At 68.7% G+C, this 55,449-nt stretch carries 57 protein-coding genes (2 of these 57 only partly in view); 29 read left to right on the plus strand and 28 right to left on the minus strand.

The features are described from left to right. Positions 1 to 831, minus strand: partial view of a chromosomal replication initiator protein DnaA gene (gene dnaA / locus AB0B45_RS21195; RefSeq protein ID WP_358132832.1) — the 5' portion only. It extends 687 nt beyond the left edge of the window; the window shows 831 of its 1,518 coding nt (coding positions 1–831); its start codon is at positions 829 to 831; its stop codon lies off the left edge, out of view. Between the two features lie 448 nt (positions 832 to 1,279). On the opposite strand from dnaA, the gene rpmH reads away from it, so the two are divergent. The 8 genes from rpmH (at position 1,280) to AB0B45_RS21235 (ending at position 6,905) form a co-directional block, all read left to right on the plus strand. Next, on the plus strand, positions 1,280 to 1,417 hold the full coding sequence (gene rpmH, locus AB0B45_RS21200) for a 50S ribosomal protein L34 (RefSeq protein WP_043614899.1): 138 nt from the start codon (positions 1,280 to 1,282) through the stop codon (positions 1,415 to 1,417). A gap of 66 nt (positions 1,418 to 1,483) precedes the next feature. Continuing rightward, positions 1,484 to 1,831 (plus strand): ribonuclease P protein component, encoded by a 348-nt coding sequence (gene rnpA, locus AB0B45_RS21205; protein WP_358132834.1) that lies wholly within the window; start codon positions 1,484 to 1,486, stop codon positions 1,829 to 1,831. Beyond that, entirely contained in the window at positions 1,828 to 2,106 is a 279-nt protein-coding gene (gene yidD, locus AB0B45_RS21210) for a membrane protein insertion efficiency factor YidD (RefSeq protein WP_358132836.1), read from the plus strand. Before rnpA ends, yidD begins: the two co-directional genes overlap by 4 nt. A 4-nt stretch (positions 2,107 to 2,110) precedes the next feature. Continuing rightward, entirely contained in the window at positions 2,111 to 3,067 is a 957-nt protein-coding gene (yidC, locus tag AB0B45_RS21215; protein ID WP_358132838.1) for a membrane protein insertase YidC, read from the plus strand. A gap of 32 nt (positions 3,068 to 3,099) precedes the next feature. Further along, positions 3,100 to 3,588 (plus strand): R3H domain-containing nucleic acid-binding protein, encoded by a 489-nt coding sequence (locus AB0B45_RS21220; protein WP_358133349.1) that lies wholly within the window; start codon positions 3,100 to 3,102, stop codon positions 3,586 to 3,588. Positions 3,589 to 3,774: 186 nt separating this feature from the next. Continuing rightward, complete coding sequence (rsmG, locus tag AB0B45_RS21225; protein WP_358132840.1) at positions 3,775 to 4,446, plus strand: 16S rRNA (guanine(527)-N(7))-methyltransferase RsmG; 672 nt, start codon at positions 3,775 to 3,777, stop codon at positions 4,444 to 4,446. A 137-nt stretch (positions 4,447 to 4,583) separates the two neighbouring features. Then, complete coding sequence (locus tag AB0B45_RS21230) at positions 4,584 to 5,507, plus strand: ParA family protein (RefSeq protein ID WP_358132842.1); 924 nt, start codon at positions 4,584 to 4,586, stop codon at positions 5,505 to 5,507. A gap of 432 nt (positions 5,508 to 5,939) precedes the next feature. Continuing rightward, entirely contained in the window at positions 5,940 to 6,905 is a 966-nt protein-coding gene (locus AB0B45_RS21235) for a ParB/RepB/Spo0J family partition protein (RefSeq protein WP_358132845.1), read from the plus strand. A gap of 824 nt (positions 6,906 to 7,729) precedes the next feature. Here AB0B45_RS21235 and AB0B45_RS21240 read toward each other — a convergent pair. The 3 genes from AB0B45_RS21240 to AB0B45_RS21250 all read right to left on the minus strand — a co-directional run bounded on the left by AB0B45_RS21240 (position 7,730) and on the right by AB0B45_RS21250 (position 11,849). Then, the gene (locus tag AB0B45_RS21240; RefSeq protein WP_358132847.1) at positions 7,730 to 8,776 is read right to left on the minus strand and encodes a beta-eliminating lyase-related protein; all 1,047 of its coding nucleotides are present in this window, start codon (positions 8,774 to 8,776) and stop codon (positions 7,730 to 7,732) included. A 292-nt stretch (positions 8,777 to 9,068) separates the two neighbouring features. Further along, the gene (locus tag AB0B45_RS21245) at positions 9,069 to 10,043 is read right to left on the minus strand and encodes a D-alanine--D-alanine ligase (RefSeq protein WP_358132849.1); all 975 of its coding nucleotides are present in this window, start codon (positions 10,041 to 10,043) and stop codon (positions 9,069 to 9,071) included. A 573-nt stretch (positions 10,044 to 10,616) separates the two neighbouring features. Beyond that, entirely contained in the window at positions 10,617 to 11,849 is a 1,233-nt protein-coding gene (locus tag AB0B45_RS21250; protein ID WP_358132850.1) for a PLP-dependent aminotransferase family protein, read from the minus strand. Between the two features lie 262 nt (positions 11,850 to 12,111). On the opposite strand from AB0B45_RS21250, the gene AB0B45_RS21255 reads away from it, so the two are divergent. Continuing rightward, positions 12,112 to 12,729, plus strand: a complete 618-nt coding sequence (locus tag AB0B45_RS21255; protein ID WP_358132852.1) for a GNAT family N-acetyltransferase — start codon at positions 12,112 to 12,114, stop codon at positions 12,727 to 12,729. A gap of 187 nt (positions 12,730 to 12,916) precedes the next feature. Here AB0B45_RS21255 and trxA read toward each other — a convergent pair whose 3' ends face one another. The 8 genes from trxA to AB0B45_RS21295 all read right to left on the minus strand — a co-directional run bounded on the left by trxA (position 12,917) and on the right by AB0B45_RS21295 (position 21,633). Next, entirely contained in the window at positions 12,917 to 13,231 is a 315-nt protein-coding gene (trxA, locus tag AB0B45_RS21260; RefSeq protein WP_358132853.1) for a thioredoxin, read from the minus strand. Between the two features lie 14 nt (positions 13,232 to 13,245). Continuing rightward, positions 13,246 to 14,178 carry a thioredoxin-disulfide reductase gene (gene trxB / locus AB0B45_RS21265; RefSeq protein ID WP_358132854.1) on the minus strand — a complete coding sequence of 311 codons (933 nt, stop codon included), beginning with the start codon at positions 14,176 to 14,178 and terminating at the stop codon, positions 13,246 to 13,248. A 114-nt stretch (positions 14,179 to 14,292) separates the two neighbouring features. Continuing rightward, the gene (locus AB0B45_RS21270; protein ID WP_358132856.1) at positions 14,293 to 15,120 is read right to left on the minus strand and encodes a zf-HC2 domain-containing protein; all 828 of its coding nucleotides are present in this window, start codon (positions 15,118 to 15,120) and stop codon (positions 14,293 to 14,295) included. Beyond that, positions 15,110 to 15,721, minus strand: a complete 612-nt coding sequence (gene sigM, locus AB0B45_RS21275; RefSeq protein ID WP_358132858.1) for an RNA polymerase sigma factor SigM — start codon at positions 15,719 to 15,721, stop codon at positions 15,110 to 15,112. Before sigM ends, AB0B45_RS21270 begins: the two co-directional genes overlap by 11 nt. A 5-nt stretch (positions 15,722 to 15,726) precedes the next feature. Next, positions 15,727 to 17,211: a protein kinase family protein gene (locus AB0B45_RS21280; protein WP_358132859.1), complete on the minus strand. Its 1,485-nt coding sequence runs from the start codon at positions 17,209 to 17,211 to the stop codon at positions 15,727 to 15,729. 132 nt (positions 17,212 to 17,343) lie between these two features. Further along, a complete protein-coding gene (gene murJ / locus AB0B45_RS21285; protein ID WP_358132861.1) occupies positions 17,344 to 18,951 on the minus strand; it encodes a murein biosynthesis integral membrane protein MurJ in 1,608 nt (535 codons plus the stop codon). Further along, positions 18,948 to 21,077, minus strand: coding sequence for a DUF6049 family protein (locus AB0B45_RS21290; protein ID WP_358132862.1), 2,130 nt, complete (start codon positions 21,075 to 21,077; stop codon positions 18,948 to 18,950). The genes murJ and AB0B45_RS21290 overlap by 4 nt, the downstream gene beginning before the upstream one ends. A gap of 34 nt (positions 21,078 to 21,111) precedes the next feature. Further along, positions 21,112 to 21,633 (minus strand): YbaK/EbsC family protein, encoded by a 522-nt coding sequence (locus tag AB0B45_RS21295; RefSeq protein WP_358132864.1) that lies wholly within the window; start codon positions 21,631 to 21,633, stop codon positions 21,112 to 21,114. A gap of 110 nt (positions 21,634 to 21,743) precedes the next feature. Here AB0B45_RS21295 and AB0B45_RS21300 point away from each other — a divergent pair, with 110 nt between their 5' ends. Further along, positions 21,744 to 23,147 carry a CCA tRNA nucleotidyltransferase gene (locus tag AB0B45_RS21300; protein ID WP_358132866.1) on the plus strand — a complete coding sequence of 468 codons (1,404 nt, stop codon included), beginning with the start codon at positions 21,744 to 21,746 and terminating at the stop codon, positions 23,145 to 23,147. Here AB0B45_RS21300 and AB0B45_RS21305 read toward each other — a convergent pair. Then, on the minus strand, positions 23,144 to 24,430 hold the full coding sequence (locus AB0B45_RS21305; protein WP_358132867.1) for an MFS transporter: 1,287 nt from the start codon (positions 24,428 to 24,430) through the stop codon (positions 23,144 to 23,146). The genes AB0B45_RS21300 and AB0B45_RS21305 overlap by 4 nt on opposite strands. 117 nt (positions 24,431 to 24,547) lie before the next feature. On the opposite strand from AB0B45_RS21305, the gene idi reads away from it, so the two are divergent. Then, positions 24,548 to 25,132 (plus strand): isopentenyl-diphosphate Delta-isomerase, encoded by a 585-nt coding sequence (gene idi, locus AB0B45_RS21310; protein WP_358132868.1) that lies wholly within the window; start codon positions 24,548 to 24,550, stop codon positions 25,130 to 25,132. Positions 25,133 to 25,372: 240 nt separating this feature from the next. Here idi and AB0B45_RS21315 read toward each other — a convergent pair whose 3' ends face one another. Beyond that, complete coding sequence (locus tag AB0B45_RS21315; protein WP_358132870.1) at positions 25,373 to 26,452, minus strand: inositol-3-phosphate synthase; 1,080 nt, start codon at positions 26,450 to 26,452, stop codon at positions 25,373 to 25,375. Between the two features lie 13 nt (positions 26,453 to 26,465). Continuing rightward, positions 26,466 to 27,041, minus strand: coding sequence for a PadR family transcriptional regulator (locus AB0B45_RS21320; protein ID WP_358132872.1), 576 nt, complete (start codon positions 27,039 to 27,041; stop codon positions 26,466 to 26,468). 133 nt (positions 27,042 to 27,174) lie between these two features. Here AB0B45_RS21320 and AB0B45_RS21325 point away from each other — a divergent pair, with 133 nt between their 5' ends. From AB0B45_RS21325 to AB0B45_RS21340, 4 genes are all read left to right on the plus strand, one after another. Then, positions 27,175 to 27,561 (plus strand): DUF5318 family protein, encoded by a 387-nt coding sequence (locus tag AB0B45_RS21325; RefSeq protein WP_358132874.1) that lies wholly within the window; start codon positions 27,175 to 27,177, stop codon positions 27,559 to 27,561. Between the two features lie 141 nt (positions 27,562 to 27,702). Beyond that, on the plus strand, positions 27,703 to 30,273 hold the full coding sequence (locus tag AB0B45_RS21330; RefSeq protein ID WP_358132876.1) for a transglycosylase domain-containing protein: 2,571 nt from the start codon (positions 27,703 to 27,705) through the stop codon (positions 30,271 to 30,273). Further along, positions 30,270 to 31,571 (plus strand): glycosyltransferase 87 family protein, encoded by a 1,302-nt coding sequence (locus AB0B45_RS21335; protein ID WP_358132878.1) that lies wholly within the window; start codon positions 30,270 to 30,272, stop codon positions 31,569 to 31,571. Before AB0B45_RS21330 ends, AB0B45_RS21335 begins: the two co-directional genes overlap by 4 nt. Beyond that, entirely contained in the window at positions 31,568 to 32,614 is a 1,047-nt protein-coding gene (locus AB0B45_RS21340) for a mannosyltransferase family protein (RefSeq protein WP_358132880.1), read from the plus strand. The genes AB0B45_RS21335 and AB0B45_RS21340 overlap by 4 nt, the downstream gene beginning before the upstream one ends. 63 nt (positions 32,615 to 32,677) lie before the next feature. Here AB0B45_RS21340 and AB0B45_RS21345 read toward each other — a convergent pair whose 3' ends face one another. Next, entirely contained in the window at positions 32,678 to 33,421 is a 744-nt protein-coding gene (locus tag AB0B45_RS21345; RefSeq protein ID WP_358132882.1) for a deoxyribonuclease IV, read from the minus strand. A gap of 76 nt (positions 33,422 to 33,497) precedes the next feature. Here AB0B45_RS21345 and AB0B45_RS21350 point away from each other — a divergent pair, with 76 nt between their 5' ends. Continuing rightward, on the plus strand, positions 33,498 to 33,674 hold the full coding sequence (locus tag AB0B45_RS21350) for a hypothetical protein (RefSeq protein ID WP_358132884.1): 177 nt from the start codon (positions 33,498 to 33,500) through the stop codon (positions 33,672 to 33,674). 80 nt (positions 33,675 to 33,754) lie between these two features. Here the strand turns inward: AB0B45_RS21350 and AB0B45_RS21355 are convergent, their stop codons facing one another. Beyond that, positions 33,755 to 34,066: a hypothetical protein gene (locus tag AB0B45_RS21355; protein ID WP_358132886.1), complete on the minus strand. Its 312-nt coding sequence runs from the start codon at positions 34,064 to 34,066 to the stop codon at positions 33,755 to 33,757. Positions 34,067 to 34,253: 187 nt separating this feature from the next. Here AB0B45_RS21355 and rpsF point away from each other — a divergent pair, with 187 nt between their 5' ends. From rpsF to AB0B45_RS21390, 7 genes are all read left to right on the plus strand, one after another. Continuing rightward, positions 34,254 to 34,544 carry a 30S ribosomal protein S6 gene (rpsF, locus tag AB0B45_RS21360; RefSeq protein ID WP_358132888.1) on the plus strand — a complete coding sequence of 97 codons (291 nt, stop codon included), beginning with the start codon at positions 34,254 to 34,256 and terminating at the stop codon, positions 34,542 to 34,544. Between the two features lie 80 nt (positions 34,545 to 34,624). Continuing rightward, positions 34,625 to 35,185 carry a single-stranded DNA-binding protein gene (locus AB0B45_RS21365; protein ID WP_358132890.1) on the plus strand — a complete coding sequence of 187 codons (561 nt, stop codon included), beginning with the start codon at positions 34,625 to 34,627 and terminating at the stop codon, positions 35,183 to 35,185. 112 nt (positions 35,186 to 35,297) lie between these two features. Further along, on the plus strand, positions 35,298 to 35,534 hold the full coding sequence (gene rpsR / locus AB0B45_RS21370; RefSeq protein WP_020543048.1) for a 30S ribosomal protein S18: 237 nt from the start codon (positions 35,298 to 35,300) through the stop codon (positions 35,532 to 35,534). A 14-nt stretch (positions 35,535 to 35,548) separates the two neighbouring features. Next, positions 35,549 to 35,995, plus strand: coding sequence for a 50S ribosomal protein L9 (rplI, locus tag AB0B45_RS21375; RefSeq protein ID WP_358132892.1), 447 nt, complete (start codon positions 35,549 to 35,551; stop codon positions 35,993 to 35,995). A gap of 172 nt (positions 35,996 to 36,167) precedes the next feature. Then, positions 36,168 to 37,034, plus strand: coding sequence for an ABC transporter substrate-binding protein (locus AB0B45_RS21380; RefSeq protein WP_358132894.1), 867 nt, complete (start codon positions 36,168 to 36,170; stop codon positions 37,032 to 37,034). Then, a complete protein-coding gene (locus AB0B45_RS21385; RefSeq protein WP_358132895.1) occupies positions 37,034 to 37,882 on the plus strand; it encodes an amino acid ABC transporter permease in 849 nt (282 codons plus the stop codon). Before AB0B45_RS21380 ends, AB0B45_RS21385 begins: the two co-directional genes overlap by 1 nt. After that, positions 37,879 to 38,622, plus strand: a complete 744-nt coding sequence (locus AB0B45_RS21390; RefSeq protein ID WP_358132897.1) for an amino acid ABC transporter ATP-binding protein — start codon at positions 37,879 to 37,881, stop codon at positions 38,620 to 38,622. Before AB0B45_RS21385 ends, AB0B45_RS21390 begins: the two co-directional genes overlap by 4 nt. Positions 38,623 to 38,627: 5 nt before the next feature. Here AB0B45_RS21390 and AB0B45_RS21395 read toward each other — a convergent pair whose 3' ends face one another. From AB0B45_RS21395 to AB0B45_RS21405, 3 genes are all read right to left on the minus strand, one after another. Beyond that, complete coding sequence (locus AB0B45_RS21395; RefSeq protein ID WP_358132899.1) at positions 38,628 to 39,617, minus strand: amino acid permease; 990 nt, start codon at positions 39,615 to 39,617, stop codon at positions 38,628 to 38,630. 17 nt (positions 39,618 to 39,634) lie between these two features. Continuing rightward, positions 39,635 to 40,072: an amino acid permease gene (locus tag AB0B45_RS21400; RefSeq protein WP_358132901.1), complete on the minus strand. Its 438-nt coding sequence runs from the start codon at positions 40,070 to 40,072 to the stop codon at positions 39,635 to 39,637. Positions 40,073 to 40,157: 85 nt separating this feature from the next. Further along, positions 40,158 to 41,453, minus strand: coding sequence for an MATE family efflux transporter (locus tag AB0B45_RS21405; protein WP_358132903.1), 1,296 nt, complete (start codon positions 41,451 to 41,453; stop codon positions 40,158 to 40,160). A gap of 297 nt (positions 41,454 to 41,750) precedes the next feature. On the opposite strand from AB0B45_RS21405, the gene dnaB reads away from it, so the two are divergent. Together dnaB and AB0B45_RS21415 are read left to right on the plus strand one after the other, a co-directional pair. Further along, positions 41,751 to 44,339: a replicative DNA helicase gene (dnaB, locus tag AB0B45_RS21410; protein ID WP_358132905.1), complete on the plus strand. Its 2,589-nt coding sequence runs from the start codon at positions 41,751 to 41,753 to the stop codon at positions 44,337 to 44,339. A 179-nt stretch (positions 44,340 to 44,518) separates the two neighbouring features. After that, positions 44,519 to 45,277: an HAD family hydrolase gene (locus tag AB0B45_RS21415; RefSeq protein WP_358132906.1), complete on the plus strand. Its 759-nt coding sequence runs from the start codon at positions 44,519 to 44,521 to the stop codon at positions 45,275 to 45,277. Here AB0B45_RS21415 and AB0B45_RS21420 read toward each other — a convergent pair. Beyond that, positions 45,240 to 45,908: a helix-turn-helix domain-containing protein gene (locus tag AB0B45_RS21420; RefSeq protein ID WP_358132908.1), complete on the minus strand. Its 669-nt coding sequence runs from the start codon at positions 45,906 to 45,908 to the stop codon at positions 45,240 to 45,242. The genes AB0B45_RS21415 and AB0B45_RS21420 overlap by 38 nt on opposite strands. 205 nt (positions 45,909 to 46,113) lie before the next feature. On the opposite strand from AB0B45_RS21420, the gene AB0B45_RS21425 reads away from it, so the two are divergent. Then, the gene (locus tag AB0B45_RS21425) at positions 46,114 to 46,569 is read left to right on the plus strand and encodes a universal stress protein (RefSeq protein ID WP_358132910.1); all 456 of its coding nucleotides are present in this window, start codon (positions 46,114 to 46,116) and stop codon (positions 46,567 to 46,569) included. On the opposite strand, the gene soxR is transcribed toward AB0B45_RS21425, so the two are convergent. From soxR to AB0B45_RS21445, 4 genes are read right to left on the minus strand one after another with little or no spacing between them, the layout of a single operon-like run. Next, positions 46,499 to 47,044, minus strand: a complete 546-nt coding sequence (gene soxR / locus AB0B45_RS21430) for a redox-sensitive transcriptional activator SoxR (RefSeq protein ID WP_358132911.1) — start codon at positions 47,042 to 47,044, stop codon at positions 46,499 to 46,501. The genes AB0B45_RS21425 and soxR overlap by 71 nt on opposite strands. Continuing rightward, positions 47,041 to 47,757 (minus strand): metallophosphoesterase, encoded by a 717-nt coding sequence (locus tag AB0B45_RS21435; protein ID WP_358132913.1) that lies wholly within the window; start codon positions 47,755 to 47,757, stop codon positions 47,041 to 47,043. The genes soxR and AB0B45_RS21435 overlap by 4 nt, the downstream gene beginning before the upstream one ends. 51 nt (positions 47,758 to 47,808) lie before the next feature. Then, the gene (locus AB0B45_RS21440; RefSeq protein ID WP_358132915.1) at positions 47,809 to 48,483 is read right to left on the minus strand and encodes an ABC transporter permease; all 675 of its coding nucleotides are present in this window, start codon (positions 48,481 to 48,483) and stop codon (positions 47,809 to 47,811) included. Further along, on the minus strand, positions 48,480 to 49,385 hold the full coding sequence (locus AB0B45_RS21445) for an ABC transporter ATP-binding protein (RefSeq protein ID WP_358132917.1): 906 nt from the start codon (positions 49,383 to 49,385) through the stop codon (positions 48,480 to 48,482). Before AB0B45_RS21445 ends, AB0B45_RS21440 begins: the two co-directional genes overlap by 4 nt. 110 nt (positions 49,386 to 49,495) lie before the next feature. On the opposite strand from AB0B45_RS21445, the gene AB0B45_RS21450 reads away from it, so the two are divergent. The 3 genes from AB0B45_RS21450 (at position 49,496) to dnaN (ending at position 52,846) form a co-directional block, all read left to right on the plus strand. Continuing rightward, on the plus strand, positions 49,496 to 50,905 hold the full coding sequence (locus AB0B45_RS21450; protein WP_358132919.1) for a histidine kinase: 1,410 nt from the start codon (positions 49,496 to 49,498) through the stop codon (positions 50,903 to 50,905). Continuing rightward, complete coding sequence (locus AB0B45_RS21455) at positions 50,899 to 51,558, plus strand: response regulator transcription factor (RefSeq protein ID WP_358132921.1); 660 nt, start codon at positions 50,899 to 50,901, stop codon at positions 51,556 to 51,558. Before AB0B45_RS21450 ends, AB0B45_RS21455 begins: the two co-directional genes overlap by 7 nt. 190 nt (positions 51,559 to 51,748) lie before the next feature. Then, a complete protein-coding gene (gene dnaN / locus AB0B45_RS21460; RefSeq protein ID WP_358132923.1) occupies positions 51,749 to 52,846 on the plus strand; it encodes a DNA polymerase III subunit beta in 1,098 nt (365 codons plus the stop codon). Positions 52,847 to 53,195: 349 nt separating this feature from the next. On the opposite strand, the gene AB0B45_RS21465 is transcribed toward dnaN, so the two are convergent. The 3 genes from AB0B45_RS21465 to AB0B45_RS21475 form a co-directional block, all read right to left on the minus strand. After that, positions 53,196 to 53,879: a FadR/GntR family transcriptional regulator gene (locus AB0B45_RS21465; RefSeq protein WP_358132925.1), complete on the minus strand. Its 684-nt coding sequence runs from the start codon at positions 53,877 to 53,879 to the stop codon at positions 53,196 to 53,198. Between the two features lie 104 nt (positions 53,880 to 53,983). After that, positions 53,984 to 55,318, minus strand: coding sequence for a helix-turn-helix transcriptional regulator (locus AB0B45_RS21470; RefSeq protein ID WP_358132927.1), 1,335 nt, complete (start codon positions 55,316 to 55,318; stop codon positions 53,984 to 53,986). A 96-nt stretch (positions 55,319 to 55,414) separates the two neighbouring features. After that, positions 55,415 to 55,449 carry the final stretch of a PH domain-containing protein gene (locus AB0B45_RS21475; protein ID WP_192778731.1) on the minus strand. The gene runs 496 nt beyond the window's last position, so the window shows 35 of its 531 coding nt (coding positions 497–531); its start codon lies off the right edge, out of view — the gene reads right to left on this strand; the stop codon is at positions 55,415 to 55,417.

Genomic DNA, 55,449 nt, shown 5'->3' on the forward strand with positions numbered 1-55,449 from the left:
CTCCTTGCCCTCCAGGAACTGGATGTCGTCCACAAGCAGGATGTCGATCGCGCGGTAGCGGCTGCGGAACCCGTCGGCCTTGTGGTCGCGGATGCTGTTGATGAAGTCGTTGGTGAACTCCTCCGAGCTCACGTACCTCACCCGCGCCCCGTCGTAGAGGGACTGCGCGTAGTGGCCGATCGCGTGCAGCAGGTGGGTTTTCCCCAGGCCCGAGTCGCCGTAGATGAACAGCGGGTTGTACGCCTTGGCGGGCGCCTCGGCCACCGCGACGGCGGCCGCGTGCGCGAAGCGGTTGCTGGCGCCGATGACGAACGTCTCGAACGTGTACTTCTGGTTCAGCCGCGCCGGCTCGCTCGGCTTGTTGCTCTTGGCCTCCCACCGGTTCTGTGGAGGCTCGGGCTGCGCCTGTGGATATTCGGTGGACATCTGCGAGGCCTCGGGCGGCGCCGCGAAGAAGAGCGAGGGCTCGGGGGCCTGGTAGGCGGGCTGTGCATAACTCTGCACAGGCTCGGGAGCCTGGGGAAAACTCGGCGCCACAGGCTGGGGATGAGGCTCGGTAATCGGCTGGTCGGGAGTGGTCGTGTCGATCATCACGGCCACGCGCACCGGTCTGCCGAGCTCGTGGGAGAGCGCGTGGCTCACCGGCGTGCGCAACTTGCCCTCGATCAGGTCCTTGAGGAACTCGTTGGGGACGCCGAGCACGATCGTGTCGCCCGCCATGGCGATCGGCCTGACCATCGCCAGCCAGGTTCGCTGCTGGATGGGCAGGTTGTCGTTGAGGAAGTTGGCCAGCGCGTGGGCCCATACCGTCCCGAGGTCGTCCCCGTTCATGGTGTGGCTTCCCCTCCGTCGTTCATCCACAGGCGGCAACCGCTAGGGTCGCGGATTGCTCGTTCTATCCACAGGGCGTGGTTCGTACGATCTCCCCAGGAGATCCACAGGAGATCCACAGGAGATCCACAAGTTGTGCACAGAGTGATCCCGCCGTTACGGCTGGGCTCTGGGAGTTGTGCACACCTGTGTTCAAGTCGTTGTCCACAGCCTAGTGGCACCTGAGTGCACAGACTGTGGACGCGCGAACGCCGGTGGAAAAGTTGCCTGTGGATACGTGGAAAACTCCGCTGGTTTGACCTCGGGGCCGCCTGGCCCGTAACGTACGACGGTCGGCTTGTCACGTGACGGCGCTTTTGCATGCCCTCGCGAGCCCGGCAGGCCAGCCATGTGTGTCACGCGCTCTCGCTTACAGGTGGGAGCGCACTTTCAAGCCTGGAGCCCACTCGTGAGCAAGCGTACTTTCCAGCCGAACAACCGTCGCCGCGCGAAGACCCACGGCTTCCGGCTGCGTATGCGCACCCGGGCCGGCCGCGCGATCCTCGCCGCTCGTCGCCGCAAGGGCCGCGAGAAGCTGTCGGCCTGACGGTCGTCCTGTCCCGTGCTTGGTCGCCCGCCGACGCTCCTTGTCGGCGGGCGATAGGCGTCTGACGTGTTGTCTCAAAAGTCCCGCATGCGGCGGGGTGAGGATTTCTCAGCCTCGGTCAAGCGAGGTGCCCGCGCCGGTCGTCCCACTCTCGTCCTGCATCTGAAGGTCGCGGGGGACGGGCCACCGCTGGTCGGCTTCGTGGTCAGCAAGGCCGTGGGCAACGCTGTCGTGCGCAACAAGGTGAAGCGACGGCTTCGACACCTGATGCGGGACCGTATAGTGCGGCTGCCGCGAGGTAGCCTGCTTGTGGTACGCGCTAATCCACCTGCCGCGTCCGCGCGACACGAGCGCCTTGCCGCTGAACTCGATGCCGCGCTGGATCGTTTGTCAAGGCGAGAACAACAACGATGACGGAGCAGACGCAAGGGGTGCCGAGCCTTCCGGCTCGGATTCTCATCGCCCCGATCCGGTTCTATCGGGCCTTCATCAGCCCGATGCTGGGTCCGCGTTGCCGTTTCTACCCCTCATGCAGTGCTTATGGGCTTGAGGCGATAGCCGTACATGGTGCTTTGCGCGGCATATGGCTGACTGTCCGGCGTATCGGGCGTTGCCACCCATTCCATCCCGGAGGTTTTGACCCGGTGCCCCCACGCCCGGTTCCGTCCGACGAAACGCAAGGGAGCTAGCTCGGTGGAGCTGTCCTGGCTTAACTGGCTCTACACAGCCATCGCCCAAGTCCTCACCTGGATTCACCAGGCCTACAGCACCGTGCTCGACCCGGACAGCGGGCTGACCTGGGCGCTGACTCTCATCACTATCACGGTCGCCATGCGACTGCTGATCTTCCCGCTCTTCCTCAAGCAGATGCGCTCCTCGCGAAAGATGCAGGAGCTCGCACCGAAGGTGCAGGAGATCCGCAAGCGCTACAAGAACGACAAGCAGCGCATGAACGAAGAGGTCATGAACCTCTACCGCGGCCAGGGGGCCAACCCCCTCGGCGGCTGCCTGCCCGTCGTCGCGCAGTTCCCCATCTTCATCTCCATGTTCACCGTGCTCAACGCGATGGCGCACGGTGAGATCAAGTTCGGGATGACCCAGCAGTTCGTCGACAGCGCCCGAGCCGCGCACATCTTCGGCGCGCCGCTGCCCGCCAACTTCTGGATGGGCGCCGCCCAGATCGAGTCCTTCGGCGCAGGCGTGCTCCAGACCAAGATCGTGCTCGGGTTCTTCGTGGCGATCAGCTCCCTCACCACGTTCCTCACCGTCAGGCAGAGCGTCACCCGCTCCATGCAGCAGATGCCCGACAACCCCATGGCATCGCAGCAGAAGATCCTGATGTACATCTCTCCGCTGTTCGCCTTCTTCAGTCTCAACTTCCCCCTGGGTCTGATCTTCTACTGGGTCACCACCAACCTGTGGACGCTCGGCCAGCAGCACTGGTTCTACTCCCGTCACCCCATGCCGGAGTACGACCCCAAGGGCAACGTGATCCCCGTCGCGCCCAAGCCTGGACTGCTGTCCAAGGTGCGCAAGAGCTCGCCGGTCGCCGAGGAAGAGGCTCCGCCCGCGCCGCAGGAGCCTAAGATCATTCGACGGCAGCCTGCCAAGCAGACCCGCAGCAAGCGCACGGGCAGCAAGAAGTCTTGATCCTTAACGACGAGCACGAAAGAGAGGCCGACGTGACCGAGGCCGAGCAGGAGAAGGCTCCGGATCTTGCGGCGCTTGAGCAGGAAGGCGAGATCGCGGCCGACTACGTCGAGGGGCTGCTCGACATCGCCGACATCGACGGGGACATCGACATGGACGTCGAGGGCGACCGTGCGCTGGTCTCCGTCGTCGGCGTCAAGGGCACCGACCTCGTCGGCCCTGGCGGCGAGATCCTCGAGGCGCTCCAGGAGCTCACCAGGCTGGCCGTCCACCGGCAGACGGGGGAGCGGTCGCGACTCATGCTCGACGTCTCCGGCTACAGGGAGAAGCGCAGGGCCGACCTGAGCAAGCTGGGCACCGAGGTCGCCGAGACCGTCAAGCGCAACGGCGAGCCGAAGTCGCTCCACCCGATGACGCCTTTCGAGCGCAAGATCGTGCACGACGCGGTGGCGGCCGCGGGACTGCGCAGCGAGTCCGAGGGCGAGGAGCCCAACCGTTTCGTCGTGGTCCTGCCCGCCTGACCCCTCATCGGGTACGGCAGGCACCAACGCCAGGCCGTCGGCTCCTTCGGGGCTGGCGGCCTTTCGTTTGAGATCACGCCTTCCGCGCCTAGGCCGGAGAAATCGCAGGGACGGCTAGTCTTCGTCCATGTCGGCGATCCGCCGTACCGCCAAGAACACGCACATTCAGGAAAGGCCACCGGATCAGTGAGCGACGAGCTGACGGCTCCACCGCAGATAGCGCGTGAAGTGTTCACCGGCGACGCCTGGGACAGAGCGCGGCAGTTCGCGGAGCTGCTGGCCGGCCCGGGAGTGGTGCGCGGGCTGCTGGGGCCGCGCGAGGTGCCCAGGATCTGGGACCGGCACCTGCTCAACTGCGCGGTGGTCGCCGAGGCCATCCCCGCGGACGTCCGCCTGGTCGACATCGGCTCGGGCGCGGGCCTTCCCGGCCTGGTCCTGGCGATCGTACGGCAGGACCTCACGGTCACGCTCCTGGAGCCGCTGCTCCGCCGTACCGTCTTCCTCGAGGAGTGCGTCGCGGCGCTCAAGCTCGACAACGTCGAGGTGCTGCGCGGACGGGCCGAGGAGCTGGCGGGCAAGCGCGTGTTCGACGTCGCCAGCGCCCGCGCGGTGGCGCCGCTCGACCGGTTGCTCAAGTGGTCGATGCCGCTCCTGCGCGAAGGCGGCGAGCTGATCGCGATGAAGGGGGAGCGCGCCGCGGAGGAGCTCGCCGAGGCAGAAGCCCAATTGCGGGCCAGCGGGGCCCAGACGGCCGAGCTGATCACGGTCGGGCACGGTAAGGTCGAGCCGCCTGCAACTTTGGTCCGCGTGGTCGCGGGTCGCGCGCCAGAGCCAGGTCGGCGCCGACGAAAGAGGTGACGGTTGTGCCGGGCACGTCCAGTGGACTCGGTTGGCCGGGTGAACCCGGTCCCGAGAGCCCAGCGGGTCTCGGCTGGCCGGAATTGGGCGTGTCGCGGCACCGGATGACGGGCAGCACCCGGCCGCTGGTTGAAAGGATGGCCTTCGTGACCCAGACCCCCCTTAACCCCGGCGATTCGCCGCTGGTACGAGAGGCACTCAGCTCCGTGGTTTCACGTGAAACATCTGCGACCCAGACGGCGGACGCCCCCACATCAGGCGATGGCTCCTGGCCGCGTCCGTCCAAGTGTCGCGTCATCGCCGTTGCCAACCAGAAGGGCGGTGTCGGCAAGACCACGACGTCGGTGAACCTCGCTGCCGCCCTGTCGATGAACGGCGAGCGCGTCCTTGTCGTCGACCTCGACCCCCAGGGCAACGCGTCCACCGCCCTTGCCACCGAGCACCGCGGTGATGTGCCCGATGTGTACCAGGTGCTCGTCGATGACCTTCCGATGGCGGACATCGTCAAGGAAGTCCCCGACATGCCGGGCCTGTACTGCGCTCCAGCGACCATCGACCTGGCGGGGGCGGAGATCGAGCTGGTCTCGCTGGTGGCCCGTGAGGCGCGACTACGGCGGGCGCTGATGGCCTTTGACGCGGTGGAGCTCGACTACATCATCATCGACTGCCCGCCTTCGCTGGGACTGCTGACGGTCAACGCGCTCGTGGCGGCCGACGAGGTGCTGATCCCGATCCAGTGTGAGTACTACGCGCTCGAAGGGTTGGGGCAGCTGCTCAGGAACGTCGACCTGATCAAGGCGCACCTGAACCCGACGCTGAACCTGTCGACGATCGTGCTCACCATGTACGACGGGCGGACGCGGTTGGCTTCGCAGGTGGCGGATGAGGTTCGGGCGCACTTCGGGGAGACGGTGCTGAACACGGTGATTCCGCGGAGCGTGCGGCTGTCGGAGGCGCCCAGCTATGGGCAGTCGGTGATGACGTACGACCCGGGATCGAGCGGGGCGATGGCTTACATGGACGCGGCGCGGGAGATCGCTTTCCGCGCGGTAACCGTCTGACGGACCAAGCCGACAGGGGAGTCCTTCACCGCCGGGGCTCTCCTCGCAGCCGATCGCGCCCAACCGGCGGCCGGCAATCTCCACAGCGTGGACTGCGGCGCTGCGCCCCTGAGGGGCACCCAGATGGGCTGCGGCACTGCCGCCCCCGACGAGCACCCAGACCATCCCGGGCCTCCTATCGCCGCCCGGACAACTCCGCACCACCCCGCGCCCCGTGGCGATGACGACCCCATTGCGGCTGATCGCCCCAATCGCACCCCCAACCCGGTGAACTCTTCACTCACGCCACGCCTATGTGGCTTTCCGGTTCCGGTTCGGGCGGGATGTGGCAAACCCGACCGAACTGCGTGTGGCGAGGGGGCACCCCGATGCGCTCGCGACGGTAACCTCTCCAGGAGTGACAGGGCGCGGCCGGGTGGATGAGGAGACGCAGTGAGTCAGCAGCGGCGGGGACTGGGCAAAGGACTCGGGGCGCTCATCCCGACCGGCCCGATCGTTGACGGCACTGGGGCGGTGTCACCAGCGGCAGGTTCACCTCAGGAATCGGGCCTTCAACCCATCGCCGGGGCGTACTTCAAGGAGATCCCCCTCGGCGCCATCACCCCAAACCCTCGCCAACCGCGCGACGTGTTCGACGAGGAGCGCCTGGACGAGCTCGCCGCTTCCATCAAGGAGGTCGGCCTCCTCCAGCCGATCGTCGTCCGGTCCGTGGGCGGCGGCGCCTACGAGCTCATCATGGGGGAGCGCAGATGGCGCGCCTGCCACCTCGCCGGGCTCGACCCTGTCCCCGCGATCGTCAGGAACACCCAGGACGACGATCTCCTCCGTGACGCCCTGATCGAGAACCTCCAGCGCGAGCAGCTCAACCCCCTGGAAGAGGCGGCCGCCTACCAGCAACTCCTCGACGACTTCGGCGCCACCCACGAGCAGCTCGCCCAGCGCGTCGGCCGTTCCCGCCCTCACATCTCCAACACCCTTCGCCTGCTCAACCTCCCGCCCGACGTCCAGGTGAGGGTCGCCGCCGGACTCATCAGCGCGGGACACGCCCGAGCCCTCCTCACCCTCGACGATCCGCGAGCCATGGAGTACCTCGCCAAGCGCATCGTCGCCGAAGGCCTTTCAGTCCGAACAGTGGAGGAGATCGTGGCTACCGGCGGCGCGAAGGCCGCCGGCGCCGAGCCCCGTGCGCGTACGGCGAAGCGGCCTTCGATGCCTGGCCTCGTCCGCCTGGCCGACCGCCTCTCCGACCACTTCGAGACCAAGGTGAAGGTGGACCAGGGGCGGAGGAAGGGTCGGATCATCGTGGAGTTCGCCACGATCGACGACCTCGAACGCATCATCAGCGCGATGGCCCCCGAGGCGGCCCACGCGATGCGAGAGCGAGACACGGAGGGCTAACCCTCGTTTCACGTGAAACAACGGGAGGTCCGGCTGGAACGGGCCTCCCGTTTCACGTGAAACACCCCCGCCGGGACGACTCCCCGCCTCGGCCTCTTGCCGCCTTCGCCGCGACGTCTTGCCCCTCACCATCTCGACCGCCGTTTCACGTGAAACACCCATCTCAGCTAACGCGCCACCGCTGCCACCGCCACCGCCACCGCCACCGTCTGGGGCGGTCGGCACCGCGACCGGCATCGCCACCGCCACCAATTCGGGCGGTCGGCACCTCGACCGGCATCCGCACCGCGACCGGCACCGACCGGCATCCGCACCGCCGCCGCGACCGCCACCGGAGGCCGGAACCGGGACCGACGTGCGAGCGGCACCGGTGGCCGCCAACCGTTACCGGGATCCCATCTGAACCGTCAGAGCCGTCAGCACCGGCGACCGCGATCATTACGGTGGGCACCGTCGCCGCCGTGGAGATTGAACGCCCGCGCCGACAGCCGTCGCCGTGCGGCACCACGTCGTGCATTGCGACCAGCATGTCGACCGGTATCGCGCCCCTGCCCGCTTCCACATTCGACGCCCTCTCAATGGGGCGCCGTTTCACGTGAAACAGCGCGGCCAGCGAGTGGGCGGAGAGGGCAGCGCGTTTCACGTGAAACGACCGCGCGGATGCCGACCATCGGAGGCGCTTGTCGGTTCCACGTGAAACTCTGGCGCTTCGGAAACGGCAGGGCGGCCAGTGTCTCCATCTGCGTCAGCGATCTGGTTCTGGCACCCCGTCCGGGGGTGCGCCGCACCGAGCGGATCGGGTTGCCTGTCATGGGACGCGAAGGCTAAGCGGTCAGGGCGCTCTTGATGTCGCGGATGAAATCGTCGACCTGCTGCGGGGTGGTGTTGAAAGCCGTCATCCACCGGACGACCCCCGTCTGCTCGTCCCACAGGTGGAACAGGTACCGCTCCTGCAGCGCCTTGGTCGCCTTCTCCGGCAGGGCGGCGAAGACCGCGTTCGACTCGACCGGGTAGGCGAGCTCGACACCAGGCAGCCCCGCCGTACCTTCAGCGAGCCGGGTGGCCATCGCGTTGGCGTGGGCGGCGTTCGAGCGCCAGAGTTCGTCCGTGAGCAGCGCCGAGAGTTGAGCAGAAATGAAGCGCATCTTCGAGGCCAGTTGGAGTGACTGTCGTCTGAGGAACGGCACCCCGCGGCTCAACGACGGCTCCAACGTCACGACGGCCTCGGCGGCGAGCGCGCCGTTCTTCGTGCCACCGAGGCTGAACACGTCGACTCCCGTGTCCGTGGTGATGGCCCGGAGGGGACAGCCGAGGTGCGCGGCCGCGTTGGCCAGGCGAGCGCCGTCCACATGGAGGAAGAGCCCGGCTTCGTGTGCGGTCTCGGCGAGGGCGGCGATCTCGTCGGGGGAGTAGCAGGTGCCGAGTTCGGTCACCTGCGAAATGGAGACGACCTTCGGCTGCGACTCGTGCGGGTTGCCGAGCCCGCCGAGGCGTGTGGTGATGTCTCCCGGCCTGAGCTTCCCGTCGGCGGTCGGTACGGTGATCAACTTGACGCCGAGCAGCCGTTCCGCGGCACCCGCTTCGTGGGTGGCGATGTGGGCGGAGTCGGCGCAGATGATGCCGTCGTACCGGCCGAGCATGAGCGCCAGGCCGACCATGTTCGCACCTGCGCCGTTGAGCACGGCGAACCCTTCTGCGCTGTCACCGAACTCGTCCTTGATCTGACGCTCGAAGACGGCGGTCGCCGCGTCACCGCCGTACGCGGGAGCGTCGCCTTCGTTGGCCGCGGAGATGGCGTCGAGGATCGCGGGGTGCACGCCTGCGTGGTTGTCGCTGGCGAAGCTCTTGGGATACCGGGAGTCGTTGAACACATCGCCAGGCTAATGAGCCGGTGTCGCTTCCACGCATCGAGCCCATGGCGCGGAAGGCCCGGCACAAGCGAGGTTCATCCGGGGCTGCAGGCCTTCTTCATCGCGGTGTGATCCAACCGGGAGTGGCGACGTCTCATCACGGAGACGGGCGCCTTCGGGAGGACGAAAGGCGGGGCGAGGAAGGAGAGGAAGGCAGGGATGAGTCGGGGGTGAGGGGCGGCGAGGAGTAGAGCGAGCCCAGGGTCAGAGCGAGCGCAGGGTCAGAGCGAGCCAGGGTCAGAGCGAGCCAGGGTCAGAGGGTGGAGGGGTCGGGGGTGGTGGAGCGGTGGGCGGCGCGTTCGAGGAGGGTGCGGCAGAGCACGCCGAGGTCCTGTCCCGCGACCTCCACCGCCATCGGAAGCAGCGAGGTCTCCGTCATGCCGGGAGCGACGTTCACCTCGAGGAAGTGGGGGAGTCCGTCGGCGTCCACGATGAGGTCCGTACGAGAGACGTCTCGCAGGCCCAGCGCCGTGTGCGCGGTGACCGCCATCTCGGCGCAGGCGGCCGCGGCCTCGGGGGAGAGGCGGGCGGGAGCGAAGAACTCGGTGTGCCCGGCGGTGTAGCGGGCGGCGTAGTCGTACACGCCCTCGTCCGGGACGATCTCGACCGGCGGGAGTGCCACGGGTCCCTCGCCGAGATCGACCACGGATACCGACACTTCGACGCCGTCGACGTAACGCTCGACCAGTGCCGTGTCGCCGTAGGCGAAGCAGCCGACCATCGCCGCAGGGAGCTCTTCGGCGGTCCGCACGAACGACGCGCCCAGGGCGGAGCCGCCACGCGCCGGCTTGACGAACAGCGGCAGGCCGAGATGGTCGACGATGCGCGCCAGGACGGCCGAGGCGCCGAGATCGTGGAACGTCTCCTTGGGGAGCGTCACCGATTCAGGCGTTCGCAGCCCCACCGAGCGGACGACCGCCTTTGCCGTCGGCTTGTCGAAGGCGACCCTGCAGGCGTCGGGGTCCGCGCCGACGTAGGGGACGCCAAGGAGTTCGAGCACCGAACGGATCGCGCCGTCCTCGCCCGCGCCGCCGTGCAGCGTGACGAACACCGCGTCGGGACGGTCGGCCAGCATCGCGGGAACCAGCGAGGCGTCGGTGTCTCGGGTCTCGACGTCGATGCCCGTCGCGCGTAGCACCTCGCTCACCCGCCGCCCGGAGCGCAGCGAGACCTCCCGCTCGTAGGACAATCCGCCGGCAAGCACGAGCACGTGACTCAGGTCGCTCATCAAATTCCCTCCGCAGATCGGCGGCGTCGCACGATGTTCCACCGTACCCGCCCGACCTGCCCACCACCGACCCAGATCGCCTCCTTTCGCTGGCCGAGCCGGGGTCTTTCGCACCCGTCCTCCACCGATCCGTCGGAGGCTCCTCGCGGCCGAGCGCCCGAGGTTCGCCCCGTGCGGTGGCGCTCGTTCTGGCTGTGGCTCCTGTGCGGTGGGCGCTCGTTTCCCCGCGGTGGGGTCGTGTCGCGCGCGGCGGGCGCTTGTTCCTCCCGATGGGTGGGCGTCCGGTGTCCGCTGTGACTGGGGGCGGCGGGTTCAGCCCGTACGGCTTGCCGCCCCACGCGCCCCGGTGGTCACCGGTGGCCATCCGTCCTAGTGACGCTCCTCGTGCGGCGGGTCCGGCCTGTACGGCACGCCGCCCCACGCGCCCCGGTGGTCACCGGTGGCCGTCCGTCGAGGCCGCTCTCGGGAGAATGGCTCTCCTGGAAGAATGCGGAACGGCCGACACCTCGCGTGTGAGGTGCCGGCCGCTCGTCAGGCTGGGCATGGCTCGCGCCGTACCAGAGGAAAAGACCCTCAGGCCAGGTCTGGGCCCGGGGTGTCGACGCCGTGGGGGGCGGGGGCGGAGCCGGTTCCGAAGGTGTCGCGGAGCTGGATCTCCTGTTCGATCACCCCGGCGAGCCGTCGCACGCCCTCCCTGATCCGGTCCGGCTTCGGGTAGCAGAACGACAGGCGCATGTGTCTGGCGCCGCTCCCGTCCGAGAAGAACCCGGTGCCGGGCACGAACGCCACTCGCTCGGCCACCGCGCGCGGCAGGATCGCCTTGGAGTCGAGTCCGTCGGGAAGTGTCGCCCACACGAAGAACCCGCCTCCCGGGCGGGTCCATGTGACGCCGGGCGGCATCAGCGATTCCAGCGAGGTGAGCATGGCGTCGCGGCGTTCCCTGTAGAGCTCCCGGAACGTCTTGATCTGCTCCCGCCACGGCTGCGTGGCGAGGTACTGGCCGACGGCGAGCTGGGTGAACGCCGAGTGGGACAGGACCGCCGACTCCATGGCCAGCACGAGCTTGTCGCGGATGGCGTGTGGGGCGAGGGCCCAGCCGACGCGGAAGCCTGGCGCGAGCGTCTTGGAGAAAGAGCCGAGGTACACGACCCCGTCGGGATGGTCGGCGCGAAGCGCCCGCATGGGATCGCCGTCGAACCCGAGCAGGCCGTACGGGTTGTCCTCGACGATCAGGATGCCCGCGCGCTGGCAGATGTCGAGCACCTGCTGGCGGCGGGCGACGTTGAGCGTGACGCCGCCGGGGTTGTGGAAGGTCGGGATCGTGTAAAGGAACTTGATGCGGCTGCCTGCGGCGCGCAACGCGTAGATGGTCTGCGCGAGCGATTCGGGGATGAGTCCCTGGTCGTCCATAGCGATATGGACAACTTTCGCCTGATATGCGGCAAATGTTCCGAGGGCGCCCACGTACGAGGGTCCCTCCGCGAGCACGACATCGCCCGGGTCGATGAAGATGCGGGTGATCAGATCGAGCGCCTGCTGCGAGCCGACGGTGGCCACGACGTCGTCGGGGCTGGCCTCGACGCCCTCGAGCCGCATGACCTCGCAGATCTGCTCGCGCAGGTGCGGGTCGCCCTGCGCCGAGCCGTACTGGAGGGCGACGGGCCCGCGACGGGCGACCAGCTCGGAGACCAGCTCGCCCACCACGTCGAGGGGAAGGGCCGTGACGTACGGCATGCCGCCGGCGAGCGAGACCACCTCGGGCCTCGACGCGACGGCGAAAAGAGCTCGGATCTCGGAGGCGACCATCCCGGTAGCTCGTGCGGCGTACCGATCGACATAGGCATCGATGCGCGACCCTTGGGTCACGGGCGTCCGACCGTGATCCGTCTCTTCTTCCGTCACGGTCCACCTCCTAGGTGTCAAATGGGGGCTGAGAGACCAGAGTACGTCAAAGGCATGACCCGCCCGCGACCGGGAGAGCCCTCTGGAGAATGCACCACTGAGCTACGATGCCAGCTGGGGACGCGGTATTCGCGCGCTTTTCCGCCGAGCAACGATTGGGGCAGAGTTGTCGCGTCGGCTGGCCAATATCACTCTGGACAATCTGGATGATCTGCCGCGTCGGTGCCGGCAGTGCGTCTTCTGGGAGCTCGACCCTGTCAGCGGTGAGCGGGCGGTGAAGACGGGCGATCCGGGGCTGGAGAAAGAGGCCTGGATCTCGTCGACGCTGCTGGAGTGGGGCAGCTGCGGCAAGATCATTTATGTCGACGGGGTGTCCGCCGGATTCGTCCTCTACAGCCCGCCGCTCTACAGCCCGCGTTCGGTGGCGTTCCCGACCTCGCCGGTCAGCGCGGACGCCGTCCTGTTGATGACCGCGCACATCATCCCCGAGTTCTCGGGTGGCGGGCTGGGGCGGATGCTCATCCAGGGGGCGGCGAAGGACCTGACGCGGCGCGGGGTGCGGGCGATCGAGGCCTTCGGCGACCTGAAGTGGGAGGAGCCGAGCTGCGTGGTGCCCGCCGAGTACCTGTTGTCGGTGGGGTTCAAGACGGTTCGGCCGCATCTGCGGTATCCGCGGCTGAGGCTGGAGCTCAAGACGGCCATCTCGTGGCGTGAGGACGTCGAGGTGGCCCTGGAACGCCTCCTCGGCTCCATGAGCCCGGAACGCGCCCTCCGTCCCGTCTGACGCCCCTTGAGGGCCGCCGGCCCCAAACCGCCGACCAAGACACCGCGAGAGCAAGCGGGGACCTGGCCGTCTGCGGTGGGTTGGGGGCTCGGCAGAGGGGCGGGCGGCCCTCGAGTGGCTCCTGGGGCGATGGGACGGCGAAGCCCCGGGGGTTGGGAAACCCTCGGGGCCCGGTGAAGAGAGCCGACTAGATGATGCCGTCGAGCTCGCGCAGCAGCATGGCCTTCGGCTTGGCGCCGATGATCTGCTTGACGACCTCTCCGCCCTTGTAGACGTTCATCGTCGGGATCTGGAGCACACCGTAGTCGCGCGGAACGTTCGGGTTCTCGTCGATGTTCAGCTTGACGATCTCCAGCTTGTCCCCGTACTCCTTCGAGATCTCCTCGAGGATCGGCGCGACCTGGCGGCACGGGCCGCACCACTCCGCCCAGAAGTCAACAAGGACAGGCTTGTCGCTCTTGAGGACGTCCGCCTCGAACGAGGCGTCGGTGACTGCCTTCACAGTCTGCTCCTTCGTTAGTTCTCGTTGCTTGCGAGCCAGCGCTCGGAGTCGAGCGACGCCGAGCATCCGGTACCCGCCGCCGTGATGGCCTGCCGGTAGGTGTGGTCGACCACGTCGCCGGCGGCGAACACGCCGGGGATGTTGGTCGCGGTCGACGGCGAGGCGACCTTGATGTACCCCTCGTCGTCGAGATCGACCTGGCCCTTGACCAGGTCGGTGCGCGGGTCGTGACCGATCGCGATGAACAGGCCGTCGGCGGCCAGGTCGCACTCCTCGCCGGTCTTGAGGTTGCGCAGCTTGACCGAGGTCACCTTGTCGTCGCCGAGTACGTCGATGACCTCGGAGTCCCAGACGAAGCGGATCTTCTCGTTGGCGAAGGCGCGGTCCTGCATGATCTTGCTGGCGCGCAGCTCGTCACGGCGGTGGACGACCGTCACCATGCGCGCGAAGCGGGTGAGGAAGGTGGCCTCCTCCATAGCGGTGTCGCCGCCGCCGACGACCACGATGTCCTTGTTGCGGAAGAAGAACCCGTCACAGGTCGCGCACCAGGAGACGCCGTGGCCGGACAGCCGCTTCTCGTTCTCCAGGCCGAGCTCGCGGTAGCCGGAGCCCATCGCGAGGATGACCGACTTCGCGTAGTAGGTGTCGGTGTGGGTCTTGACGACCTTGGGGTTGGCCTCCAGGTCGACCTCGACCACGTCGTCGGCGACCAGCTCGGCGCCGAAGCGCTCGGCCTGCTTGCGCAGGTTGTCCATCAGGTCAGGGCCCATGATGCCGTCAGGGAACCCAGGGAAGTTCTCCACGTCGGTGGTGTTCATGAGCGCGCCGCCCGCCGTGACGGAGCCTTCGAACACCAGCGGCTTGAGTTCGGCGCGCGCGGAGTAGACGGCCGCGGTATACCCGGTGGGCCCCGAACCGATGATGATCACATTCCGGACGTCGCTCAACGCTCCACGCCTTCCTTCTCTGTTTGCCAGTGGCGTCAACAGATACTAGGCGTCTGTGATTCCCGCTTATCCACAAAGCGGAAGGGCCCGCCGAGGCGGGCCCTTCCCTTGGAGCTAGTTCCAGCTACCCAGCGTGGGTTTGACGATGTTCTTGCACTTGAATGGGTCGACCACGTCGACCCTGACGCGCTGCGCGACCTTGTCCTTCCAGGAGGCGATGATCAGGGCCTCCTGGCCGTTGAACTCGCTCTGGTCGACCATGAAAGGCTTGAGCTTGGTCCGGTTGGAGACCTTGCTGACGCAGGCGGTCACCTTGGTGTCGACACCGCCGCCCTCGGAGGCCGGCGCGGCGGCGAAGAATTCTCGCAGCGGCTGCTTCAGGTCCTGCGCGCTCCAGTTGTAGTCGGTGTCGGTCACGACGTAGCCGAGGCTGGTCTTGGACGGCTGCGGCAGGGCCATGTTGTCCTTCTTCACTGGAGAACCGCCACCGCCCGCCATGAGGCTCGTCCCGACCGCCGCTGTTCCGACCACGACGGCCGCAGCCGCCGCGGCGACCGCGGGCATCGCCCATCTGCGCCGCCGTGCGGAGCGCCGATTGCGCGCTGGGACGATGCTGCCGTCTTCGGCGACGACGCCCAGCCGTACGGGCTCGAGCGCCTCGCGGGTCAGCTCATCCCAGTCGGGACTTTCCACGAGGCCGACACGCCCCCCGGAAGCCTCTCGAGCAAGGGCCTGGTCGATTCGCATCGCGACACCCATCGGCATGGCCGGGGTGGGAGTCGCCGCGAGCACCTCGCGAACCGCCGCCAGATCGGCCAGGAGCTCCCCGCAGGGGTCGCAGGCGGCGAGATGCTCGCGTACCTGTTCGGCCGTGGAAGCGTCCAAGAGACCCTCGGCCAGCTCGGCCAAGATCTCAAGATCGTAGTGCGTATCACCCGTCACGAAGTTCTGCTCCCTTCGCGGATGAGACGCGAGACAGGTCGGTTCGGTTCCGCAGATGCGAAAGAATTGGGGCAAGTTTCGCGCGACCACGCGCGCAGCGGCTCTTCACCGTGCCGCTCGGCACGGACAGCACCTGAGCTGCGTCTTCGACGGAGTAGCCCATCATGTCGACGAGGACGAGCGCTGCTCGCTGGTCGGCTGGGAGACGTTTGAGGGCGGCCGAAACCTCCATGGAGACCTCGCGCTCGCCGGTCTGGTCAGGCATGGGGGTGTCGCGCTCGGCCGCTTCGATCAGCTCGTCGTCGGCGACGGGCCGGACCGATTTGCGGCGCATCCTGTCGAGGCACGCGTTGACCACGATGCGGTGCAGCCAGGTGGTGACGGCCGCCTCACCGCGGAAGCTGTGCGCCTTCCTGTAGGCGGAGACGAATGCGTCCTGTACGGCGTCAGCCGCCTCGTCGGGGTCGCCGAGCGTGCGCAGGGCGACCGCCCACATACGGTCTCGGTGCCTTTTGACTATTTCGCTGAACGCATGCTGATCCCCGTCGAGGTGCCGGGTGAGCAGCTCGGCGTCAGAGGGTGGCTCGGGTGGGGAATTCACAAGGTTTATGCCGTTCCGGGGGAATACACCACTACGTCATAGATGGTGCCATGAAACATCCCGTCCTCTGCGGGAAGACGCGTAAACCAGATCAAAACGTACTGACCGGTTGCGGGCTTGTCCGGCGTCAGCGTGACCTTTCCCGAGGCGTCTTTCTGCTTGGCCACGGTCTTGAGCGCGCCCAGCTCAGGGGAGTCGCCGACCTTCAACTCGATGCCGGCGCCGGGGGTGTCCGGCAGCGTCGCGATCACGTCGGCGATCTTCGTCGGCTTGCCCATGTCGAGCAGCAGGCCCACGCCCGGCTTGAGGTTGCCCAGCGTCGCGCTGACGTAGTTGGTGGTCTTCCAGAAGGTGCCCGGCTTGCCGTCGATGGCGTCCTTGGCGAGCTCCGGGTGCTCCGCGCCGTCGTCGCCGAGCGGGTCGAAGCCCGTGGCCTGCGACGGCTTGATGATCTGCGGCTCCGCCGTCGCCGAGGGCGACGCCGAGATCTCCGCGACCGGCGGTTGGCCGGGGTTGCCCAGCTTGCGGCCGAGCGTCCACGCGCCGACGCCGACCGCGGCGATCACCAGGAGCACGACGAACGTCATCAGCGCCCTGTTGAGGGTGCTCGGCGGTTGCGGCGGTGGCGGCACGTAGAGGTGCTGCCGGGTCTCGAGCCCCTCGGAGCGGGAGGCCGTGGTGGGGGTGGGCGGCGGCGCGGGCGCCGGCGTGTAGGGGATCGGCAGTGGCCTGGCGACGTCGGCGAGCGCCTCGGCCACCTGGGCGGGGTCGGCCAGCGCGCTCTGGCCCCTGCGCGACTCGGGCAGCACGGCCCTGCACGTGATGGTGTCGAGGTAGCCGGGCACGCCCGCGGTCACCTGGCGAGGGGTGCAGAAGTGGCCGTCGTTCATGGGAGCGGCGGGAAGGCCGCCCTCCTCCTCGTCGCCGGGCCAGTGCCCGGTCAGGCCGGCGTAGAGCAGCCGTCCGAGCCCTTCCGCGTCGTCGAGCGCGGGGTCGTCGGTGGTGAGCCCCGCGAGCGCGGCGTCGACGCCGACACCGAGCACCTTGACCGTGTTGCCGGTGGTCCAGACGAGTTTGCCGGGGCGCAGGCACAGGTGGTGGAGGTCGTGCTCGTGCGCGTGGGCCAGCGCCTCGGCCGCCTCGGCGACCAGTGCGGCGGCGCGTTCGGGCTCCATCGGGCCGCCGGCCAGCAGGTCGGCCAGCGAGTCGCCGGTGACCCACTCGCTCACCACGTAGGCGAGATCGTCGTCCTGGGCGGCGTCGAAGACCTGGGTCAGCCGGGGGTCGGTGAGCCGGCTCGCCGCGCGGGCGGCCGTCACCACCTCGGTGACGCGGGGGTAGTCGGGGTCGAAGGTGTGCACCGCGACAGGGCGAGCGAGGATCTCGTCGATGGCCTTCCAGAGGGTCGCGCCCTCGGACTCGCTGACACGGTCCTCCAGGCGGAAGCGCTCCGCGAGGCGGGTGCCTGGTTCTACCGCTGAGGCGCTCATGACTCGATCACCTGCGTGACGACACACCACGCAGGCGCGCTATGCCGGGTGGATCCGCCCACGCCCCTCCTGCTTCCATTTTGCCGCGTGTAGGGCACCATGGTAGTGCCGCGCCAGTTCCTCCCGCGCTCCTTAACGGCCTACCCGCCCCGCGACCATTCCAACGATCGAGTGGACCTCGGGGATACGCATCTTGTGCGCGACCACCAGATACAGGGCGCCGCCAAGGCCGCCGCCGCCGGCCAGAATGATCAGAGAATTGACCATGCCGAGGGCGCCGAACACCTGCTGCACCCCCCAGACGGCCGCCAGCGCGACCACGGCCGTGGGCAGCGCGGCGACGTACATCTTGGTGAGCGCCGAGCCGACCGTCCAGCCACCGAGCCCCTGAACGCGCCGGCTGGCCATCATCCACGCCACCGCCGCGCCGATCGTGTACGCCACGGCGTAGGCGAAGGCCAGCCCCATGACGACGTAGGCCGCAGGAAGCGTGAAGTAGGCCACGAGCATGAGCCCGGCGTTGACCGCCGTGGTGCCCGCTCCCACGAACACCGGCGTCCTGGTGTCGCCGAAGCTGTAGAACACCCGGAGCAGCAGCTGGAAGATCGAGAACGGCACCAGCGCGAGGCCGAAGACCTGCAGCACGTTGCCGATGTAGATGGCGTTCTCCGGCGAGGACTCTCCGTGGCCGAAGATCAGCACGGTGACCGCCGGACCGAGCACCATGAGCAGGAGCGAGATCGGCACCATGACCGAGGCGACCAGCCGTACCCCCGAGCCGAACTCGGCGCGCACCTCGTCGAGCCTGCCCTCGCCCACGGAGCGGCTCATCCTCGGCAGCATGGCGGTGATCACGGAGACGCCGATGATGCCGTAGGGCAGCTGGAAGAGCTGGAACGCGAAGTTGTACGGCGTGAGGCCGTGGTCCTCGACCGCCGCCCCCGCCGCCGTGGCCAGGTTGGTGGTGAGGACGAGGCCGAGCTGCGTGACCACCACGTAGCCGATCGTCCAGATGCCGGCCCTGCCCATCTCGCCGAGCCTGGCGTTGCGGACGTCGAAGCGCGGGCGGAAGGAGAAGCCCGCCCGCTTGAGGGCGACGACCAGCACGATGGCCTGGGCGACGATGCCCGCCGTGGTGCCGAGGCCGAGCAGCGCCAGGTCGCCGTCGGTGACGTTGGCGATCTCGTCGTGGCCGACGCTGACCCCGATGTAGGCCAGCAGCACGACGATGACGACCACGTTGTTCAGGACGGGCGCCCACATCGGGGCGGCGAACCTGTCCCTGGTGTTCAGAATGGCGCCCGCGATGGCGCCGACGCCGAAGAAGGCGAGCTGCGGCAGGATGAACCTGGCCAGCGAGACCGCGACCTCGGACTCCCTGGAGCCCGGCCGCCAGTCGGTGTACAGGTCGATCAGCTGGGGGGCGAGCAGGACGGCGAGCACCGCCACGATCGTGAGCGCCAGCGTCGACAGGGTGAGCAGCCGCTGCTCGTAGGCCCTGCCGCCGTCGGGGTCCTGCTGCTGCGCCCGCACGATCATCGGCACGACGACGCTGCTCAGCACGCCGAGGATGAGCAGGTCGAGGATGCTGTAGGGGATGGTGTAGGCGGCCTGGTAGGCGTCGCCCAGCAGAGCGAGGCCGATCGCGGCTGACAGGATGATCGTTCGGACGAAACCCGTGACCCTGGACACCATCGTGCCCGCGGCCATGATCGCGCTGGCTCGCAGAATGCGGCTCATACGTGCTCGTTCTCCCTAGGCTTCGCCGTCTTCGGCACCCGCCGCTGCGACCTGCGCCGCAGCAGCCGCATCACCACGGCTGCCAGCATCACCGACAGCGCCCCTCCGACGATCACCAACGCGATGCCCGTGTAGCCGGTCGCCTTGATCGTCAGCTTGGCCGGCTTCTGGTACCGCCTGTCGTCCAGGGTGCGCAGCTGGATGGTGACCAGAGAGTCGCCGCTCCTCTTGACCCGCATCCTCACCTGGATCGTGCGGATCTGTTCCGGGCCGATGTCGAGCCGCTGGGGCTTGCCGTCGCTGACGATCTCCAGCAGGTCGGAGGAGTCGGAGGTGACCTGCACGAGCAGCGAGACCGCCTCGCTGCGGGTGTTCTTGACGCTGACGGGGATCTGGCCCTCCTCGCCGGCCAGCAAGCGCGTTCTCGATGCCGAACCGGTGATGGCGACCTTACCGATGCTTTCGTCCACCACCTTGTCGACCTGCTTGACCTCGGCGCCGCCCGTACCCGGCTTGGTGCGCCATGCCGAGGAGGTCAGCCGCAGCACCGCCGTGTCGAAGACGGACGCCAGGCGCTCGGAGGTGATGCTCGAGGTGAGGGAGGCCTTGGCCGCGAGCCGCTTGACCGACTCGAGATACTTCTTGCTCAGCTCGGCCTTGCGGTCGGCGTCGGTGTAGACCAGCCCCGCGTGCGCCGCCGACGCCTTGCTCGGCTTGATCGAGCCGAGCGGAACGCTGGTGAGCCAGGGCAGGCTCGCGGCCGTCTTCAGCAGGTTGGTCACGTGTGTCGGATTGGGGTTCCAGCGGCGGGCGGGCGCGACGACGAGCGACCTGGGCACGGTGGCACCCGGCTCGCCGGCGATCATCGCCGTCTCCGCCACGAACCGCTGCTTCTGCAGGGTGGACGAGCCGGGCACGCCCTTCTGGAGCTCCAGCGTCCGGCTCAGCCCCGGGTCGGCGACGAGCGCCTTGACCGGGCCGGAGACGCTGTCGATCGTCGTGGCGGCGTCGGGCGTGACGGTCGTGAGCGAGTTCCCGGCCACGTTCGTGGTCGCGTTCGTGGACAGATTGTCGGCGTTGAGCAGGACGGTGGTGACGCCGCCGACCGTCAGCAGGTCGAGCGCGTCGTCGTCGATCTTGCCTGCCGCAGGCCACGCGGTCGTGGTCGGCACGTCTCGCCGGAGCAGCTCCTTGGCCTTCCTGCCGCCGATCTCGACCGCCTTGGCGGTCTCCTCGTCGAGCCCCTGATGGGCCAGTGCCGCGACGTCGGGGTCCGCGTACGGCGTGGCCACCACCTCCTGGTTGGCGAGAGCCGTACGCAGGTGTTCGAGCCACTGGGCCGCGCTGGCGTCGGCCGGCCTTCTGATGACCTCGTCGCCCGACTTGGGGTGCACCCGGTACTCAGCGGAACTCATCGCCGCCACGTCGTCGAGCAGCGCGGGTTCGATGAACCACGTGACGTTCTTGGGCTGGGACTTGGCGATGCGCAGGAGGTCGGCGAGGCGGCCGTCGCCCAGCAGGGAGGTGCGCAGTTTGTCGTCGATGAAGAGGGCGTCCGGGCCGCGGCGCGGCTGGTCGATGATCGGCAGCGCGAACGCGATCTTGTTCTTCGGCGGTTTGGCGTCCGGCGGCGCGTAGGTCAGGAAGGTGCGGACGTTGGCGACGGGCACTCCGAGGTTCAGCACCTCGACGCCCAGCGGGTAGACGCCGAACCTGGACAGGGACAGCGCCACGGGCGTGGTGGTCAGCTCGAACTCGGTGGAGGCTCCAGGGGCCAGTGCGGGGAGGGGCCGCGTGGAGCTGTTGAAGGCGTAGTCGGAGACGAGGCCGCCGGCCAGGTACTCCTCCATCGCCGCCCTGCTGGTGAACTGCTGCCTGGGGGCGCGCAGCCGCATGAGCACATTGCCGAGGGGCGTCGTGCCGGTGTTGGTCAGCTTGCCCGCGACCTTGATCTCGTCGGTGGGCTTGCGCGGCACGTCCGGCGTGATCGACTCGATCGTCAGCCTGACCTGCTGCGCCTTGACGGTGACGGCAGCCGTGCTCGCCGGCGTCACGACCATGGCAGTGAACAACACGGCGATGAGGACGGCGAGCGGCGTGGCCTTACGGATCACGCGTCTGCCCATGGAGGAGTTCGACGCACGCCGCCATGGTACGGGCTCAGTGCCGGAGCGCGACCGCCTCACGACTTCCCCTGGGACGGATCAGGCCAAGATCTACGGTCTTTCCGCGGACAAGTCGGAGCAGGTCGAGGGCGTGCAGCCGCAGTGCCGTGTGGCGCTCGCCCGTCGGCGTGAAGACGAAGCCGCGGTCGGCGGGCATCCGCTCGTCGACAAGGACGAACAGGTCGTGAGGGAGCAGGAGGGGACAGATCAACCCTGCCGCGTAGTCGGTGGATGCGTTGATCGCGAAGGCGGGTGCGGGACTGACATTCCTCGACCCGAGCAGCAGGCCGACCGTGCGTGGAGTGGGGAGGTCGGCGACCGTGGAGACCACGGCGACGGCCTCGCGGCCCAGCCTGGAGTGGCGCTCGAACACCGTCACGGCCACGCACCGCTCGGGAGCGGCGGAGATCGTCGCGGGTAGCTCTTCGGCGCACGTCATGGGGCGCGGAAGGCGTACGATCTCATGATGGACCTGGTGTGCGAGGAGCCAGCGGTGGATCGCGAGGGCGTCCTTCATATGTACGCTCCTTGCCTCGTTCCATGGGCCCCCGACGGTCTCTGACCGACGGTAACCCGGACCCGGTGTGGCTCGGGGGATATGTTCCGCAATAGAAGGACCTACCCAGCTTGTCCGACTCAATAGAGATCTCCCGCAAAATCGCTCCGGTCGCCAACGAACTCGGCGAACTCTTCGCCGCCCGCGGGCACGAGCTTGCCCTGGTGGGCGGGTCGGTGCGTGACATCCTGCTGGGCCGTATCGGCAACGACCTCGACCTGACGACCGACGCCCGCCCCGAGCGGGTGCTGGAGATCGTCAGGGACTGGGCCGACTCGGTCTGGACGATTGGCATCGACTTCGGCACGGTCGGCGTGCGCAAGGGCGGCTGGCTGCTGGAGATCACCACCTACCGCAGCGAGTCCTACGACCCGAAGTCACGCAAGCCCGAGGTCATGTACGGCGAGACGCTCGAGGCTGACCTGGAGCGCCGGGACTTCGCCATCAACGCGATGGCGGTGCGGCTGCCGGGCCACGAGTTCGTCGACCCGTACGGCGGCAGGCGCGACCTGGCGGCCAGGGTGATGCGCACGCCGGGCACGCCCGAGCAGTCCTTCGACGACGACCCGCTGCGCATGCTGCGCGCCGCCCGCTTCGCCTCCCAGCTCGGCTTCGCGGTCGCGCCCGAGGCCGTGGCGGCGATGACCGCGATGAGCGACCGCATCGAGATCGTCTCGGCCGAGCGGATCCGCGACGAGCTCGACAAGCTGATCTGCGGCGCCCACCCGCGCGAGGGCCTGCGCCTGCTCGTCGAGACGGGCCTGGCCGCCCATGTGGTGCCCGAGCTGCCCAAGCTCCGCCTGGAGATCGACGAGCACCACCGCCACAAGGACGTCTACGAGCACACGCTGATCGTGCTTGAGCAGGCCATCGCCCAGGAGGAGGACGGCAAGCCCGACCGCATCCTGCGCTGGTCGGCGCTCATGCACGACGTGGGCAAGCCCAAGACGCGCCGCCACGAGCCGGGCGGCAGGGTCTCCTTCCACCACCACGAGGTGGTCGGCGCGCAGCTGACCAAGAAGCGGATGGCGGAGCTGAAGTTCCCCAAGGACGTCGTCTCCGACGTCTCCCGCCTGGTCGAGCTGCACCTGCGCTTCCACGGTTACGGCACAGGCGAGTGGACCGACAGCGCGGTGCGCCGCTACGTGCGTGACGCCGGCCCGCTGCTCGACCGCCTCCACAAGCTGACCAGGGCCGACTGCACCACGCGCAACAAGCGCAAGGCGCAGGCCCTCTCGCGCACCTACGACCAGCTCGAGGAGCGCATCGAGCGGCTCGCGGAGGAAGAGGAACTGGCGAAGATCAGGCCCGAGCTCGACGGCAACGAGATCCAGCGGATCCTCGGCGTCGGCCCTGGCCCGGTGGTCGGCAAGGCCTACAAGTTCCTGCTTGAGCTGCGTCTCGACAAGGGCGTCATCGGCAAGGAGGCCGCCACGGAGGCGCTGCTGCAGTGGGTGGGGGAGAGCAGGCCCTAGAGAGCCGAGGGGGCGCGTGTCGGCGTGGCGATCCGGTAGATCACCGCGCCGAGCACGTAGCCGATCGCGATGATCGCGACGGCGACGAAGGACTTGCCGTTCGCCGGCAGGATCGCCGCCGACAGCGCCGCCGCCAGCACGTACATCCCGTTGAACAGCATGTCGTAGATCGAGAAGGCCCTGCCGAGGTAGGCGTCCTCGACGTCGCGCTGGACGCTGGTGTCGGCGCAGATCTTGACGCTCTGGCCGGTCACGCCCAGCACGAAGCCGCCGATCCACAGCCCCCACGGCTGGAACGGGATGATCAGCAGCGCGCCCAGCACGCCGGCGGTGACCAGCATGATCGGCACCCAGCGCTCGATGGGGAAGCGCTCGGTCGCCCACGGCGTGATGATCACCGCGAAGAAGTAGCCGAAGCCCGAGGTCACCAGCACGATGCTGATGCCGGACAGCGCGGCGTCGGCGTCGCCGTCGGTGAAGTAGTAGCGGTAGAGGATGATGCCCATCGCCGTCGCCATGCCGTACATGAAGCGGTGGGTGGCCATCGCCCCCATCGCCGCCGCGGCCGCGCGGTGGTGGATCAAGTGCCTGGCGCCGTCGACGAGGCCGCTGACCACGTTGCGCAGCGCCTCGCGGGCCTGCGGCCTGTCGGAGTCGTAGGAGGGCCCGAGCAGGTCGCGGCGCATGGTGCGGGCGATCAGCGCGCTCAGCCCGAACACCACGCCCGAGGTGATGAGCAGCAGCGCGGTGCCGCCGTGGCCCGCGCCGAACACCCAGCGCAGCACGATGCCGAAGCCCGCGCCGATGAAGGTGGCCACCGTGCCGGAGGTCGGCGTGACCGCGTTGGCCATCATCAACTGGTCCCTCGGCACCACGTGCGGCAGCGAGGCGCCCAGGGCGGCCAGGAAGAACCTGTTGACGCCGAGCACGCCGAGCGCCGCCGCGTAGAAGTACTCGTCGGGTAGGCCCGCCGCGACGAACGCCGCCGCGACCAGCAGCAGCCCTCCGCGCACGATCGGTGCCACGACCAGGATCTGCCGCCGCGACCAGCGGTCGATGAAGACGCCCACGAACGGGCCGAGCACGCTGTACGGCAGCAGCAGCACGGCGAGGCCGATGGCCACCTGCAGTGCGGTGGTCTGCTTCTCCGGGCTGAAGAAGGCGAAGCCCGCGACGCCGAACTGGAAGATCCCGTCGGAGAACTGCGAGACCAGCCGGGTGGAGAACAACCGTCTGAAGTCGCGGCCCTGCAGGACTACACGGAGATCGGCGGCATAAGACACGACGCCAGCCTAGCCGCCGCCCCGCGGCCTGACATCGGGGTCAACCCTGAGATGGCGGGCGTGACAGATGAGTAAAAGGGTTCCAGCTTAGCGTCATGATCACGTACGCTACAGACTGTGACTCCTGACGAACTCGTGGTGTTGGTCGACGGCGACGGCAACGCGATCGGCACCGCACCCAAGACGTCGGTGCACGGTCCTGACACACCACTTCACCTGGCCTTCTCCAGCTACGTCTTCGACGAGGGCGGCAGGGTGCTGCTGTCCAGGCGGGCCTCCCACAAGGTCACCTGGCCGGACGTGTGGACCAACAGCTGCTGCGGCCACCCGCTGCCGGGGGAGCCCCTCGACGCCGCGGTGGCGCGCAGGCTCTCCTACGAGCTCGGCCTGGTCGTCGACCGCGTCGACCTGATGCTGCCCCGCTTCTCCTACCGGGCGGTCATGGGCAACGGCATCGTCGAGCACGAGCTGTGCCCCGTCTACCGGGTCGTGGTCACGGCTCCCGTGCGGCCGAACCCCGAGGAGGTGGGGGAGGTGCTGTGGATGCCGTGGAAGGAGTTCACCGCGGGCGTGCTGTCGGGCCTGCTGGCGATCTCGCCGTGGTGCCGCGACCAGGTGCCGCAGCTCGACGACCTCGGCGCGGACCCGCTCGCCTGGACTCCGGCGACGCCCGCCGGCCTGCCTCCCGCGGCGCGCGTGTGAACGTTCTTCAACTGCTCGGGTACGGCACGCCCGCCACAGCGCCACCCGAGGCGCGTGGCCGGCGTCCCTCCAGGGAGACGCTCACCGAGCGCGCGTGTCCTGGGCCCGTCACGGCGCACCCAGGAAAGGCGAGACGCCTCGCCGTTGGCGAGGGATGCCCGTGCGCTGGAGTAGCGCACGGGGACGGACCTCGGCCACGACGAGACGTCGGTGCTCACGCCGGCTTGCCGTACGGGATGGCTAGCGCTCGACCTCGCCGCGGATGAACTTCTCCACGTAGTCGCGCGCCTCGTCGTCGGAGTACTGCTCGGGCGGCGACTTCATGAAGTAGGAGCTGGCCGACAGGATCGGGCCCGCGATCCCCCTGTCGAGGGCGATCTTGGCCGCGCGGACCGCGTCGATGATGATGCCCGCCGAGTTGGGCGAGTCCCACACCTCCAGCTTGTACTCCAGGTTCAGCGGGGTGTCGCCGAACGAGCGGCCCTCCAGGCGGACGTAGGCCCACTTGCGGTCGTCGAGCCACGGCACGTGGTCGGAAGGGCCGATGTGCACGTCGGCCTTGGCCATCTCGTGCGGGATCTGCGAGGTGACGGACTGCGTCTTGGAGATCTTCTTCGACTGGAGGCGCTTGCGCTCCAGCATGTTCATGAAGTCCATGTTGCCGCCGAAGTTGAGCTGGTACGTGCGCAGCAGCTCGACCCCGCGGTCCTCGAACAGCTTGGCCATCACGCGGTGCGTGATGGTGGCGCCGACCTGCGACTTGATGTCGTCGCCGACGATCGGCACGCCTGCCTCGGTGAACTTCTCGGCCCACTCGGGGTCGGAGGCGATGAAGACCGGCAGCGCGTTCACGAAGGCCACCTTGGCGTCGATCGCGCACTGGGCGTAGAAGCGGTCGGCCTCCTCCGAGCCCACCGGCAGGTAGGACACCAGGACGTCGGCCTGGGCGTCCTTCAGCACCTGCACGACGTCAACGGGCTGCTCGTCGGACTCCTCGATGATCTCGCGGTAGAACTCACCGAGACCGTCGAAGGTATGGCCACGCTGGACGATGACACCCGTCGGCGGCACATCCGTGATCTTGATCGTGTTGTTCTCGCTGGCGACGATCGCCTCGGACAGGTCGCGGCCGACCTTCTTGGCGTCCACGTCGAAAGCGGCGACGAACTCGACGTCACCCACGTGGTAGTCACCGAACTTGACGTGCATCAGACCCGGCACTCGTGTGTCCGGGTCGGCGTCCTTGTAGTAGTGAACGCCTTGAATCAGCGACGCCGCGCAGTTGCCGACACCGACAACGGCTACGCGTACCGAACCCATCGCACTCGCTCCCTTACTCATCTGATGACGTATCTCTCTCGGGCTCTTGCGAGGCCCTGCGTTCTGTTGCGATCAGCTCGTTCAGCCAGCGCACCTCGCGTTCGACCCCTTCCAGCCCGTGGCGCTGAAGCTCCAGCGTGTAGCTGTCGAGGCGCTCCCTCGTGCGGGCGAGCGCGGTGCGGACGCTGTCGAGTCGTTCCTCCAGGCGGCTGCGACGCCCTTCGAGGATGCGGAGGCGTACCTCGGCCTCCGTGTGCCTGAAGAAGGCGAAGTGGACGCCGAAGCTCTCGTCTTCCCACGCGGACGGGCCCGCCTGGGTGAGCAGATCCTGCAGCCGCTCCTTGCCGTCCGCCGTGAGTTTGTAGACGATCTTCGACCGTCCGCCCACCGCTTCCGTCGGGTGTTCCTCCGCGATGAGCCCGTGCTCCAGCAATGACTTCAGGCACGGGTACAGCGAGCCATAGGAGAAGGCCCGGAACATCCCCAGCAGCGCGTTGAGCCGTTTGCGCAGCTCGTAGCCGTGGAGCGGGGTCTCGTGCAGCGACCCGAGCACGGCGAGTTCCAGGACTCTGCCCTGTCCGCCCGCCAACGGAACCGCCCCCTCTCGCGTCGATGTATCGAGTCGATACATCCGTAGGATACGTCAGATCGCTATATCGCTGCAATTAACGGATTCCTCAAGAGGTTGGGAGCAATCGGCAAAAAGCCGTAGTCTGGCGCGCATGTGGTCACAGCGAGGGGTGGTGGACTACGGACTAGCGAAGCGGGCGACGGTGCGCTCGCTTCGTGCCGGGCGTGCTTCCACCCGTGATGTCTGTGACGCACAGCCGTATCTCCTTCGCGCGGCACGGCACTTCGGCGAGCCGACCGAACGCCTCTGCCCGATATGCGAGAGAGAGAACGTCACCAACGTGACCTATGTCTATGGGGATTCGTTGGGACGACATGCCGGTCGCGTAAAGGCCACGTCAGAGATCCGCGAAATGGCCCATGATTACGAGGAGTTCCGGGTCTACGTGGTCGAGGTCTGTCAAGGTTGTTCCTGGAACCACCTGACCGTCTCCTACGTCCTCGGCAACGGGCCACCCGACACCGTCGGCACCACCTGAACCGAGGACGGCGCCCGCCGTGTACGACGACGACGATGCGAGGACGTGTTGAGTAACAGCAGCTATGGCTCCGAGCCGACCGGACGCGGACAGCGCTCTGAAGGAACGGCTCGCCAGGGAAGGCGCCGTCGCTCGAGTTCCGTGCCCGCTTCGCAGCCGCCGCAAACCGGCTGGGGCTCCGAACGCCGTCCCGAGGCGGCGTTCGAGCAGACGGGCGCCATGGACGCCCAGCCGCCCGCTCCGTCCAGGATGCAGGGGCCTTCGGGGCCGCAGCAGATGCCGCCCAGGCAGACCGCGCAGTACCCGACCGGCGGCCCGGCGACGTCGACCCGCAGGCGCAGCGCCGAGGAGACGATGGTGGGCGGGCCCGAGGCCCGCCGTTCCCGTGGCGGCCGAGGCCCCGGCGGCCCCGAAGGCCCCGGCCGCGGTGGCGGCGGGGGCGGTGACGGTGGCGGTTCCGGCAAGGGTCGCCGCGGGTGGAAGCGGTTCATTCCGAACTGGAAGATCGTCATGGCCGCTCTGGTCGTGCTCGCGGCGGGCATGTTCGGCATGATCTGGGTCGCCTACGCGGGCACTCCGCTGCCTCGGGTCACCCAGGAGTCGGCGATCGCCCAGGAAAGCGTCATCTACTACAGGGACGGCAAGACCGAGATCGGCCGCTGGGGCACGCCCAGGCGGATCATTCCGCTCAGCGACGTCAACGACGCCGTCAAGGACGCGACGATCGCCATCGAGAACAAGACCTTCTACGAGGACTCGGGCATCTCGATTCCCGGCATGGTCCGTTCGGTGTGGATGACGGCTACCGGCCAGCAGGTCCAGGGCGCCTCCACCATCACCCAGCAGATGGCCCGCAACTATTACCAGGGCCTCAGCCAGGAGCAGTCGATAGCGCGAAAGGTCAAGGAGATCTTCGTCGCGGTCAAGCTCAACAAGGAGTACTCGAAGGAGAAGATCCTCGAGGACTACCTCAACACGATCAACTACGGTCGCGCCTACGGCATCCAGGCGGCGGCGGAGGCCTACTTCGGCAAGGGCGCGAAGGCCAAGAAACTCACCTCCGAGCAGGCGGCCTACCTGGCCGCACGCATCCAGCAGCCGAACTGGGACATGGAAGACCCCAGGCTGAAGACGCGGTGGGCGACCGTGATCAAGTACATGTCCGAGCAGTTCCCGACGAAGTACGGCCAGCTGCCCGCCACCGCCAAGTGGCCGAAGATCAAGAAGCCCAGCGAGAAGGACGAGCTGGCCGGGCTCAAGGGCTACATGATCAAGGAAGTCCTCAACGAGCTCGAAGGGCGCGGCTACAGCAACGACCTGGTCGAGCGCGGCGGTTTCAAGATCATATCGACGTTCGACAAGCAGCTGATGCTGGACGCGAAGAAGGCCGCGGAGGACGTCGCTGGACGGATGGACACCGAGTACCACGTCGGACTCGCCTCCGTCGACAACAAGACGGGCAGGGTGCTCGCCTTCTACGGCGGCAAGAACTACCTGACCGACCCGTGGAACGAACCGTTCAAGTCCTACAAGCAGGCGGCCTCGGCCTTCAAGCCCTACGTCCTGGCCGCCTGGCTCGACGCCGGCTACAGCCTCAGCAGCTACGTGCCGGGCAACCAGACCGTGCCCAAGAAGCTCCCCGGCGAGCAGCCCGGAGGCTTCCGCAACAGCCACAACGTGGGCCAGGCCGTGGACATCGTCAAGGCCACCGCGGCCTCGGTCAACACCGCGTACGTCTCCATGGCCTACAAGCTGCCCGGCCAGCTGGAGGCCGTGCAGCGGATCGTCGAGGAAGCCGGCTTCGGCAAGAAGCGGATGGCGGACGACATCAAGGCCCACGGCTACGGCTTCTCGATCGGCTCGGCCCTGGTGTCGCCGGTCGAGCAGGCGGCGGGCTACTCGATCTTCGCCAACGGCGGCAAGCACACCGACTACCACGTGGTACAGAAGATCATCAAGCCCTCTCAAAAGGTCGACTTCGATGACAACCGGCTGACGCCACGCCAGGTGATCTCGGCGGAGGCGGCGGCCGACGCCACCGTGGCCATGCAGGCGGTGCTCCGGCCCGGCGGCACCGCCAACGGCAAGGGCCTCGGCAGCCGGCCCGCCGCGGGCAAGACGGGGACCAACAACAACGAGAAGGAAGCCTGGTTCGTCGGCTACACCCCGCAGATCTCCACCGCCGTCGGCTTCTACCGCGAGGAGTGCAAAACCGCCTCGGGCAAGGTCGTCCAGCCCCAGCACTCCAACTGCCCGACGACCGACGGCAAGAAGAACAGCAAGTACGACGGCGTGACCAAGGTCTACACCCAGCCGTTCGAGAAGCCGCTCGGCTTCGAGGGCGCCGGTCCGCCCACCGAGGTGTGGCGCGCGTACATGCTCGCCGCCCACGAGACGCTGAAGCTGCCCATCGAGCCGTTCCCCACCCGGGCCAACATCGGCCAGGCGAACAACATCGTCGAGAAGCCGAAGCCCACGCCGACGCCGACGACCGACAACCCGTTCGGCACGCCGGAAGACCCGTTCGGTGACAACAACGACTGCGGCCTGCTCGGCTGCGGTGACAACGACAGCGACAACAGCGGACTGCCGGAGGATGGGACCACCGAGGCCGACAGGCTCGGCGAGGTCGGCACGGGCGAGGATCCGATGGGCGGCGGCGCCGTGGTGCCCGATCCGATGGCCAGGCCTACCAGGACCGACGACGAATGACGCGGCTCTCCTTGACGGCACGGGCGGCCGTGCCGTACCTGCCCCTGGGGTTGTTCGCGGCCCTGGGGGCGATCCTCGCCTACGTCTGGAAGCTGCCCTGCAGGACGGGCGGCTGGAACAACTCCATCCAGACGTACGCGAACGCCTGCTACACCGACATCTACCCGCTCTACTTCGACCGGCAGCTGCACACGCAGGACCCCTACTTCGCGGGCGTGCCGTTCGACAAGCAGGTGGAGTACCCCGTCGTGCTCGGCGAGGTCATGCAGGTGATCACCTGGCTGGTGCGCCGGCTGGCGCCCGACGAGGCGACGCAGGCGGTGCGGTTCTACGACATCACGGTGATCCTGCTGGGGATCTCCCTGGTGGTCGGCGTGCTGCTGATGGCGGCCGCGGCGGGGCCCACGCGCAGGTGGGACGCGGCGTGGTACGCGCTCGCCCCCGCCGTGATCCTCGCCGCCTACGTCAACTGGGACCTCATCGCGGGCGCCCTGTCCATGGGCTTCCTGTTGGCGTGGGCGCGCAGGCGGCAGGTGGCCGCGGGCGTGCTGCTCGGTCTGGCGATCGCGACCAAGTTCTACCCGCTGATGTTCGTCGGCGCGCTGTTCCTGCTGACGGTCCGCACGGGGAAGTGGCGGCCGTTCCTGATCACGCTGGGGTCGGCGGTGGCCGCGTGGCTCGTCGTCAACGTGCCCTTCATGGTGCTGGCATGGGAGGGCTGGCGGCGTTTCTACGTCTTCTCCCAGGAGCGCGGCATCGACTGGGGCTCGCCCTGGCTGTTCTTCGAGCGCAAGGGCTGGCCGATCCTCGGCAGCATGGACCCGAGCCTGCTCGGCATGATCGCGCTCGCGCTGCTGTGCCTCGGCATCGCGGTGCTGACGGTGCTGGCGCCGCAGCGGCCGCGGCTGGCGCAGATCTGCTTCCTGGCGCTCGCGGCGTTCATGATGACGAACAAGGTGTGGTCCCCGCAGTTCGTGCTGTGGCTGGTGCCGTTCGCCGTGCTGGCCAGGCCCAACTGGAAGCCGATCGCGCTGTGGCAGGTCGCCGAGGTCTGGTACTTCTTCGCGATCTGGCTCTACCTGCTCTACCAGGACGAGACGAGCAGGCACCTGGGCATCGGCGACAACCTCTACTTCACCGCCGTCTGGGGCCGCGTCATCACGATCCTCATCATGATGGCGTTCGTGGTGCGTGACATCCTCCGTCCCGACAAGGACCTGGTACGGCAGGCGGGCGTCGACGACCAGGTCGGCGGCGTCTTCGACGGGGCTCTCGACAGGTTCGCGCTCGCCCGATGAAGGCGCTGGGAATCTGGGCCGCCTCCCGTCTCGGACTCCTGCTCATGACCCTGATGGGTGCCTCGTGGCTGGTCGGCGCCGGTAGTTACCTCCACAGGTGGAAGCAGTGGGACGCCAGTCTCTTCGTCACCATCGCCGAGCACGGTTACGCGGGCGACCCCGGCAGCGCGCGCGACCCCGGGCTGCCCGCGTTCTTTCCCGGGATGCCCGCCATCCTCAGGCTCGTCCATCTGTTGGTGTCCGACTGGGCGCTGTGCGGGTTGCTGATCTCGCTGGTCGCGGGCGGCGTGGCGGCGATGGCGCTGGCGCGGCTGGCGGAGTTCGAGGGCGGCTCGGGCACCGCGGCGGTGCTGGCGATGGTCCTCTTCCCGACGGCGGTCTTCCTGGCCGCGGGCTACAGCGAGGCGCTCTTCCTCGCGTTCGCGATCCCCGCGTGGCTGGCGGCACGCAGGAGGCAGTGGGCCGCGGCCGCCCTGCTGGCCGCGGGGGCGTCCGCCATCCGCATCACGGGGTTGTTCCTGGCGATCGCGCTGATCGTCGAGTTCGTGGTCAGCAGGCCGCGGTGGCGGGACCTGCCGTGGCTGACCGTCCCCTTCGTGCCGCTGATCGCCTACTCGTGGTACCTGCACGGCCGTACCGGCGACTGGCTCGCCTGGAAGCACGCGCAGGAGGCGGGCTGGGGCAGGGAGATGGTGTGGCCGTGGGAGGCGTGGCGGACCACGTGGAACTCGGCGATGGGCACCGACGACTTCGCCGTGGCCTTCCGCATGGAGATCGTCGGCACCGTGGTCGCGGTCGCGGTGCTGGTGTGGCTGCTCGCACGGCGCCGGTGGAGCGAGTTCGTCTACTGCGGGCTGCAGGCGGGCGCGTTGCTGCTGTCCGCCTACTACCTGTCGGTGCCGCGCTCGCTGCTGCTGTGGTTCCCGCTGTGGGTGCTGCTGTCCCGGCTGTCCAGCCGGTGGATCATCGCGTACGGCCTGCTCCTCGGCCCGCTGATGGCGCTGAACGCCCTGCGGTTCCTCACCGGCGCTTGGGCGGGCTGAAGCCTCTACCCGCTTTCTTCGAGAAGTAATCCAAGGAAGTTATCCACAGGCTGTGTGTTTCCCTCACAGATTCTTGCGCAGGAAGGCGATGTCCTCCGCTTGACCTGCGAATGGCGTCTCCACGATGATCGGCGCCGCCGCCCTGCGGCACACCTCGAGAATCAGCTCGGAGCCGATCTGACCCTGCCCGAGGTTGGCGTGGCGGTCCGCGCCCGAGTCGAACGGGTCGCGCGAGTCGTTGCAGTGGACCAGGTCGATGCGGCCGGTGATGGCCTTGACCCGGTCCACCACGTCGGCCAGTTCCTCACCGCCCGCGTGGGCGTGGCAGGTGTCGAGGCAGAAGCCCACGTCGAACCCGTCGAGCGCCTCCCACAGCCTGGCGATGCGGTCGAGCCTGCGGGCGATGGCGTTGCCGCCGCCCGCGGTGTTCTCGATGAGCACGGGGATGGGGCACTCCATCCGCTCGAACACCTTGCGCCAGTTGTCGAACCCGATCTGCGGGTCCTCGTCCTTGTTGAGGTGGCCGCCGTGGACGATCAGGCCCTTCGCGCCGAGGCTCGCGGCCGCCTTGAGGTGCTGCTCCAGCAGCTTGCGGCTGGGGATCCTGATCCGGTTGTTCGTGGTCGCCACGTTGATCAGGTAGGGCGCGTGGATGTAGATGTCGACGCCTTCGACCGGCTTGTCGGGCAGCACGGGGGCCTTGTAGCCCTGCGGGTCGCCGAGGAAGAACTGCACGATCTCCGCGTCGCGTTCGGCCGCGTGGGCGGCGGGATCGTCCTGGTCGACATGAGCTCCGATGCGCACCATGCCGTCCAGGCTATCCGTTTCGGCGGCGCGCATCAGGGCAGTCGAGGCGCAGCCCCCCGTACGCAAGGAGCGCGAGATGACCCGCTACCGCTTAGGCAGTTTCATCTTCCTGATCTACATCCTCGTCGGGCTGTACGTGGCCTGGATCTACGACTACATCACCCCCGCCCTGCTGAAGGACGTCGCCGAGGCACTGCTGGCGACGTTCCTGTGGTTCGTCCTCCTTCTCGGCGGAGACCTTCATCTGGGCTGAGACCGCTCATAGAGGCACGGACTCCTCTGCCTGTGCTGAGGAGTCCGTGGCCCGCCGTTCTCCGGCGTGCGGACCTACGTCTACGGGATGAATCCGCCGCGGGCGATGCCCAGCGCCACGCCCACGAACGACGCCACGATTCCCACGATGTTCAGTGTCCGCTCAGCCGTCGTCGCCGAGATGTACTGCGAGTAGAGCCCGCCTCCGAACCCGAGCGCTCCCACCCACGACGAGATCACGTGACCACCGGGAAAGAAGGTCGCTCCGAACGCGACCAGGCCGCACACCAGCGTCCCGATGGACAACAGGTTCTCGACGGGATGCGAGCGGCCGTCGCTGTTGAGCGTCAGCTTGAACCTCTCGTTCTCGCCGGGACGAAGCACGTGTGGCATGGCTACCACCCCCTCATCAGTAGAGGAGTTCCCATCGGTGAGCGGCTGGTAACCTGTACAGGCTGCGTTGTGCTGGGTCACCCGCCGCCGGGTCGCCGAAAGGGGCGAATCCGGTGAAAACGTCAGCGTCCTCCTGTCACGGCAGAGTGTCGTGACCGCAAGAGTCCAGAGGAGGTTGGAGTCCAACATGCGTCGTTACGAAGTAATGGTGATCCTGGACCCTTCGCTCGATGAGCGCACTGTGGCGCCGTCCCTCGACCAGTTCCTCGCTGTCGTCCGCAATGACGGTGGCACCGTGGAGAAGGTCGACGTGTGGGGTCGCCGCCGTCTCGCCTACGACATCGACAAGAAGTCGGAAGGCATCTACGCCGTCATCGACCTGTCCGCCGAGCCGGCCACGGTCAAGGAGCTCGACCGCCAGATGAACCTCAACGAGGGCATCATGCGGACCAAGGTTCTCCGCCCGGACGCGCACTAAGCAGCTCGTTCTCCCGATTTTCTGTCGGGGGCGAGCCGTAGTCTGAGCCGTAACCCAAGAGTCGAGGAAGGGCTCCAGCCATGGCAGCAGGCGACACCGTCATCACCATCGTCGGCAACCTTGTCAACGATCCTGAGCTGCGCTTCACCCCTACGGGGCAAGCCGTGGCCCAGTTCCGCGTCGCGTCCACTCCCCGGTTCATGGACCGCCAGACCAACGAGTGGAAGGACGGCGAAAGCCTCTTCCTGACCTGCAACGTGTGGCGTCAGGCGGCCGAGAACGTCGCCGAGTCGCTGCAGCGCGGCATGCGGGTCATCGTCCAGGGGCGGCTCAAGCAGCGGTCTTACGAGACCAAGGAAGGCGAGAAGCGCACGGTCTACGAGGTCGAGGTCGACGAGATCGGCCCGTCTCTCCGTAACGCCACCGCCAAGGTCAACCGCACCTCCCGTCAGGGCGGTGGCGGCGGCTTCGGCGGCGGTCCCGCCGACGACCCGTGGGCCTCGGCCACGCCCGCCCCGCCTCAGGGCGGCGGCGGTGGTGGCGGCTTCGGCGGCGGCAACCAGGGTGGCGGCTTCGGCGGCCAGCAGGGTGGCGGCGGCTTCGGCGGCGGCGGCGACTTCAGCGACGAGCCTCCCTTCTAGTCCGAGGAGCCCGTTCGCGGGCGCCTCACGGCCAGGCCGCGAGGCCTGACCACCTGTCAACAAGCCCGAGTCCATTCCCGCTTCACGGCGGGGCTCTGAAAGGAGCACCACGATGGCTAAGCCGGCACTGCGCAAGCCCAAGAAGAAGGTTTGCCTGTTCTGCCACGACAAGATCTCCTACGTCGACTACAAGGACACGGCGCTGCTTCGGAAGTTCATCTCCGACCGCGGCAAGATCCGTGCGCGCCGGGTGACGGGCAACTGCACCCAGCACCAGCGCGACGTGGCGACCGCGATCAAGAACGCCCGTGAGGTGGCTCTGCTGCCTTACACGAGCACCGCGCGCTAAGGAGGACTTGCGACATGAAGCTCATCCTCACCACCGAGGTCTCCGGCCTCGGCGCCCCCGGCGACATCGTCGAGGTCAAGGACGGCTACGGCCGCAACTACCTCGTGCCCCGCGGCTACGCGATCCTGTGGACGCGTGGCGGCGAGAAGCAGATCGCTTCGATCAAGAAGGCGCGCGACGCCCGCGAGATCCGCGACCTGGGCACCGCCAAGGAGATCGCCGGCCAGCTCGGCGCCCTCAAGGTCAAGCTGACCACCCGCGCCGGCGACTCCGGCCGCCTGTTCGGCTCGATCACCACCGGTGACATCGCCGACGCGGTCAAGAAGGCCGGTGGCCCGGTCCTCGACCGTCGTCGCATCGAGATCGTCAACGCGATCAAGAGCGTCGGCTCCCACAAGGTCAGCGTCAAGCTGCACCCCGAGGTCTCCGCCTCCGTCGACGTCGAGGTCGTCGCCGGCTAGCGGTTTCTTCACGAACGAAGCCCCCGCAGGGTTGCCTGCGGGGGCTTCGTCGTTCCGAACGGCGCCGCGCCCGGTTCCGAGGAGGGTGAACCGTGCATATGGGTCGGAACTGAACCTCCATTAGCGCCGCGTACAATTTGCACGTTCATCTATGTGACGTGGAGGCTCGCCCATGGTCCGCCCTTTGATGCTGCTCGCGCTCGGTGCGCTGGCGACGGCCACCGTGGCGTGTGCGCCCGCCGACAACACCGCGAGCACGGCGGCGCCCAACGCCGCCGCCTCCACCGCTTGCACGAAGGACCAACTCGAGCTCGTCACCCCCGGCAAGCTGACGATCGGCACCGACAAGCCCGCCTACGAGCCGTGGTTCAAGGGCGACGACCCCTCCAATGGCCAGGGCTTCGAGAGCGCGGTCGCCTACGCGGTCGCCGGCGAGATGGGCTTCGACCGCGACGAGGTGCAGTGGTCCACGGTCAAGTTCGACACCGCCTTCGCGCCGGGGGAGAAGAAGTTCGACTTCGACGTCAACCAGGTCTCGATCACCCCCCAGCGGGCCGGAGCGGTCGACTTCAGCAAGGGCTACTACACGGTCAAGCAGGCCGTCGTCGCCGTGAAGGGCTCCGAGGCCTCCGGCGCCACAACCCTCGACGATCTCCAGAACGTCAAGCTCGGCGTGCAGGTCGGCACGACCGCGTTCAGCGCCGTCCAGCGGGTGGTGCGACCCTCGAGCCTGCCCAAGGTCTACAACGAGCAGATCGACGCGGTGAACGCGCTGAAGAACGGGCAGATCGACGCCCTCGTGGTCGACCTGCCGACGGCCTTCTACGTGACCGCCGCCCAGGTGGAGAACTCCGCGATCGTCGGCCAGTTCAACGCTCCGGGCGGTAAGCCCGAGGAGTTCGGCCTGGTCATGGAGAAGGGCAGCGCGCTGAAGTCCTGCGTGGACAAGGCGGTCGACACGCTGAAGAGCAAGGGCGAGCTGGCCAAGATCGAGCAGCAGTGGCTCGGCGAGGCAGCGGGTGCTCCCGAGCTGAAGTGATGGCGACCACCACCACCTGGGTCAAGAGCGACAGGCAACTCGAACGCGAGCGGGTGCGCGCCAGGCGTGCCCGCCGTTCGGCGTCCACGGCCACCGTCTCGACGGTCGTCTTCCTGGTGCTCGTGGTCTGGGTGGTCACGAACGCGCCGGGCTGGGACCGGGTCCAGGACACCTTCTTCAACCCCGAGCAGTTCATCACGGCGCTGCCCGACGTGCTCGACGGGTTCCTGGTCAACGTCAAGATCTTCCTGATCGCCGAGCCGTTGATCCTCGTCGTCGGGCTGCTGGTGGCCCTGGCGCGCGGGCTGACGGCGCCGGTGTTCTTCCCGCTGCGCTGCCTGGCCATCGCCTACACCGACGTCTTCCGCGGCGTCCCGACGATCCTGCTGGTCTACCTCGTCGGGTTCGGCCTGCCGGCGTTGCGGCTGCAGGGCATCCCCTCGGACGAGGCGACGCTCGGCGTCATCGCCCTGACGCTCTCCTACGGCGCCTACGTGGCGGAGGTGTTCCGCTCGGGCATCGAGTCGGTCCATCCGAGCCAGGTGGCCGCGGCCCGCTCTCTGGGGCTCACGCAGGGCAAGACGATGCGGTTCGTGGTGCTGCCCCAGGCGGTGCGCAGGGTCATCCCGCCGCTGCTGAACGACTTCGTGTCGCTGCAGAAGGACACGGCGCTGGTGGCGACGATCGGCGCGATCGAGGCGTTGCGGCAGGCCCAGATCCACGCCTCCAGCACCTTCAACTACACGCCCTACCTGGTGGCCGCGTTGCTCTTCATCCTGCTCACCATCCCCATGGCCAGGTTCACCGACTACCTGGCCGCCCGATCGCAGAGGCGGCGGGGACGATGAGCGTGCTCACCCTCGAAGGGGTGTGGAAGAGCTACCACGACCACCCCGTCCTGCGCGGGATCGATCTGGAGGTGGCCCCGCACGAGGTGGTCTGCCTCATCGGCGCCTCGGGATCGGGCAAGTCGACCCTGCTGCGTACGGTCAACCTGCTCGAGACCGTCGACGACGGGGTCATCACGCTCGACGGCCAGGAGATCACCGACCCCGGCGTGGACGTCGACGGCGTGCGCAAGCGCATGGGCATCGTCTTCCAGGCGTTCAACCTGTTCCCGCACATGAGCGTGCTCGACAACATCACGCTCGCCCCGCGCCAGGTGCACAGGGTGGCGAGGAAGCAGGCGGAGGAGCAGGCCCGCGAGCTGCTGGCAAGGTTCGGCCTGGCGGAGAAGGCGGGCGCCTATCCCGACCAGCTGTCGGGCGGGCAGCAGCAGCGCGTGGCCATCATCCGCGCGCTGGCCACGCAGCCCAGGCTGATGCTGCTGGACGAGGTCACGTCCGCGCTCGACCCCGAACTGGTCACCGAGGTGCTCGGCATCATCAGGGAGCTCAAGGGTGCGGGGATGACGATGGTCCTGACCACGCACGAGATGAGCTTCTGCAGGGACATCGCCGACACCGTCTGCTTCCTGGACGGCGGGGTGCTGCTCGAACGCGGCAAACCCGAGCAGATCTTCACCGACCCGCAGCATCCTCGCACGCGCGACTTCCTGCGCAGCGTGATCGAGTCGGGCCGCTTCTGACGGCTTCAACGGCGGTGGCGGCCACGACCGGAGGCGACGGGGGCGCCGGCCAGGAGGCTGCGACGCCTGCCGTACGCGAGATAGACCAGGACGCCCACCGCCATCCACACCGCGAACGACAGCCACGTCTGCACGCTCAGGTTGACCATCAGCCACAGCGTCGCCAGTATCGACAGCGCGGGCAGGAGCGGTGACAGCGGCACGCTGAACTCGCGGGGGGCGGCGGGCATCCGGCGGCGCAGCGCGATCGCTCCCGCCGACACCGCGAGGAACGCGAACAGCGCGCCGATCACCACCAGCTGCTCCAGCATCAGCACCGGCGCCAGCTCGGCCAGCAGGATCGCGGTCACGCCGATCACCAGCGTCACCCTGGAGGGGCTGTGGTAGCGGCGGCTGAGCGTCCCGAGCCCGCGCGGCAGCAGCCCGTCGCGCGCCATCGCGAACATGATCCGCGTCTGCCCCGCGATCAGCACCAGGATGACGGTCGTCAGCCCGAGGACGGCGCCGATGTTGATCACGTGCACCATCGCGTGCTCGCCCACCGCCCCGAAGGCCGCCGCCAGCGGCGCCGACTCGGAGATCCGGGTGTACGGCACCATGCCCACCATCACCACCGCCACCGCGATGTAGAGCACGGTGGCGATCACCAGGCTGCGGATCATTCCCTTCGGTACGGCACGCGGCGCGTCGAGCGTCTCCTCCGAGGCCGTGGCCACGACGTCGAACCCGATGTAGGCGAACGCGATCGCCGGCGCCGCCGCGAACACCCCGAACCACCCGAAGCTGCCCGTCGGCCCCACGATCAGCCCGAGCAGGGTGCCGGGAGGGGCTGACGACGGCTGGTGCGGCGCGATGAATCCGCCCAGGTTGGCCGCGTCGAAGTGGAGCGCCCCGACGACGATCACCGCGCCGATGGCCAGCAGCTTGGCCACGACGATCACCCACAGCGCGCGCAGCCCGATCCTGGCGCTCACCGCGACGGTGCCCGTCAGCACGGCGAGGATGAAGGCCGTCAGCAGGTCAGGGGGAGCGAGAGGCTCAACCCTAAGTCGGCGAGCGTCCGCGCCGCGTACAGCGCCCACACCCGCGCCACGACGGCCGCAGCGAGCTGCATCTCCAGCAGCAGCGCCCAGCCGACGACCCATGCCCACACCTCGCCGAACAGGACGTAGGTGAAGGTGTAGGCGCTGCCCGACGCGGGGATCGTGGAGGCCAGCTCGGCGTAGCAGAGGGCGGCGAGCAGCGAGGCGATCCCGGCGATCATGAAGGAGAGGATCACGCCGGGGCCCGCCGTGGTGGCCGCCTGGCGGCCCGCGATGCTGAAGATGCCCGCGCCGATCATCACACCCAGGCCGAGAACCACCAGGTCGGCAGGCCGGTAGAGCCGGTGCAGGCTGTGCCGGGCACCGGTGCGCAGGCCGAGGGCTTCGGAGAGGGGAAGGCGGCGCACGTCTTTGTACCAATCGCCTAGGTGAAGGCTCCCACCTTGCAGGCCCTGGACCGTGCCAGGCAAGCACGGTCCGGTTGACGAGTGGTCAACCTCCGGTAACTAGCCACCGCGTGCCGTACGCCCTGCCACCCAGGGTGACCAGGCGAGCGATCATCCACACGCCGAGCGCCAGCCACAGCACGACCAGGTCGTCCGCCAGGAGCGCCACGGGCAGGTAGGCGAGCGTCGTCCACACCCCGCCCCATGCCAGGTAGCGCTGGTCGCCCGCGCCGATGAGGACTCCGTCGAGCACGAACACGATGCCCGAGACCGGCTGGAACAGCGCCACGACCCACAGCAGGTCGAGCAGTTCGGCGGTCACCTGTGGATCGGCGTCGAAGATGCCGGGGAAGAACGGCCGTCCCGCGACGACGACCAGGCCGAGCACGACGCCCGACCACAGACCCCACCACACCATGCGCCTGGTGGCTGCCTTGGTGCCCTCGGCGTCGCCCGCGCCGAGCGCGTGCCCGGTGATGGCCTGGCCCGCGATCGCGATGGCGTCGAGGGCGAGGGCGAGCAGGGTCCACAGCTGGGTGGCGATGGCGTGGGCGGCCAGCTCGGCGGTGCCCAGCCTGGTCGCCATGGCCGTGGCGACAAGCAGCACGATGCGCAGGCAGATCGTCCTGATGAGGAGGGCGACGCTGGCCGTACCCGCCTGCTTGATGCCCGAGAGGTCGGGCGCGAGCGACACGCCCGCGCGGCGGGCGCCCCCGACGACGACCCGCAGGTAGACGGCCGCGCCGATGGTCTGCGCGAGTACGGTGCCCCATGCCGAGCCCGCGATGCCCCAGTGCAGGCCGAGCACGAACCAGGCGTTGAGCACGGCGTTCAGCGCGAAGGAGCCGATCGCCACGGCGAGCGGCGTCCTGGTGTCCTGCATGCCGCGCAGGACGCCGGTGCCCGCGAGCACGACGAGCATGCCGGGGGTGCCGAGCAGGCTGATCCGGAGGTAGGTGACGGCTTCGGCGGACTGCCCCTGCGCGGCGCCGAACAGGTCCACGATCGCGGGCGACAGCGGCCAGCAGATCACGATCAGCGCCACGCCGATGGCGAAGGCCAGCCACAGCCCGTCCACGCCGCTGCGCATCGCGCGCGTGTGGTTGCCCGCGCCGATCTGCCTGGCGACGGAGGCGGTGGTGCCGTAGGCGAGGAACACGCAGAGGTAGACGAGCGTCGACAGCACCGTCCCCGCCACGCCGAGCGCGCCGACCGCGGTGGTGCCCAGCCCGTGGCCCACGATCGCGTAGTCGGCGATCAGGAACAGCGGCTCGGCGACCAGCGCTCCGAACGCGGGCAGCGCCAGGCGCAGAATCTCCCTGTCCCGGCTAGTAATGGGCATTTAGTTATTATGCCCCTTACGTAATGATCCTTTGGCGTGTCGAGTCAACTTTCTTTCCTCCACAGCCAGTGGATACTATTTTCCCAGGTCAGAGCGGTTTTCCACAACGAGCTCCAGAGTTATCCCCAGGCTCGTCCACAGCGCTCCCACACCTTCCACCGGTTCCTGCACAGCTTGACCACAGGGTTGTCCACAGGCTGCGTTGCCGTACGGTCTAACGACCGGCGAAACTGTCAGCCCGGTCGACTACAAGTGGGGGTGGTGCGACCGCCTGCTAGGTGTGTTCGAGGGGGCGCGGTGACCATGGAAGACGAAGAGCCGTCCGGCGGCGGCCCGGGATTCGAGCGCACCCCACCGAGCAACATCGAGGCGGAGCAGTCCGTCCTCGGCGGCATGCTGCTGTCCAAGGACGCCATCGCCGACGTCGTCGAGATCATCAGGTCCGACGACTTCTACCGCCCCGCACACCAGATGATCTACGAGGTCGTCACCGACCTCTACGGCAGAGGCGAGCCCGCCGACGCCGTCACCGTCTTCGACGAGCTCCAGAAGCGCGGCGAGATGGCCAGGGTGGGCGGCGCGGCCTACCTCCACACGCTGACCGCGGTCGTCCCCACCGCCGCCAACGCCGGCTACTACGCCAAGATCGTCCGAGAGCAGGCCATCCTCCGCCGCCTCATCGAGGCAGGCACCCGCATCGTCTCCTTCGGGTACGGCGGGCAGAACGAAGAGGTCGACGACCTGGTCGACCGCGCCCAGGCGGAGATCTACAAGGTCACCGAGCGCCGCACGTCCGAGGACTACGCGCCGCTGTCCGACATCATGCCCGGCGCCCTCGACGAGCTGGAGGCGATCGGCTCCCGCGGCGGCCAGATGGTCGGCGTCCCGACCGGCTTCCAGGACCTCGACAGCCTCACCAACGGCCTCCACCCCGGCCAGATGATCGTCGTCGCCGCCCGCCCCGCGATCGGCAAGGCGCTGGCGCTCGACACCCCGCTGCCCACCCCCACCGGCTGGACCACCATGGGGCAGGTCCGCGTGGGCGACCGCCTCATCGGCGCGGACGGCAGGCCGACCAGGGTCGTCGCCGCCACCGACGTCATGCTGGACAGGCCCTGCTACGAGGTCGAGTTCAGCGACGGCACGGTCATCGTCGCCGACGGCCAGCACCAGTGGCGGACGAGCACAGGGACGAGCCGCCGTCCCGTGCCCGAGCGGGCCCTGGCCTGGCACGAGGACGCGGCGCGGCGGACGCTCGCCGCTTACACCGCCGCCGCGGAGCGACCCGGGCGACTCCTCCCGCACGAGGAGAGGCCGGCCGTGCTGACGGCACGGAAGCAGGACGCCGTCGGCCGCGTGCCCGCCCACCTCCCCACCCGGCTGCCCGGCGCGCTTCACCACGCCGGGACGACCAGGCCGGAGCCCGCCGCCACGACCGCGACGCACCGGCGCGTCCGCACCACGGAGGAGATCGCGGCCTCGCTCCGTTCGGCCTCGGCCGACCGGCGGCCCAACCACGCGGTCGAGGTCGCGGGGGCCTTCCAGCTCGAGGAGCGGGACCTGCCGCTGCCGCCGTACGCGCTGGGGATCTGGCTGGGTGCCGGTCACGGCGACGCGGCCGTGTTCACCACGGCCGACCCCGAGATCGTCGTCCACCTCGAGGCCGAGGGACTGCGGATCGTCCCCTCGAGCGCGGCGCCGGCGCTCTTCCACATGGCGCTTCCAGGCGAGCGTGGGAGCGTGCGGGACATCCTGCGGTCCCTGGGGGTCCTGAACGGCAGGCACATCCCCGCGCGCTATCTGAGGGCCTCGGAGCGTCAACGCCGAGCCCTCCTCGCCGGTCTGCTCGACTCCGACGGCACCGTCGACGGGCGGGGCCGGATCCAATACGTCGTCACGAACCGGCGGCTGGCGGAAGACGTGCTGGAGCTCGTCATCAGCCTCGGGTACAAGGCGACCATGCGGACGGGTTCCGTCCATGGCCGGGCCGGCATCTCGTACACGGTCGGCTTCGCGACGGCAGACAAGGTCTTCCGTCTGCCCCGCAAGGCGGCCGGGCTGGCCGGGGTCGCGCACCCGATGACCCGCTTCCGGTACATCGTGGACGTCCGGCCTGTCGCGTCCGTGCCTGTGCGCTGCGTGGAGGTGGACAACGACGATCACATGTATCTCGCGGGCAGAGCCTGCGTCCCCACGCACAACAGCACGCTCGGACTGGACTTCGCCAGGTCGGCGGCGATCAAGCACGGGATGACCACCGTCGTCTTCTCGCTGGAGATGTCGCGCAACGAGATCACCATGCGACTGCTGTCGGCCGAGGCGCGGGTGGCGCTCCACGCGATGCGCTCGGGCATGATGAACGACGACGACTGGACCAGGCTCGCCCGCAGGATGAGCGAGGTGGCCGAGGCGCCGCTGTTCATCGACGACTCGCCCAACATGTCGATGATGGAGATCAGGGCCAAGTGCCGCCGTCTGAAGCAGCGAAACGACCTGCGGTTCGTCGTCATCGACTACCTCCAGCTGATGAGCTCGCCGAAGAAGACCGAGTCCAGGCAGAACGAGGTGTCGGAGATCTCCCGGTCGATCAAGCTGCTGGCCAAGGAGCTCGAGGTACCGGTGATCGCGATCTCCCAGCTCAACCGAGGCCCCGAGCAGCGCACCGACAAGCGTCCCGCGGTCAGCGACCTTCGCGAATCTGGATCTATCGAACAGGATGCGGACATGGTGATCCTTCTGCATCGTGAGGACGCGTACGAGCGGGAGTCGCCCCGGGCGGGTGAGGCGGACCTGATCGTGGCCAAGCACCGTAACGGCCCGACCGCGACCGTCACCGTCGCCTTCCAGGGTCACTACAGCCGTTTCGTGGACATGGCCCAGCACTAGCGATCTCGGCCTCCGAGCCAGAAGCGGTCACCGACCTCATCCGCCCCGCGGCCCGCGACGCCCGCTGAGGTGCCGCGGGCCACGACCGACGACGGCCGGGGCCCGGGGGTGGCCAGAGGGAGGCGTCAGGGTAGCGTGCGGGCTGGGTGAGGATTTCCTGGCGGCGACGAGGCGGGGCAGTGTCTGACGTTATCCGTGGCGTGTTGTTCGACATCGACGACACCCTCTTCGACTACACCAGCGCCGAACGGGCCGGGCTGCTCGGGACTCTGGCGGCCGAGGGGCTGCTGGAGGCGTTCCCGTCGCAGGAGGAGGCGGTGGCGCTCTGGCGGCGGATCATGGAGGAGGAGTACGCGAGGTACCTCGTCGGCGAGCTGACCTTCGAGGAGCAGCGGCTCGTGCGGGTCAGCCGGTTCCTGGGCAGGGCGGTCGCCGAGGAGGAGGCGACGGCCTGGTTCGCGGGCTACTCGGCGCTCGTCAACGCCGCGTGGGCGGCCTTCCCCGACGCGGCTCCCGTGCTGGAGGCGCTCGCGCCGCGCTACCGGCTGGGCGTGGTGTCCAACTCGACGCTGGCGCACCAACTGGACAAGCTGACCGCGCTCGGGTTGCTCGGTCACTTCGGTGAGGCGGCGATCGTGTGTTCCGGCGAGTACGGCCAGGCGAAGCCGTACCCGGGGATCTTCCTGGAGGGTTGCGCGCGGATCGGCCTGCCCGCTGAGCAGGTCGCGTTCGTGGGCGACAAGTACGACATCGATGCGCTCGGGGCGCGGGACGCGGGATTGCGCTCGTTCTGGCTCGACAGGTCGGGCGGCGGTGCCGTACGCGAGAAAGCCGAAGCGAAGCAGGAGGGGGTGACGGTCATCGGCTCGCTGGAGGAGCTGGTGGCGGCTCTGGACGCGGTCAGTTCGCGTAGATCAGGTCACGGTAGGGCTGGATGAGGTCCTCGAAGACGGCGATGAACTCGGCGGCCGCCTCGGCCAGCTCCTCGGCCGGCGGCGGCGTGGCGGGTTCGAGCGCGTGGCGGACGACGAACGCCATCGTCTCGGCCTTGGCCTGCCGGTCGAGCTCGGCGGCCTGCGGGTCGAGCGCGTCGATGAGGTAGAAGCCGCCGTTGAGCGCGCTCATCGCGTAGCTCAGGTTGGGCACGTCGGCACGGAGCAGGCCGTGGCCGACCATGAGGTCGAACATGCGCGTGGCGGCCAGCAGCTCCTGGCTCTGCAGCGGCCGGTCGGCGAGCATGCCCTGCAACGGCGTGGTGTCGCCGGTGATCAGCACCTGCAGGACGGGCCTGTTCTGGATGTCGATGAACGAGAACGACAGCAGCCGGTGGGGGAGCACGGTGGCGGGGTCGCGGCGCAGCTCGGCGAGGAGCGTTTCGAGGTAGGCGACGGCCTCGCGCAGGAGCAGGGCCTCGAACAGCTGGTGCTTGGTGCGCCAGTGGAGGTAGACGGTGCCCTTGCCGATGGCGGCCCGCTGGGCGATGTCGTCGATCGTCACCTTGCGGTAGCCGTGCTGGATCAGGAGCTCGGCGGCGGCGTCGAGGATCCGGTCGGCGCGCTCCTGCGCCATGGGCCCTCCCGAACACTCGCTGACCGTTGGTCGAATCTATCGCAGGCGGAATGTGACGCGCGTGGGCCGTCCTCCTCCCCCGGTGGAGTCCCGAGAAATCATCAGATCTCCGGACGAATGTGACGTATGAGACACCGAGCGCAGGAATCCTGCCTGATCATCCCAGTGCTACACGAGGTAGGTAAAGCGAAAGGGAAGTGGAACCATGGCCTACCTCATCGCCTACGACGGCTCGGCCGACTCGCGGCACGCGATCGAGTTCGCCGCCAAGCATCTCAGCGCCGAGCGCACCGTGATCGTCACGGTATGGGAGCCGCTGCTCGTCCAGCTCGCCAGACACGGCGCGGCCGCGGCCGCGCTCGTGCCGAGCGAGGAGCCCGAGGAGCCGCAGATCCAGGCCGAGGCGCACGCCAAGGAGGGCGCCGAGCTGGCGATCGCCTCAGGCCTGTCCGACGTCACCTACCGCGCGGTGGCCGACAAGAGCTCCATCTGGCAGGCGATCGTCGACCTCGCTGACGAGATCGACGCCTCTCTCGTCGTCACGGGCTCGCGCGGTCTCAGCGGCGTGCGGTCGGTGCTGCTCGGCAGCGTCAGCAACCACGTGCTGCACCATGCGCGGCGACCGACGCTGATCGTGCCTCCCGCCCAGGAGACTCGCTGACCTTGGCGCACGAGGGGGGCCGCAGGTGGGTGTCGATGCGCCTGGCCCCAGGCCCCTCCTCGCCGAGCTGGTCGCGCGGGTTGGCCAGCACGCACCTGTCGAGAGACAGGCAGCCGCAGCCGATGCAGTCGGTGAGGTCGTCGCGCAGCCGCAGCAGCTGCTCGATGCGGTCGTCCAGCTCTGTCCGCCAGAGGGCCGACAGGCGGGCCCAGTCGTCGCGGTTGGGCGTGCGGCCCTCGGGCAGCTCGGCGAGCGCGTCCTTGATCGTCTTCAGTGGGATGCCGATGCGCTGGGCCAGCCGTACGAAGGCGACCCTGCGGAGGGTGTCGCGGGAGTAGCGGCGCTGGTTGCCCGTGGTGCGGCGGCTGGAGATCAGGCCCTTGGCCTCGTAGAAGTGAAGGGCGGAGACGGCCACGCCGCTGCGCTCGGACAGCTGGCCGACGGACAGCTCCTTGGCATTCCACGGGGCGGTCATGGCGTCACGGGGCGGAAGTGCGTCACCAGCCTGCCCTCGTCGAAGATGTGCAGGGCGTAGGCGGGCGGCAGGTCGTAGTCGACGAGGGCGTCGCTCTCGGTGGGCGTCAGCAGCGTGGAGAGCACGCCGGGCGCCACGATCAGCGGACGCCCGGCGAAGGTGGTCGCGACGCCTGTGTGGGCGTGTCCCGCGAGGACGGCCACGATGTGCGGGTGCCGGTCCAGGAGCGCGGCCAGCCGTTCGGGCTCCTGGAGGCGGATGTCGTCCACGTACGGCGCGCCCAGCGCCACGGCGGGATGGTGCATGCCGACGAAGGCGGGCACGTCGGGCCGCTCCGACAGGACCTCGTCCAGCCAGGCGATGGTCTTGTCGGCCAGGTAGCCGTCGTCCCTGCCCGGAATGCTGGAGTCGGCCAGCGCGATCGTGGCGCCGTCGAGCCGCAGCACCTGGTTGGCCGGACCGATGATCTTCTCGAACTCGGGGACGGCGTCGTGGTTGCCCGGGCAGACGATCAGGGGGATCGGCGAGCGCAGCAGGTCGCGAGCCGTTTCGTACTCCTCGACGAGCGCGTGGTCGGCGATGTCGCCGGTGACCAGGATCGCGTCGAGCCGCCCTGGGAAGGAGAGGAGATGACGCATGACGAGACCGGCCCGGTCGACGCTCTGGTCGGACCCGCCGATGTGGACGTCGCTGATATGCGCGAATACCTGCATCGCTCAAGCCTAAACGGACCGGCGTCGCGCTGATGACCAACGTGCGGGACCTCATTCCCAGCGGAACACCCTGACGGCGAGCCCCCCGAACACCACCAGACCCGCCGCCAGCACCAGCAGGTGGGACAAGTGGGGCGCCTGTCCCGCCCAGGTGTCGCCCAGCGCCTGGGCGAAGGGCCCGGCCACCGAGTAGTCACCGATCACCCGCATGACCTCGGGCAGGTACTCGCGCGGCACCCACAGGCCCGCCACGAACATCAGGGGGAACATCACCGCGGATCCGATGACCGGCGCGATCTTCCCGTTGGGCGCCAGGGCCGCGATCACCAGGCCCATCGCCATCAGCGCCGCCGCCCCGAGCAGGAACACCAGCGCGAAGCCCGCCGGGTTGCGCGGCAGGCCGGGCCCGAACGTGATCAGCAACGCCGTGGACGCCACGGCGACCATCAGGTTGATCACCAGCTGGACGGCCAGCATGCGCAGGGGAGAGACGGGCGTCGTCGACATCCTGCGCAGCACGCCCTGGTCCCTGTAGGTGGCCAGCACCCCGGGCAGGACACTGAACGACAGCGTCAGCATCGACAGCATGACCATCATGGCGGGGAACGCGGGCCCCGCGACGCCACCGAGGAACAGCAGCAGCATCAGCGGCAGCGCGATCGTGAAGAGCATCGACCAGCCGTCCCGCAGGTGCAGCTTCGCCTCGACGAGCAGGATCTTGCTCATGCCAGGCTCCTTCCCGTGAGCGTGAGGAAGACGTCCTCGAGCGTCGCCCGCTCGATGCGCAGGTCGGTGGGGATGATCTGCTTCTCGGCCAGCGCGAGCGTGACGGCGGGCGCCAGGTCGCCCGAGCCCGTGACCGTGATCTGCTCGCCGTTCCTCAGCACCCCCGTGACCTGGGGTACGGCGAGCAGCACCGCGTCGTCGACCGGCGCCGACGGCCTGAACCTGACCTGCTGCGCCGCCTCGACCTGGCCGATGAGCGCGTTGGGCGAGTCCAGCGCGACGACCCGTCCCGCGGAGATCAGCGCGACCCTGTCGCACAGCCGCTCCGCCTCCTCCATGAAGTGCGTGACCAGCACGATCGTGACCCCGTCCGCCCTCACCTGCTCGATCAGGTCCCAGGTGTCCCTGCGGGCCTGCGGGTCGAGTCCCGTGGTCAACTCGTCGAGTACGGCCACGCGCGGCCTGCCGACCAGCGCGAGCGCGACGGACAGCCGCTGCCGCTGGCCTCCTGAGAGCTTGGCGAAGGCCGTGTTCCGCTTGTCGGACAGGCCCACCATGTCGAGCAGCGCCCTCCAGTCGGCGGGGTCGGGGTAGAAGGACGCGAAGAGGTCCAGCGCCTCCCAGACCTTGATCTTCTCGGGGAGCGCGGCGCTCTGCAGCTGGGCGCCGAGCAGGCGGCGGACGGCGTCGCGCTCGCGGACGGGGTCGTGGCCGCCCACCCTGATCGTGCCGCCCGAGGGGGCGCGCAGGCCCGCGACGCATTCGACGGTGGTGGTCTTGCCCGCGCCGTTGGGGCCGAGCACGCCGAAGATCTCACCCGCGTCGACGGCGAACGACACGTCGTCCACCGCCACGTGCTCTCGGTAGCGTTTGTGGAGGTTCGTGACCTCGATGACCTTCATGGGCGCAACGCTAGAAATTCAGCGGATCCGCCGGTAAGACGGCTGGATGCACGGTATGGGTGGGGCTAGGTGCAGTGTGCAGCCCGCCGGAATCAAGGACACTGAGGGACATGCTGCGCAGAAACCTGGGGTTGCTCGCGCTGGTGGTCGTCGAGGTGCCGCTGGTGCTGTTGTCGCTGCTCATGCTGCTCGGCGCGTTCACCCTGGGGCTGGTCCCGTTGCTCCCGCCCACGGTCATGCTGGTCAGGCGCGTCACCCAGGTCACCAGGGGGATGCTGGGCATCGACGTGCCGTACCTCCCCGAGCCGCCGCCGCCCGTGCCGCAGGCAGACGGCTGGTACCGCTCGGATCGCACGCTCTACAAATCGCCGCGGGTGCCGAGGTGGAACAACCGGTGGAAGTGGGTGTTCGGCGACCCCGCCACGTGGCGGGACTTGCTGTGGCTGCTGCTCGACCCGGTCGTGAAGATGGCGCTCGCCGTACCGCTGCTGGCGCTCCCCGCGGCGGCGCAGCGGGTCTACGGGCACTGGGCGGTGCTGCTGCTCGCGCCGACGGCCAAGAGCAAGCTGATGGGCCAGGTGCGGCGACTGTCGGAGTCGCGCTCGACCACGGTCGACTCGCAGGCCGCCGAGATGCGCAGGATCGAGCGCGACCTGCACGACGGCGCCCAGGCGCGGCTCGTCGCGCTCGGCATGACGCTCGGCGCGGTCGAGGAACTGGTCAGAGTCGACTCGACGGCGGCCCTGGCGCTGCTGGCCAAGGCACGCGAGGCCTCCGCCGAGGCGCTGTCCGAGCTGCGCGGGGTGGTTCGCGGCATCCACCCGCCCGTCCTGGCCGAACGCGGGCTCGGCGACGCGGTGAAGGCGCTGGCCCTGGACAGCCCGCTGCGGGTGGACGTGCGGGTGGACCTGCCCGTGCGGCTGGAGACGCCGGTCGAGACCGCGCTGTACTTCGCGATCAGCGAGCTGCTGTCGAACGCGGCCAGGCACTCCGACGCCGAGCGCGTCACCGTCGAGATCGGCCACTCCGAACGCGACGTGACGGTCATGGTCTGGGACGACGGCGGAGGCGGCGCCGATCCCTCACGCGGCAGCGGCCTGAACGGCATCGAGCGCCGCCTCGCCGCCTTCGACGGCGTGCTCGCGCTGTCCAGCCCGCTGGGCGGCCCCACCACCGTGGCGATGTCGGTGCCGCTGGCCCTGCCGGAGGAGTACGGCAAGCCGAAGGCCCAGATGCCGAAGTGGCAGACCGCGATCGTGGCGCTCTGCTGGAGCCTGGCCTGGTGCCCGCTGTTCCCCCAGGGACTGGTGGCGGCCACCATCAAAATCATCGGCTTCGACGAGAAGTCGTGGTTCCTCGCGCTGTACCTCGACGAGCCGTGGCAGTGGCCGGCGATCATCGGCCTGATCACGCTCGGCTCGCTGATGTACGGCCTGGCCCTCTACCTTCCGATGCGCCACAACAGGGAGCGCTGGATGGCCGAGGCCTCCCCGCGCCGCCCCTGGTTCAGCACATGCTGAACCGCGTGCTGGTCGCCGAGGACCTCTACCTGCTCAGGGACGGCCTGGTCCACCTGCTCCAGGCCCACGGCTTCACGGTCGTCGCCGCCGTCGACGACGGCCCGTCGCTGGAGCGGGCGCTGGTCGAGCTACGGCCCGACGTCTCCGTCGTGGACGTACGGCTGCCGCCCACCTTCACCGACGAGGGCCTGCAGGCCGCGCTGGAGGCCCGCAAGCGGATCCCAGGACTGCCCGTCCTCGTGCTGTCGCAGCACGTGGAGCAGCTGTACGCGAGAGAACTGCTGGCCGACGGCTCGGGCGGCGTCGGCTACCTGCTGAAGGACAGGGTGTTCAACGCCGAGCAGTTCGTCGACGCCGTCCGCAGGGTCGCCGAGGGCGGCACCGCGATGGACCCCGAGGTGATCGCCAAGCTGCTGGCGAGCAGGGCCAGGCACGAGCCGCTCGGCAGGCTCACACCGCGCGAACGAGAGGTGCTGGGGGCGATGGCCGAGGGCAGGTCGAACGCGGCCATCGCCCAGCGGCTCTACCTGAGCGAGAGCGCGGTGGGCAAACACACGGCCTCCATCTTCGCCAAGCTCGACCTCGCCCCCTCCGACGACGACAACAGGAGAGTGCTGGCCGTACTGGCCTACCTCAACGCAGCCAGACGCTGACCGCAATCGCCGTCCTGCGTCCTGCGTCCGAGCCTGTGGTGGGGGCGTTGGGGGCGCCCTCCTCCTCGTTCACGGTCAGCGTGCGGCTCGTCCCGCGTTCGAGCTGCGGCGGGATCATCTGGGGCGGTCAGGTTTGTCGGTGCCACCAGCTAACGTTTGGTGAGAAACGGGCGACGAAGGGATGGCTCAGGTGAAGTTCCGGGTTAACCGCGATGTGCTGGCTGACGCGGTGGCGTGGGCGGCCCGAGTCCTCCCCACCCGCCCCTCCGCCCCCGTCCTGTCCGGCCTCCTGCTCGAAGCGCGCGACGAGCTGAGCCTGTCCGCCTTCGACTACGACGTCTCCGCGCAGGCGCGCATCGAGGCCGAGGTCGACGAGCCAGGCCAGGTGCTGATCCCCGGCAGGTTGCTCGCCGAGATCAGCCGGAGCCTGCCGCACGAGCCGGTCCAGATCGTCACCGACGGCGCGGAAGCGGTGCTGACCTGCGGCAGCGCCGAGTTCGGGCTGGTGACGATGCCGGTCGAGGACTTCCCCACACTGCCCCAGATGCCACCGGCCATCGGCGCGGTCGGCGGCGGCGTGTTCGCCGGCGCCGTCGGCCAGGTGGCGCCCGCCGCCAGCCGCGACGACACGCTGCCCATGCTGACCGGCATCCGCGTCGACATCGCGGGCGATGCCGTGGCCATGGCCGCCACCGACCGCTACCGCATCGGCGCCCGCGACTTCACCTGGCGTCCCGTCCAGCCCGACGTCAACGTCTCGGCCATGGTGCCCGCCAGGGTGCTGGTCGAGGTGGCCAAGTCGTTGCGGGGCGGCGAGGTGTCGATCGCGATGGGTGACGGCGTGGCGGGCTTCGAGAGCGTCGGCCGCAGCACCACCGTCCGACTGCTCGACGAGCAGTTCATCGACTATCGCACCCGCCTCACGGCCGACTGGCCGTTGCGGGCCGACGTGCGCGTGGTCCCGTTCGTGGAGGCGATCAAGCGGGTGGCGCTCGTCGCCGAGCGCAACACCCGCGTCAAGCTGACGTTCACGCAGGGGCAGGTGCTCATCCAGGCGGGCGGCGGCGACGTCGGGCGCGGGGCCGAGGTGGTCGAGTGCGACCTGCGGGGCGAGGACATCCAGATCGCCTTCCAGTCGCAGTTCCTGCTCGACGGGCTGACGGGCATCGAGACGGAGCTGGCGCGCATCAACATGGAGTCGCCGACCAGGCCCGCGATGATCACCGACGTCCCGGGGGACGCCGACCCGGCCTTCCGCTACCTCGTCATGTCCCTGCGGCTCGCCTGACCAGCCCCCTTCCTCCGATACGGCAAGCGCCTCGTACCGCAAGCGTCTTCCTCCCGTACGGCAAGCGTCTTCCTCCCGTACGGCAAGTGTCGAGACCGCGCCACCCTGAGCACGTGGCCGGCGCCTGTCCAGGGATACGCGTCACCGAGCGCGCGTGCCCGGGGCAGCCAACGGACCAGGTGGACGCCTTGACTCGGGCGACGTGACGGCGACCGGCCGGAGTCCCGCTGGAGTATGCGTGAAAGACGGAAGGCCACCGAGTGACCCCGGTGGCCTTGGGGTGGCTTGCCGTACAGGCTGGCGAACGCGCGCCATCGGCAGCTCGGAAAGCGCGGGAGACGCGCCCGGGTCAGACGTCGGTCAGGGCGATGAGGATGTGCTCCATGCAGGCGTGGCCCGCGCGTTCGGCGGCTGCGGCATCGCCCGCCGCGATGGCGCGGGCGATGGCGTCGTGCGGGATGTAGCTGCTGTTGAGCGCGTCCATCGACGTGCCCGCGGCGGTGATGCTCGCCCGCAGCGCGGCCGAGAAGTCCTCGTACAGGTCGATCAGCACCAGGTTGTGCGTCGCGTGTACGACGGCCATGTGGAAGGACAGGTCGGCCTCGACGAACGCCTCGGGGTCGCCCGCTTCCCATGCCCTGTCGCGGTCGGCCAGGCGGGCCTCGATGAGCTTGATGTCGTCGTCGCTGCGCCTGGTGGCGGCCAGGCGGGCCGACTCGACCTCGAGCGCGCGCCTGACCTCCAGGATCTCGAGCTGCTCGGCCTGCCGCAGCCTGCGCAGCATCGCTCCTGACAGTTCGCTGGTCGCCCTGACGTAGGTGCCGTCGCCTTGCCTGCACTCGAGCAGCCCGGCGTGGGTGAGCGCACGCACGGCTTCACGCACCGTGTTGCGGCCCACCCCGAGCTGCTCGGCGAGCACGGTCTCCGTAGGGATCTTGCCGTTCATCTGCCACGACCCTGAGGTGATCTGCTCTTTGAGCTGGTCGATCACCTGGTCGACGAGCGAGGCCCGCTGCGCCGTACGCAGACTCACAGTCCGCCTCCTCCGGGGAAACCAATCATCCTATGAGTCAATGACTGGTCGACCCTAATTATTCCAGACGTGAAAACACAAATCTGGAGCTCCCGGAGTTCTTTTCAGCGGGAAAGTGGCGCGTCGACCCGCACTCCTGCCATGGCGGAACGAACTCCTGCGGCTTCGAGGGCTCTACGATACGCCGCGGTCTGTTCCTCCCTGTGTCCGGCCCTGCCGTACAGGTCACCGAGCTCACGCCAGCACCTGGCCGCCTTCCTGTCGATGCCGTACGGCGGGGAGTGGAGCGCGTCCAGGAGCAGCCGCGCCGAGCGGAGGTGCTCGGTCGCGTCGCCGCCACCCGCGAGGGCGGCGTCGGCCAGCAGCAGATGGGCCACCGCTGGGACCGTTCCCGGAACGTTACGAAGCAGGCCGAGCGCATTGGCGCCCAACTCGTTCGCGCCGTCGACGTCGCCGGCGCCGAGCCTGACGCGGCCGTGCACGATCATGCTCTCGGCGTGGTCGGCGACGGTGTCGGCGAAGGCGGAAAGGATCCTGCTCGCGCTCATGGCGAACTCCTCCGCCTCCACGGCCGAGGCGAGCCCGAGCCTGGCCCACGCCATCGACACCTGCCCGAGCCGCACCGCCAGCCGAGCGGAGCGACCTGCGGCGATGGCGTCGTCGGCCAGCCGTACGGCCAGCGCGGAGTCCTCGCCGGCCGCGGCCACGATGCTCGCCTTCCACAGGGCGTGGGTCTCGGCGGAACGGTCCACAATCTCAGGCGTGCCGGTGGTGACGAGCACCTGCCGGACGTAGGTGAGCTCAGGAGAGGGCTCGGAGCGCGTCTCCACGAGCGCCGCGGCCAGCTCCACCGCGAGCTCACCCTGGGTGACGGCAAGCCTCGAGGCCTGCTCGAACGCCGCGGTGCCCAGATCCCGGGCGCGCAGCCGGTCACCCGCGAGGTGGTAGCAGCGCGCGAGCGCGACGGTCAGCGGCAGGTCGGCAAGGCGTTCGGGATGAGCGGCTGCCTCCCTACGCAGCCGCTCATAAGCCTCGACAGCCGGTCCAAGCCTGCCCTGTGCCTCGAGCGCGCGCGCTCGACCGAGCCTGGCGTGCGCGGCGAGCATCGCGTTCTCCTCGCCGGCCGCCTTGACGATCTCGGTGAAGCGCTCGGCGGCCACATTCGGGTCACCGTGCCGCAGCTCGAGCTCGGCATGACGAAGGCCGAGCTCCGTGTCGATGCGCTGTCGAGGTTCGATCCCGTGCAGGAGGAACTCGGTGGTGCATCCCAGTCGCTCGGCCAGGAGTCTGGCCACTACTGGAGTCGGCGTGCGCTTGCCCGACTCGATGAGTGAGACATAACTGTCCGACAGATCGGGCCCGGCCAGCTGGGCCTGAGACATCCGCCTGTTTAGCCGCAGTCCTCGGACGCGGTCACCGATGGTTCCCTGACTCGGCATCTCATCTCTCAGGGCGGGGAAGGGTCAATGTGTCGCAATGATTGCATGAAGCGACCGAATCGGGTATCCCCACCCGAGAAATCTCTTCACAGAGGGTTAATCGTCCCCTTCGTCCTTGCTCGGGAAAAGCA

The sequence above is a fragment of the Nonomuraea sp. NPDC049152 genome (assembly GCF_040648355.1).
Taxonomy (GTDB): domain Bacteria; phylum Actinomycetota; class Actinomycetes; order Streptosporangiales; family Streptosporangiaceae; genus Nonomuraea.

What these genes read in the sequence shown, in the direction of transcription:
- AB0B45_RS21450 (WP_358132919.1), top strand. Translation starts at nt 49,496, where the DNA reads ATGCTGCGCAGAAACCTGGGGTTGCTCGCGCTGGTGGTCGTCGAGGTG.
- AB0B45_RS21350 (WP_358132884.1), top strand. Translation starts at nt 33,498, where the DNA reads ATGACCCGCTACCGCTTAGGCAGTTTCATCTTCCTGATCTACATCCTC.
- AB0B45_RS21245 (WP_358132849.1), bottom strand. Translation starts at nt 10,043, where the DNA reads ATGAGCGACCTGAGTCACGTGCTCGTGCTTGCCGGCGGATTGTCCTAC.
- AB0B45_RS21420 (WP_358132908.1), bottom strand. Translation starts at nt 45,908, where the DNA reads ATGGCGCAGGAGCGCGCCGACCGGATCCTCGACGCCGCCGCCGAGCTC.
- rpsF (WP_358132888.1), top strand. Translation starts at nt 34,254, where the DNA reads ATGCGTCGTTACGAAGTAATGGTGATCCTGGACCCTTCGCTCGATGAG.
- rpsR (WP_020543048.1), top strand. Translation starts at nt 35,298, where the DNA reads ATGGCTAAGCCGGCACTGCGCAAGCCCAAGAAGAAGGTTTGCCTGTTC.
- rplI (WP_358132892.1), top strand. Translation starts at nt 35,549, where the DNA reads ATGAAGCTCATCCTCACCACCGAGGTCTCCGGCCTCGGCGCCCCCGGC.
- AB0B45_RS21295 (WP_358132864.1), bottom strand. Translation starts at nt 21,633, where the DNA reads ATGAAGGACGCCCTCGCGATCCACCGCTGGCTCCTCGCACACCAGGTC.
- AB0B45_RS21315 (WP_358132870.1), bottom strand. Translation starts at nt 26,452, where the DNA reads ATGGGTTCGGTACGCGTAGCCGTTGTCGGTGTCGGCAACTGCGCGGCG.
- AB0B45_RS21280 (WP_358132859.1), bottom strand. Translation starts at nt 17,211, where the DNA reads ATGAGCGCCTCAGCGGTAGAACCAGGCACCCGCCTCGCGGAGCGCTTC.
- AB0B45_RS21445 (WP_358132917.1), bottom strand. Translation starts at nt 49,385, where the DNA reads ATGAAGGTCATCGAGGTCACGAACCTCCACAAACGCTACCGAGAGCAC.
- AB0B45_RS21455 (WP_358132921.1), top strand. Translation starts at nt 50,899, where the DNA reads ATGCTGAACCGCGTGCTGGTCGCCGAGGACCTCTACCTGCTCAGGGAC.
- AB0B45_RS21250 (WP_358132850.1), bottom strand. Translation starts at nt 11,849, where the DNA reads ATGGTCGCCTCCGAGATCCGAGCTCTTTTCGCCGTCGCGTCGAGGCCC.
- murJ (WP_358132861.1), bottom strand. Translation starts at nt 18,951, where the DNA reads ATGAGCCGCATTCTGCGAGCCAGCGCGATCATGGCCGCGGGCACGATG.
- yidD (WP_358132836.1), top strand. Translation starts at nt 1,828, where the DNA reads ATGACGGAGCAGACGCAAGGGGTGCCGAGCCTTCCGGCTCGGATTCTC.
- AB0B45_RS21290 (WP_358132862.1), bottom strand. Translation starts at nt 21,077, where the DNA reads ATGGGCAGACGCGTGATCCGTAAGGCCACGCCGCTCGCCGTCCTCATC.
- AB0B45_RS21355 (WP_358132886.1), bottom strand. Translation starts at nt 34,066, where the DNA reads ATGCCACACGTGCTTCGTCCCGGCGAGAACGAGAGGTTCAAGCTGACG.
- AB0B45_RS21340 (WP_358132880.1), top strand. Translation starts at nt 31,568, where the DNA reads ATGAAGGCGCTGGGAATCTGGGCCGCCTCCCGTCTCGGACTCCTGCTC.
- AB0B45_RS21230 (WP_358132842.1), top strand. Translation starts at nt 4,584, where the DNA reads ATGGCCTTCGTGACCCAGACCCCCCTTAACCCCGGCGATTCGCCGCTG.
- AB0B45_RS21435 (WP_358132913.1), bottom strand. Translation starts at nt 47,757, where the DNA reads ATGCAGGTATTCGCGCATATCAGCGACGTCCACATCGGCGGGTCCGAC.
- AB0B45_RS21440 (WP_358132915.1), bottom strand. Translation starts at nt 48,483, where the DNA reads ATGAGCAAGATCCTGCTCGTCGAGGCGAAGCTGCACCTGCGGGACGGC.
- soxR (WP_358132911.1), bottom strand. Translation starts at nt 47,044, where the DNA reads ATGACCGCCCCGTGGAATGCCAAGGAGCTGTCCGTCGGCCAGCTGTCC.
- AB0B45_RS21325 (WP_358132874.1), top strand. Translation starts at nt 27,175, where the DNA reads ATGTGGTCACAGCGAGGGGTGGTGGACTACGGACTAGCGAAGCGGGCG.
- AB0B45_RS21335 (WP_358132878.1), top strand. Translation starts at nt 30,270, where the DNA reads ATGACGCGGCTCTCCTTGACGGCACGGGCGGCCGTGCCGTACCTGCCC.
- AB0B45_RS21380 (WP_358132894.1), top strand. Translation starts at nt 36,168, where the DNA reads ATGGTCCGCCCTTTGATGCTGCTCGCGCTCGGTGCGCTGGCGACGGCC.
- AB0B45_RS21470 (WP_358132927.1), bottom strand. Translation starts at nt 55,318, where the DNA reads ATGCCGAGTCAGGGAACCATCGGTGACCGCGTCCGAGGACTGCGGCTA.
- AB0B45_RS21425 (WP_358132910.1), top strand. Translation starts at nt 46,114, where the DNA reads ATGGCCTACCTCATCGCCTACGACGGCTCGGCCGACTCGCGGCACGCG.
- AB0B45_RS21365 (WP_358132890.1), top strand. Translation starts at nt 34,625, where the DNA reads ATGGCAGCAGGCGACACCGTCATCACCATCGTCGGCAACCTTGTCAAC.
- AB0B45_RS21405 (WP_358132903.1), bottom strand. Translation starts at nt 41,453, where the DNA reads ATGCCCATTACTAGCCGGGACAGGGAGATTCTGCGCCTGGCGCTGCCC.
- AB0B45_RS21390 (WP_358132897.1), top strand. Translation starts at nt 37,879, where the DNA reads ATGAGCGTGCTCACCCTCGAAGGGGTGTGGAAGAGCTACCACGACCAC.
- AB0B45_RS21345 (WP_358132882.1), bottom strand. Translation starts at nt 33,421, where the DNA reads ATGGTGCGCATCGGAGCTCATGTCGACCAGGACGATCCCGCCGCCCAC.
- AB0B45_RS21385 (WP_358132895.1), top strand. Translation starts at nt 37,034, where the DNA reads ATGGCGACCACCACCACCTGGGTCAAGAGCGACAGGCAACTCGAACGC.